Consider the following 55,865-nt stretch of genomic DNA (forward strand, 5'->3'; position numbering starts at 1 on the left):
GTCTGGGGGCCGGTGGCGGCGTACTTCCTGATCAGCGGAGCGATCTGGCAAGGGGTAGTGCTGGGGGTGTTCGGGGTGTTCGTGATCGGCCTGGTGGACAACCTGCTGCGGCCCATCCTGGTGGGCAAGGACACCAAGATGCCGGACTACCTGATTCTGATCTCGACCCTGGGCGGGCTGGCGATCTTCGGCCTCAACGGGTTTGTCATCGGGCCCTTGATCGCGGCGCTGTTCATGTCCAGTTGGGCGCTGTTCGTCGAAACCCGGCCTCGAGTGCAGTTGCCTTAGCAGTGGACCCTGTGCAGATCGAGTTGCCTGGACAGGGCCTGGGCGGCGGGCAGGGAGGTCAGCGGGCCGCTGACGGCTTCGCCGTCGCGTACCAGGTACCAGCAGGCCAGCAAGCCCAGTTGCCTGAGCGACGCGGGGACGGCACTGCCGATAACGGACATGATCTGAACCTTGGGCATGACAACCTCCTCGATTGGCGAGGAGTTACCTTACAAAGCCTCAAGTGCTACGAAAAATCACCCAGTCTGATAGTGGACATTGATGCCGGTGCTAGCGGCTGCGGTCGTTCAGTCCACCACCTGATCGAGCATGTGCAGCACTTCCTGCTCATTGAGCAGGCCCTTGCGCACCAGATTCTGGGCCAGCAGCGAGAGAAACTTGGCGCAGCGATGGCCTTCCAGATGCTTGAGTTCGGTCAGGGCGTCGTACACCCGGCTGGAGGTGCAGAGGCCTTCGACGCGGTGGGGGTTTTGCGTGGGCATGGGGTCGTCCTTGTTGTTATGGGCCTGTGGCGAGCGGACTGGGTCGATCTTGCAGTCCTTGAATGACACAAACATGACAGTCCCGCGTTGCTCAGGGCCGTCGTGGGATCAGCGCACTATTCCCGGATTTGCAGGCAAATACTGTTCCAGTCGCGACATTGTTCGGGATTATTCAGACATCCGGGTGATGGCAAAATGCAACAGACCCCGCTTCGAGGGCGGGGCCTGTGGCTGTTTCAGTGGACGGTTACCAGCGGCCGGGACGTGGGCCGTAGTAGTAATGAGGGTGGCCGTAGTAGCCCCGTGGCGGACCGTAGTACACCGGCGCCGGGCGGTAGTAGACCGGTTGTTGGACATAGACCGGTGCTGGCTGGTAGTAGACCGGCGGTGGTGGCGCGGCATACACCGGCTGGGGTTGCACATACACCGGCGCCTGCTGCACGTAGACCGGACGATCCTGGTTGGCGATCACCGAGCCCACAACGGCTGCACCGACAACTGCGCCCAGCGCTGCGGGGCCGGCCCAGCCACCACCGTGGGCCGATGCCTGGCCGGCGACAGCCAGTGCACCTATGAGCAGGGCAATCTTGGGGATTTTGGAAATCATGGTTGGTCCTCGGTTCAACCCCTGCGTTTATGGTCTGCACCAGACTCAAGAACTGACGCGGGGATACTGCTAAGACAGCGGTTTCTGGAAAATCTGCACAGCCGCTGAGTAAATATTGTGTAAGGTCTGTACCGGCCTCTTTACCGTCATCCCTGGGCGCTGCTGGGGCCTGCAAACCAGCGCCGATATGATCAGGCACAAGGGGCTTGGCTGACCAAGCCCGTCTATCCGAAAGTGCCCAGCGAGGAGATGAATATGCAAATGAACCCCAACAAAGACACCCAGTTGTGCATGTCGCTGTCCGGGCGTCCGGGGAACTTCGGCCTGCGTTTTCACAATCATCTGTATGAGCAGTTGGGGCTCAATTTCTACTACAAGGCCTTCAGCAGTCAGGACCTGCCTGGTGCGGTGCGGGGGATACGTGCGTTGGGGATTCGCGGCTGCGGCGTGTCCATGCCGTTCAAGGAGGACTGCATCGCCCTGGTGGATGAGCTGGATGCCTCGGCCAGGGCCATTGCTTCGATCAACACCATCGTCAATACCGACGGTCACCTGAAGGCCTACAACACCGATTACATTGCCGTGGCCCAGTTGCTGGCCGAGCACGACGTGCCACGGGAATCGACCTTCGCCCTGCGTGGCAGCGGCGGCATGGCCAAGGCGGTGGCCAGTGCCTTGCGTGATGGCGGTTATGCCCAGGGCGTGATCGTCGCGCGCAATGAAGTCACCGGGCGCGCCCTGGCCAGTGCCTTGGGATATGAGTGGCAGGCGGAGTTGGGCAGCCTGCGGCCGCAGATGCTGATCAACGTGACCCCGATCGGCATGAGCGGTGGCCCGCAAGCGCAGCAGCTGGCGTTCGAGGCCGAGGCGATTGCTGCGGCGGACCGGGTGTTCGATGTGGTGGCCGTGCCGTCGGAGACACCGTTGATCCTGCGGGCCAGGGCCGAAGGCAAGCAGGTCATCACCGGGCTGGAGGTGATTGCGATTCAGGCCCTGGAGCAGTTTGTGCTGTATACCGGCGTGCGTCCGAACGAGGAGCAGTTCCGCCAGGCCGTGGCCTTCGCCCGGGCCCTGTAGCCGCTGACGCAGGCTGCGACAAGGTTTGGGCGTCCGCCAGGGCGTCGCCCCTTTTTTGGGGGGCGATCGCAGTTTTCGGCAGCGGCTACGGGAGTCAGCCTTCGAGTTGGGCCAGACGTTCTTCCAGGGCGGCAATCCGCGCTTCCAGTTCTTCGATGCGCTCCACTGAAACCGCGCCGCCGGCGCTGCGCTCCACCGGGTTGCCGCGGGCGGCGAGGATCGCTTCGATATCCGCCGGGTCGCCCAGGGCGTGGGTGTAGCGGTCCTCGCGCTGGCCGGCCTGACGCGGGATGTGCAGGGCCAGGCCCCGGGCGATCAGGCGTTCGAGCTGGTGCAGGACTTGCTCGCTGTCTTCGAAATCGTGCATGCGCCCGCTGCGGGTCAGCAGTTCGTTGACCGTCTGCGGACCGCGCAGAAACATCAGGCCGCACAGGATCAACTGCGCCGGCACCAGTTCCAGGGCCTTGTCCAGGCGCTGCTCCCAGCGGTCGGCGCGGCTGCCCATGACCAACCGAGTGAAGCCCCGTGCCTCAAGGGCGCGCAGGCTCTGGCCGACCTGGCCCTGGGTCAGGTTCATCACCGGTTCGCGGCTGGTTTTCTGATTGCAGGCGATCACCAGGGCATTGAGGGTCAGGGGATAGGTTTCCGGGCTGGTGGCCTGCTTTTCGATCAACGAACCCAGAACGCGGATGTCGGTACTGCTCAGGCGCAGTGCTTCGCTGGGGGTGTCGTGCTCGTTGCTCATAAGTGCTGGTCCCTTGGTCACTGATGGATGAGGTCGTGGAAAACCCGGTGCATGGCGCGCTAAGGCGGTCTTGAGTTTTCCGTGGCCGAGTCGGCCTTCTTCGAGGGGCTCTGTTTTACCTTCACAAGCCGGTTCTGACCATCAGAACTTGGTGGGGCGGGGATCGGGTTGCGGCGTTCAAGCAAGGCAAGGCCGCCGCGCAGTCGGCGCGGCGGCAGGTTTCAGCTGGATTGCGCAGCTTGTGCCGGTTCGGCTGCGGCCCGCGGCGTGGACGGCGCTGGGGGACTGGCGGCGGGTTCCAGGCACCGCTGGGCAAACCGGGCGATGCTGCGCAGGGCGTTCCTGGCAGAGCGCAGATAGAAGGCCTGCAACTGGAAGACATGCCAGCGCCCGTCGTGAATTTCCAGCTGGCAGGGCACGCCGGACGCCCGTGCCCGTTCGGCCAGGCGGATGGAGTCGGACAGCAGCAGTTCCTGGTCGCCGACCTGGATCAGCATCGGCGGCAGGCCGCGCAGGTCCGCTTCCAGAGGGCGATGTGAAAGCGTCTGCGCAGGGACGGCGTAGGCCTTGAGGGCCTGTTCCAGCCAGTCGCGGCGGATCATCGGGTCGACGGCGGATCGGGATTGAAGGCTGTCAGCGCCCAGGTCGGGATCGGTAACCGGCGAGAGCAGTATCAGCCCGGCCGCGAACGGCTCGCCGCGTTGCTTCAAGGTCAGCGCCAGTGCCAGCGCCAGGGCGCCCCCGGCAGAGTCACCAGCAATCAGCAGCTGTTGCGCCGGGCAGCCCTGGGCACGGATGGCGTCATAACAGGCCAGGCAGTCGTCCAGCGCGGCCGGGTAGGGATGCTCCGGTGCCAGTCGGTAGTCAGGCACCCAGACGCGGCAGCCAGTCTCCCTGGCCAGGCGGCTGGTGACGCTGTAGTGGGTGTCCGGGTTGCCCAGGCAGAAGGCGCCGCCGTGCAGGTAGAGGATGACCGCGTTCGAGGTCCGGGCCTTGGGCTCGACGCACTGCACCGCCGACTGACCCAGGCTGGTGCGCTTGCGGGTTACGCCCAGGCCACCGGGCATCAGCCAGGAGAGGGCGTTGACGAGCTTGCGCTGGCTCACCAGTTGCCGCGGCGGGCCGATCAGGGTCCTGAAACTGGCTCTCAGGAAAAGCCGCAAGAAAGCTGCGTTGCATCGTTCCAGCCAATCCCCGGGTGGGGCCACTCGCTGTCCATCGCTGGGCGAAAACGGCGCCTCCAGGGGGCTGGCAAATCGGTAGGCGGACAGTCCGCCATAGCGGGTCAGCCATCTGTAGCTCCAGGTGAAACCGGGCCAGTTGGTGCTGTTGTGCCCCTGTGCGTCGACATACCAGCTCTGGCAGCCGCTCCACACCGAGGTGGCCAGGCGGCGCTGGATGCGCCACTGAAAACGCTGGTAGGGCGACTCGTCCACCTCCAGGGTTTTCGCCGCGCTTTTGAGCAGCGCCCGGCGGGCCTTGATCACGTGGGATATCTGGCTTTCCAGCATGTGGATGATGGAGTTGTGGCCCAGGTTGGTGTTGGGGCCGTAGAGCATGAAGAAGTTGGGGAAGCCGGGCACGCTGAGCCCCAGGTAGGCTGCCGCGCCATGTTGCCAGGCCTGGTTCAGGTCGACCCCGCCGCGGCCGCTGATGCGCATCGGCGAAAGGAATTCGGTGGCGGCGAAGCCGGTGCCATAGATGATGGCGTCCACCGGGTGCTGCTGGCCGTCGAGGGTTGTGATGCCGTGCTCGGTAATGCGCTCGATGCCCTGGGTCAACAGCTCGACATGGGGGCTGGCGAAGGTTTTCAGGTAGTCGTTGGACAGCAGGATGCGTTTGCAGCCGATGGGATAGTCCGGGGTCATGCGCTGGCGCAGTTCGGGGTTGGGCACCGAGGCATTCAGCAGCTTGTGAAAAGGAATACCGACCACCCATTGGGTCAGGCTCTTGAGGCGGGTAAAGCCCAGGGCCCGGGATTCGAAATGCAGGTAGTAGGCGGCGCGCACCAGTTTGGCCCATAGCGGATGGCGGGCGAATCGCTGCTTTTCCTCCGGGCGGTAGGCGCGGTCGGCCTTGGGCATGATGTAGGCCGGGGAGCGCTGGAAGACCTTGAGCGCGGCCACCTGATCGGCGATCTGCGGAACGAACTGGATGGCCGAGGCGCCAGTGCCGATCACCGCCACCCGCTTGTTGGCCAGAGGGTAGTGATGGTCCCAGGCTGCGGAATGGAATACATGCCCCTGGAAACTGTCCAGGCCCGGCAGATTGGGCAGGGCGGGGCGGCTCAGTTGGCCAGTGGCGCTGATCAGCAGGCGGCTGAAGTGCTCCTGGCCATCGCGGCAGATGACCTGCCAGCAACTGCTGGCTTCATCGAACCGGGCGTGGCGCACTTCGCTGCCAAAGTGGATGTGGCGCAGCAGGTCGTAGCGCTGGGCGCAATGCTGCAGGTAACCGTGGATCTCTGCCTGGGGGGCGAACACCCGGGACCAGTTCGGGTTGGGCTCGAAGGAAAACGAGTACAGGTGCGAAGGCACGTCGCAGGCGGCGCCGGGGTAGGTGTTGTCGCGCCAGACGCCACCGACGTCCTGGCCTTTCTCAAGAAGGATGAACTGATCGACCCCGGCCTTGCGCAGGGCGATGGCCATGCCCAGGCCGCCGAAGCCGCTGCCGATGATCAGGGCCTCAAGGGGCGCGGTTGGGCTGGAGGGTGGGGTGCAGGCAGGTGCTGATTGGGGCATGACGACCTCGTTGTTATTGTTGTGCGGCACTGGGTTGATCCTCCCGAGGCCACGTCCTTGTTTCTGTGGTGCAGCCCCGATCAGTGAAGCATGCAGGGAATAAAGTGCAGGCCCCATGCTGTAACGGGACAAGTGCTTTAGTATTTGGGCCAAATCAGCGGTTCATGAGTCCGGCCCATGAGTATCCAGACCTACACCCGAGGACCTTCCAGCGCCTTGCTGCTGGTGAGCTTCGGCCGCGAAAAGGGCTTGCCAGTGGCGAGTTTGCTGGCCGGTTCGGGGTTGTCCCTGGAGCAGTTGCAGGACCCCAACAGCCTGTTGACGGCGGCTCAGGAACTGCAACTGGTGAGCAATCTGCTGGGTTTGCTGGGCAATCCCCGGGGCTTGGGTTACGTCGTGGGCGCGCGCTATCACTTCTCCAGCTACGGCCTGTTTGGCTATGGCCTGATCAGCAGTACGACCGCGGCGGATGCCTTGAACCTGGCCTTGCGCTTCTTACCCCTGACTTATGCCTTTGCCACGATCGGCTATCGATTGGAGCAGGAGCTGGGCGTGCTGACGTTTGCTGAGCCTGCGGTGGCGGACCCGGCGGTACGGGAGTTTCTGCTGCAGCGGGACATGGCTGCTGCGGCGGTATTGATGAAGGAGATTGTGGGCCCGGACTTTCGCCTGACGCGGTTTACCCGGTGCAATGGCCGTCCTGTGGCGCGCAGCAAGGGGGAGGTGGAGCAGATCCTTGGCCTGAGTCCCGCCTATCGGGCCGCGCAGCATGGCCTGGCCTTCGACCGGCGCTTCCTGACCCGGGCCTTGCCCCAGGCCAATCCACTGACGGTGTCGATGTGCGAGCAGATGTGTGCACAGTTGCTGGAGCGTCGTGCAGCGCCTCAGGGGGCTACGGCCCTGGTGCGCCAGTATCTTGAGGCCGCCCCCTCCGGCAGCGTACCGGACCTGCCGAGCATGGCGCGGTTGAGTCGGACCAGCGTGCGTACCCTCAAGCGTCGTTTGCGGGAGGAGGGCACGTCGTACCGGCAATTACAGAGCCAGCACCGCAGCGCTCGAGCCTTGGAGCTATTGGGCAACCCGGCCTTGAGCCTGACGCAGATCGCCGAGCGGCTGGGCTTCAGCGATCTGTCGAGTTTTTCCCAGAGCTTCAAGCGCTGGTTTGGCGTCGCGCCCAGCGCCTATCGCCAAGGGCCGCCGGGATAAAGGCCCCGGGGTCGGCCGCTGTGGCTATAATCGCTGCTCGTTGTATTTCCGCCATCCATGTCGAGACTGTCATGACTATTTCCCTGTACGCCGCTTCCGTTCCTGTCTTCAAGCAAATGCTCAACGCCTTGAGCGATGTACTGCACAAGGCCGAAGCTCACGCCACGGCGAAGAATATCGAACCCAATGCCCTGCTCCAGGCGCGCCTGTATCCGGACATGTTCCCGCTGGTGCGTCAGGTGCAGATCGCCGTGGACTTCGCCAAGGGCGTATCGGCTCGCCTGGCCGAGGTCGAGCTGCCCAAGTACGACGATACTGAAGTCACCTTCGCCGACCTGCAGGCGCTGATTGCCAAGGTCCTGGCCTTTATCGAAGGCATCCAGCCTTCGCAGATCGATGGCAAGGAAGGCATCGAGATCGTCACCCGTCCGGGCACTCCGAAAGAGAAGCGCTTCAGTGGCCAGTCCTACCTGCTGACCTACGGCCTGCCGCAGTTCTTCTTCCACGTCACCACCACCTACGCGATCCTGCGTCACAACGGTGTGGAAGTGGGCAAGCGCGACTACATGGGCGCGTTCTAAGGCGTTCTGCTGAAGAGCGGCACGACCCTTTCAGCGCGCATAAAAAAGCCCGGCCAGGTTGACCCTGGCCGGGCTTTTTAGTGGCCGTGAATCAGGCTGAGGCTTGCGCCTTGTCTTCCTGGGCCATGCACGCGGCGGCGGTGAAGAGCACGTCGGTGGAGGAGTTCAGCGCAGTTTCCGCCGAGTCCTGCAGCACGCCGATGATGAAGCCCACGGCCACCACTTGCATGGCGATTTCGCTGGGGATGCCGAACAGGCTGCAGGCCAGTGGAATCAGCAGCAGCGAGCCACCGGCGACACCGGAAGCGCCGCAAGCGCAGATCGCTGCCACCACACTGAGGAGCACGGCGGTCGGCAGGTCGACGGCGATGCCCAGGGTGTGCACGGCGGCCAGGGTCAGCACGGTGATGGTGATCGCTGCGCCGGCCATGTTGATGGTGGCGCCCAGGGGGATGGACACCGAATAGGTGTCTTCATGCAGGCCCAGGCGCTTGCTCAGCTCCAGGTTGACTGGAATGTTGGCCGCCGAACTGCGGGTGAAGAACGCGGTGATGCCGCTCTCGCGCAGGCAGGTCAGTACCAGCGGGAAGGGGTTGCGGCGGATCTTCCAGAACACGATCAGCGGGTTCATCACCAGGGCCACGAACAGCATGCAGCCGATCAGTACCGCCAGCAGGTGCAGGTAGCCCAGCAGCGCAGCGAAGCCGGAAGTGGCCAGGGTCGAGGCCACCAGGCCGAAAATCCCCAGGGGGGCGAAGCGGATCACTACACGTACGATGACGGTGACCCCGTTGGACAGGTCGTCGAGCACCGTGCGGGTGGTCTGGCCGGCGTGGCGGATGGCCACGCCCATGCCGATGGCCCAGGCCAGGATACCGATGAAGTTGGCGTTCATCAGGGCGCTGACCGGGTTGTCCACCACACTCAGCAGCAGGCTCTGCAGCACTTCGCTGATGCCGCCGGGAGCGGTGATGGCGACGTCCTGGGTCGACAACACCAGGGCGGAGGGGAACAGGCTGCTGGCGATGACGGCTACCACGGCGGCAGCGAAGGTGCCCAGCAGGTAGAGCACCAGGATCGGCCGGATATGGGTTTCCTGGCCGTGCTTGTGGTTGGCGATTGAGGCCATCACCAGCACGAACACCAGGATCGGCGCCACGGCCTTGAGCGCCGAGACGAAGACCTTGCCGATAAAGGTGGTGGACTTCGCGGCCTCGGGTGCCAGCAGGGCCAGGGCGATACCGGCAATCAGGCCGATAACGATCTGCGTGACCAGGCTCAGGCGTTTGAGGAATTGCAGAAAGGAAGGGGGGGAAGCGCTCATAGCGGTATCTCTGTTTATTTTAATGTGCAGTGCATGCCGGGTGCCCCGGGCCGGAAGTGGCCCGGCTGCAGCGGCACCCATGGCTGCGGTGGTCAATGGCAACCGGCGATCGGGCGACTTGAGTGGCAGTGCGCGATCAGGCCTGTTTTTGGCAGGGGGCGGACTTTATCACAGCAGCCAGTGCTTCCCGCGTCGATGTGACGATCTGCCACTTGGCGCAGCAAGAAAAGCGGCGACGTGGCGGTTGCCCTGACCCGTACTCACTCTGTTAATATTCGTCACCCCCTCTTCCTATCCAGTCAGCGGGCCCTTCGGGCTATCGCTGCTGTCGCCGTTTCTGGAGTTCTTGATGTTGTTGCCCATCCTGCTGTTGTCGGCTGCGGGTTTCACCGTGCTGACCACGGAATTCATCATCGTCGGCCTGTTGCCGTCGATTGCCCGGGACTTGCAGGTCAGCGTGTCCCAGGCCGGCTTGCTGGTGACCCTGTTCGCATTCACGGTCGCCGCTTTCGGGCCCTTCCTGACCGCCTACTTCGCGCGTTTTCCGCGCAAGCAGCTGTTTATCAGCGTGCTGTTGATGTTTGGCCTGGCCAATACCCTGGCGGCGCTCGCACCGAATATCTGGGTGATGTCCCTGGCGCGACTGGTGCCGGCCCTGGGGTTGCCGGTGTTCTGGGCCCTGGCCAGCGAAACGGCAGTGGATATCGTCGGCCCGGACTACGCCGGGCGCGCCATTGCCAAGATCGGCTTCGGCATTGTTTGCGCCACGGTGTTCGGGATTCCCGTGGGCACCCTGATCGCCGATGCCTTTGGCTGGCGCAGCGCCTTTGGCCTGCTCGCTGTGGTGGCCTTCGGCAAGGCCTTGCTGCTGTGGGTCTACCTGCCGACAACCAAGGCGCATAACCAACAGGCGAGCCTGCGTTCGCAGTTTCGCATCCTGCGCAGCCCGCTGATGCAGGGGCATGTGCTGCTGTCGATTCTGGTGTTCAGCGGCATGTTCACTGCCTACACCTACCTGGCGGATATTCTCGAGCGCCTGGCGGGCTTCAACGGCACCGTGGTGGGCTGGTGCCTGATGGGCTTTGGCGCGGTGGGGTTGATCGGAAATTCCCTGGGCGGCCGGGCTGTGGACCGGCATCCGCTGATCGCTTCCATGGTGTTCTGTGGGTTGATGATCGGCGGCATGCTGGCCCTGGTGCCGAGCATTCATTCGACCCTGGGGTTGGCGGCAGCCATGGGTGTCTGGGGCGTGACCCAGGCAGCCCTGTTCCTGGTCAGCCATGTGCGGCTGATCAAGGCGGCGCCGCAAGCGCCGGCGTTCGCTGCGTCGCTGAACATCGCCGGGGCCAACCTGGGGATCGGCCTGGGGGCCATGGTCGGCGGTCGGGTGATCGACACCTTGGGGCTGGGTAGCCTGGGATTTGCAGCGTCCTGCTTCATTGTGCTGTCCATTGCCCTGGCGTTGCTGCTGATGAAGCTCAAGGCGCCGCACGCCTGTCCTTCCTGATCAGTGGTTGATGGGGGTGAACAGTTCCCGTCGGGCCCCTTCGGTAATGGCGACAATGCCGGGGTGCTTGACCTTGCGCTCCACGGAAATGGCGTAGAACGATTCAGTCACGGCATCGGTCTGGCCAATCAGATGCACGCCGTACTGTTGCCGGACCTCATCGGCAATCACGCTGGGGGCGATAAAGATCCCACTGCCGGACTGGCCGAAGGCCTGCATCAGAGCGCTGTCATCGAATTCGCCGATGATGCGCGGTTGCAATTGCTGTTCGGCGAACCAGCGCAGTAGGCGGCTGCGGACCACGGTTTCCTGGCCCGGGATCAGCAGCGGGGCGCCGTGCAGGCCCCGGGGAAAGTCCGCGCCGTGCAATCGCGCCAGTTCCTCGGTGGCGAAAAAACTGACTCCGCATTCTCCGAGTTTCTGGCTGTAGCCCTTGATGTCCAGGTGCGAGGGCATGGGGCTGTCGGAGATCACCAGATCCAGGCGTTGGATGGCCAGGTCTGCCAGCAGGCGCTCTAGTTTGTCTTCGCGACAGGTCAGGCGAATCGGGTCGCTGAGTTCCATGGTGGGCGCGATCAGGCGATAGACGATGGACTTGGGCACCACGTCTGCCACGCCGACGCGGAATTGGATCTGTTGCTCGTCGGGTCTGGCCCGAAGCATGGCTTCGAGTTCACCACCGAGCTGGAACATCTGTTCGGCGTAGGGCAGGGCCTGGCGCCCGGCTTCGCTCAGTTCCAGTTGGCGTCCGACCCGGTGAAACAGTTCGATGCCATAGGTCTGCTCCAGCAGGCTGATCTGGCCGCTGATGGTTTGTGGGGTCAGGTTGAGCTGCTCGCAGGCGCGGACGATGCTGCCGGTCTTGGCTACAACCCAGAAATAATGCAGTTGGCGGTAGTTGAGCATGGTGACTATCAGTTCGTGAAAAGCGAAGTATAACTGCTAAAAATACGAATTTTCCTGAAGTATTACTCTCCTTAGAATGCCCCGCTATCGACGGGGCCCCACTTGGCCGCGCCCGTTCTATCGAGGAATACGGTATGTCATTCAAAAAACTGGGTGCAGCGTCGCTGCTGGCACTGTCTATGCTGACCCTGGCGGCTTGCGATCAGGCGGAAAAAAGCGCGCAACAGGTGCTGGACAAGGCGGCCGAGACTGCCAAGCAAGCCATCGACGATACTCACAAGGCTGCAGAGCAAGCGTTGAGTGACGCCACGCAAAGTGTGACCGGCAAGGAAAAACCACAGGAAGACGCGGCGAAGAAGCCGGAGTCGTCCCAGGAAATCTGATCTTTCATACAACCGATTCAGGATTGACCCATGGATTACCTCTTACAACTCGCTGCTAGCCCCACTGCTTGGGTCGCCCTGGCCACCCTGGTGGTGATGGAAATCGTGCTCGGCATCGATAACCTGATCTTTATTTCCATCCTCACCAACAAGTTGCCGGAAAAGCATCGGGCCAAGGCGCGGCGCATTGGTATTGGCATGGCGTTGTTCCTGCGTCTGGCGCTGCTCAGCACCATCGCCTTCATCGTCCAGCTCACCGAGCCGGTGATCGACGTCATGGGGCAGAGCTTCTCCTGGAAGGACATGATCCTGATTGCCGGTGGCCTGTTCCTGGTGTGGAAAGCCACCACGGAGATTCACCACAGCATGACTCCGGAGCCTGAGGCGGACAAAACCCAGGCATCGGGCGTGGCGATCGGCTTTGCTGCTGCGATTGGCCAGATCCTGTTGCTGGACATGGTGTTTTCCATCGACAGCATCATTACTGCCGTGGGCATGACCGAGCACTTGCCGATCATGATCATTGCGGTGGTGGCGTCGGTACTGGTGATGCTGCTGGCTGCCGAGCCGTTGGCCAAGTTCATCAATGACAACCCGACCGTGGTGATGCTGGCCCTGGGCTTCCTGATCATGATCGGCATGACCCTGATCGCCGAAGGTTTCGGCGCCCATGTACCCAAAGGGTATGTGTATGCGGCGATGGCGTTCTCGGCAGCCATTGAAAGCCTGAACATACTGGCTCGTCGGGTCCGTCAGAAGCGTCAGGCGGCGCAAGCCGAGGGCTGATTCGCAACCATGACAAACGGCCGTCTGCACTCCTTGGAGTCAGGCGGCCGTGTTGTTTTCGGCAGGGCGGGAATGTTGATCAGTGGGCAGTGGCTGGGCGCCGGGCGGCTTTTCCAGTCTTGATGTCAGGGCTGGACTGCTGGGGCCGATGATGGTGACGGCGGGTGATGCGTAGCACGCCCCAGAGCATTGCGGCGGCTACGGCCAGCCAGCTCAGGATCAGCATCACTATCGTCGTTGTCAGGCTCATAAGTGCCTCCTTGATGCCCTGTCCAGGGCACACACTCTTACCAATGGTTAGTCTAGTAGTCTCTGTGTTTCAGGCTATTGACCAATAGTCGAGAGTCTTCGAACACTTCGCTCTATGGTTTTCAATTAACTGCCGCCTAACGCTATACCCTCGCCCGTGAGGGCCCTATGATCAAGGCCCCAGCCGGGACCGGGTCGTCCGGCGTTTGAATATAGAGAGCGATGATGGTGCGGGTATTTCCTCGATTTCGAGCGGCGTTGCTGGTCAGCGCCTGTGTCTTGAGCCTGGTCGGTTGTGCCGGCAGCGTGCAACCCGAGATCCAGCGCTTGCCGGAGCGGGTAGAGCTCAACAGCGTGCCGTTTTTCCGTGGAGAGATGTACCAAAGTGGCCCCGGAGCCTTGGCTGGCATGCTGTCGCAACAGGGCATCGTGATTACTCCGGGGTTGTTGGACAAACCCTTGCACCTGCCTGGCGCCGAGGCGCAATTGCAGCAGAACATGCTAAGCCTGGCGCGTGAGTACGGGATGGTGGTCTATCCCCTGGACGATCATCTAGCGTCTCTGCTGACCCAGGTGGCGGCGGGTTATCCGGTACTGGTGCGCTTTACCGAAGGTTCGACGTTCTGGGCTGAGCCGCGTTATGCGGTGTTGGCCGGCTACAACCGGGACAAGCAAACCGTGTTGCTGCGTGGAGCGAAAAGCCGTCGGCAACTGATGAGCTTTCGTGAGTTCGAGTCGTCCTGGAAGAGCGCCGGGAGCTTTGCGGTATTGATTCAGGCGCCCAACCAGTTGCCAGCCAAGGTCGATCGCCAGCGCTGGTTGAAAGCCGCCGATGAACTGGGGCAGGCCGGTCAGGAGCAAGCAGCAGCCAGGGCCAGCAAAGCGCTCGATAGCCACTGAAGCCTGCAGACAACAACGGCGCCATTGGGCGCCGTTGTTGTGCTTGAGTATCAGTGCGAGGCCTGAGGGGCTGCAGTCTGGCGGTTCTTGAGGTTCTTATCGGCCTTGTAGCGCAAGGCAACGTCCGGTACCGAGCCGCTCTTGCCGGTTTCTACCCAGTTGCGGATGCGGCTGGCGTCAGCGAAGTGGGTGTACTTGCCGAAGGCATCGAGAATCACCAGGGCTACCGGGCGATTGCCCATGCTGGTGACCAGCACCAGGCAGTGGCCGGCCTGATTGGTGAAGCCGGTCTTGGTGATCTTGATGTCCCATTTCTCCTTGTTGACCAGGTGGTTGGTGTTGCGAAAGCCCAGGGTGTAGTTGGGCTTGCGGAATGCCACGGTCTTTTCCTTGGTGGTACTCAGCTCGCTCAGTAGAGGGTACTTGCGGGCAGCCACCAGCAATTTGCTCAGGTCGCGAGCCGTGGAAACGTTATGGATCGACAGGCCGGTGGGTTCCACATAGCGGGTGTGGGTCATTCCCAGTGACTTGGCCTTGGCGTTCATCGCGGCGATGAAGGCCGGATAGCCTCCCGGGTAATGATGGGCCAGGCTGGCCGCGGCGCGGTTTTCCGAGGACATCAGGGCAATCAGTAGGGTGTCTCGACGGCTTAGTTCGCTTTTGAGCTTGACCCGGGAGAACACGCCCTTCATTTCTGGGGTGTCGCTGATGTTCATGGAGATGTGTTCGTCCAGCGGCAGCTTGGCGTCCAGAACCACCATGGCGGTCATCAGTTTGGTCACCGAAGCGATGGGCACCACAACGTCCGGATTGCTGGAATAGATGACTTTGTTGGTTTGCAGGTCCAGCAGCAGCGCGCTGCCGGATGCAATATGCAATTGTGAAGTGTCTCTTGGCGCCGCGGTGGTTTCGCTGGCGTCGACGCTGTGCGCGATCAAGGTGCCGGACACAGCAAACAATAAGCTGAGGATGGAGAGACGAATTTTCACGCGGGCGGACTCGATAATAATGGATATGCCGTTTGGCAACGGGCTTTTTCGGAAAAGCGTTACATTTTATGAGTATGGCTGAAGAACTGTCGATTGTTCTTCAGTGGTCAGTCGAAAACCCTTAAAAACCAAGAAAAAACACCGTTTTTTCCTGAGCGCTACTGCGGTTTCAGAATAGGCTGAGTGCGATCCTGAACGCTAAGATTCACGGGCGATAAAGAGCGCTGTGGTGTTGTAACGTTGGCGCATAAAAAAACCCGCCATTGGCGGGTTTTTGTGCGCTGTCGAAAACTCAGCTGTGCAGCGATTCTGCGGCGTACAGGGTGTTTTCCAGCAGGCAGGCGCGGGTCATGGGGCCTACGCCACCAGGCACTGGAGTGATCCAGCCCGCGCGGGGCAGGGCGGTTTCATAAACCACGTCGCCCACCAGCTTGCCGTCTTCCTGGCGATTGATGCCGACGTCGATGACGATAGCGCCTTCCTTGATCCACTCGCCCTTGACCAGGCCTGGCTTGCCAGCAGCAACGACAACCAGGTCGGCACGGCCGACATGGCCAGCCAGATCCTTGGTGAAGCGGTGAGTGACGGTCACGGTGCAGCCAGCCAGCAGCAACTCCATGGCCATCGGGCGCCCAACGATGTTGGATGCGCCGACCACTACTGCATCCATGCCATACAGGTCGGCACCGGTGCTTTCCAGCAGGGTCATGATGCCTTTGGGAGTGCAGGGGCGTAGCAGGGGAATGCGTTGGGCCAAACGACCGACGTTGTAAGGATGGAAGCCATCCACGTCTTTGTCCGGACGAATGCGTTCTAGTAGTAGAGAGGCATCCAGGTGCTCAGGAAGTGGCAGCTGTAGCAGGACACCGTCGATGTTCGGGTCATCATTGAGGCGATCAATCAAGCCCGCCAGTGCTTCTTGAGTGGTGTCGGCGGGCAAGTCATAGGCTTGTGAAAGGAAGCCGACCTCTTCGCAGTCTTTACGCTTGTGCGAGACATAAACCTGAGAGGCCGGGTCGCTGCCGACCAGAATCACCGCGAGGCCCGGAGTACGCAGGCCTTGCTGGCGACGCTCGGCGACACGTTTGGCGATCTGCTGGCGCAGGCTAGCGGCGATCGCTTTGCCGTCGATTAGTTGTGCAGTCATGACGCGTGATTAACCATCGAGAGGGAGAGAAAAAGAGAACGTATTCTCGCATGTCGGAACGTGAGGGCAAAGGCGCTTGGTCTGCAAATTCCCCTAACTCCTTTAATTAAATGAATTTTTTTCAAAAAAGAGTTGACGACCTAAAGGCTCGCCTATAACATTCGTCGCACTTGTCGGGCACAGCCTAGCACTGGTTAAGAAAGTCGGGCAGAGTTGATGTTTAGCTCATAACGACTGAAAGCAATTAGTTTGTAATCGTTAAAGAATACAGATTAATAAGGCGCCCGTAGCTCAGCTGGATAGAGCATCCGCCTTCTAAGCGGATGGTCGCAGGTTCGAGTCCTGCCGGGTGCGCCATTAGGCAGCTTTGGCACAAGTAACGCAATATGGTGGGCGTAGCTCAGTTGGTAGAGCACAGGATTGTGACTCCTGTTGTCGTGGGTTCGATCCCCATCGTCCACCCCATATTCGAAGAAGGCGCCAGATTAATAGTCTGGCGCCTTTGCTTTAAAAGATTGTTAAGCGGACGTGGTGGAATTGGTAGACACACTGGATTTAGGTTCCAGCGCCGCAAGGTGTAAGAGTTCGAGTCTCTTCGTCCGCACCAATAAAGTAGCTAGTTAATAGCAGATTACGGCGCAGCACCTGAAAAGGGCTGCGCCGTTTTCGTTTTTGGGTCCGATATGTCTAGTGTTTCCACGCACAGTGGGGCGGCTGGGTTGGGCAATGGTTGGCCTTTGGTCGCTGGATGCTGGGATCTTGGCTATTGGTTGGTGTATGTCAGGGAAGCTCTGGCCGGCTCCTTCTATATATAGAAGGGTTGGTGTAGAGGCTCTGGTTGGATTCGTAGTATTTGCTCTCATGGCGAGGCTCAATCCTTTGTCCTCGCCTTCACATTGTCGGCCGTTTTTTACCCGTTTTCAGTAGGGTGACTTCTTGAGTTTGACCCACTAGAATGCATGCCCTTGATTCTGGGGTCGGAAAACGGCCGGCTAACGTCTGTGCAACGAGGAATATCCATGCAAGTTTCTGTTGAAAATACTTCTGCTCTTGAGCGCCGCATGAGCATCACCGTGCCGGCTGAGCGCATCGAGAGCCAGGTCAACAAGCGTCTGCAGCAGACTGCCCAAAAGGCCAAAATTGCGGGCTTCCGTCCTGGCAAGGTTCCAATGAGCGTGATTCGTCAGCGTTATGAGGCTGATGCGCGTCAAGAAGCAGTGGGTGATGTGATCCAGGCTTCCTTCTATGAGGCCGTTGTTGAGCAGAAGCTGAACCCAGCTGGCGCTCCTTCGGTCGAGCCAAAGGTGCTGGAGAAGGGCAAGGATCTGGAATACGTTGCCACTTTCGAAGTCTTCCCAGAGTTCACGGTTGCCGGTTTCGAAAACATCGCCGTTGAGCGTCTGAGCGCTGACGTAGCTGATGCTGATCTGGACAACATGCTGGAGATCCTGCGTAAGCAGAATGTTCGCTTTGAAGTTGTTGATCGCGCTGCGCAGAACGATGATCAACTGAACATCGACTTCGTGGGTAAGGTTGATGGTGAAGCTTTTGCAGGCGGTTCGGCTAAAGGCACTCAGTTGGTACTGGGCTCTGGCCGCATGATCCCTGGCTTCGAAGACGGTCTGGTTGGCGCCAAGGCTGGTGAAGAGCGTGTCCTGAACCTGACCTTCCCTGAGAACTATCAGAACCTGGATCTGGCCAACAAGGCTGCCGAGTTCACCGTGACTGTTAACAGCGTTTCCGAGCCTAAGCTGCCTGAGCTGACTGAAGAGTTCTTTGCTCAATTCGGTATCAAGGAAGCCGGCCTGGAAGGTTTCCGTGCCGAAGTTCGCAAGAACATGGAGCGTGAGCTGCGTCAGGCCATCAAGTCCAAGGTGAAGAATCAGGTAATGGACGGTCTGCTGGCCTCCAACCCGATCGAAGTGCCAAAGGCGCTGCTGGACAACGAAGTTAATCGTCTGCGCGTTCAGGCTGTCCAGCAATTCGGTGGCAACATCAAGCCGGATCAGCTGCCTGCCGAGCTGTTCGAAGAGCAAGCCAAGCGCCGCGTAGTGCTGGGCCTGATCGTTGCTGAAGTTGTTAAGCAATTCGATCTGAAGCCTGATGAAGACCGCGTTCGCGAGCTGATCCAGGAAATGGCTTCGGCTTACCAGGAGTCTGAGCAGGTCGTGTCCTGGTACTACAAGAACGAGCAGCAATTGAACGAAGTCCGTTCGGTTGTGCTGGAAGAACAAGTTGTGGATACTGTTCTGCAGAAAGCTAGCGTGACCGACAAATCGGTCTCTTACGAAGAAGCGGTCAAGCCGGTAGAAGCACCTCAAGCCGACTGATTTTCTTCTCGTTCGAAGCACACACCATAAGCCAGCCTTCGCGCTGGCTTATGCGTATTCAAGACGTGACTATTTGGGAGTGACTGCAGAGCATGTTCCGTAATTCTTATATTCAGCAGAACTCTGATATCCAGGCCGCAGGCGGCCTGGTCCCGATGGTTGTCGAGCAGTCCGCTCGTGGCGAGCGCGCCTACGACATCTACTCGCGCCTCCTCAAGGAGCGAGTGATCTTTCTGGTAGGTCCTGTAGAAGACTACATGGCCAACCTGATTTGTGCGCAACTGCTATTCCTTGAAGCGGAAAACCCGGACAAGGACATCCATCTCTATATCAACTCCCCGGGCGGCTCGGTAACGGCAGGTATGTCGATCTACGACACCATGCAGTTCATCAAGCCTAACGTTTCAACCACATGTATTGGTCAGGCATGCAGCATGGGCGCCTTTTTGCTGACGGCCGGTGCCCCTGGCAAGCGTTTCTGCCTGCCAAACTCCCGAGTGATGATTCACCAGCCCCTGGGCGGTTTCCAAGGCCAAGCGTCGGATATAGAAATCCATGCCAAGGAAATCCTCTTCATCCGTGAGCGTCTCAACACGCTGATGGCCAAGCATAGCGGGCGCACTCTGGAAGAAATCGAGCGCGATACCAATCGTGATAACTTCATGAGCGCCGAAGCAGCGCGTGAGTACGGGTTGATCGATGAAGTAATCAACCAACGCCCCGCTTAAAATAAGCAGCTCAAAATAGGCTTGGTCAGTTGTTCTGATCAGTGGCGGGCTTGAAAAAGCCCGCAATAGCCTTCATCTTGTGTTGCAAGCCTATCGGATTTGGATCGAACGAATGACTGACACCCGCAACGGCGAGGACAACGGCAAACTGCTTTATTGCTCCTTCTGTGGCAAAAGCCAGCATGAAGTACGCAAATTGATTGCCGGCCCCTCGGTCTTTATCTGCGACGAGTGCGTCGACTTGTGCAATGACATCATCCGTGAGGAGGTGCAGGAAGCACAGGCCGAGAGCAGCGCGCATAAATTGCCTTCGCCTAAAGAAATCAGCGGCATCCTTGATCAATACGTGATTGGTCAGGAACGTGCAAAAAAGGTTCTAGCTGTAGCGGTGTACAACCACTACAAGCGCCTGAATCAGCGTGACAAGAAAAGTGACGACGTCGAGCTTGGTAAGAGCAACATCTTGCTGATCGGCCCTACAGGTTCGGGTAAGACGCTGCTGGCGGAAACCCTGGCCCGTCTGTTGAATGTACCGTTCACGATCGCCGACGCAACCACCCTGACCGAAGCTGGTTATGTGGGTGAGGATGTCGAGAACATCATTCAGAAGTTGCTGCAGAAGTGCGATTACGACGTAGAAAAAGCTCAAATGGGCATCGTCTACATCGATGAAATCGATAAGATTTCCCGCAAGTCTGACAACCCTTCGATTACTCGGGATGTTTCCGGTGAAGGCGTTCAGCAAGCCCTGTTGAAGTTGATTGAAGGTACGGTTGCTTCCGTTCCGCCACAAGGTGGTCGCAAGCACCCGCAGCAGGAATTCCTGCAAGTCGATACTCGTAACATCCTGTTCATCTGTGGTGGCGCGTTCTCCGGGCTGGAAAAGGTTATTCAAAACCGCTCTACCCGTGGCGGCATTGGTTTCAATGCTGAAGTGCGTAGCAAGGAAGAGGGCAAGAAGGTTGGTGAGTCCCTGCGTGAAGTCGAGCCTGACGATTTGGTCAAGTTCGGTCTGATCCCGGAGTTCGTTGGCCGTCTGCCAGTCCTGGCGACCCTGGATGAGTTGGATGAAGCTGCATTGATTCAGATCCTCACTGAACCGAAGAATGCCTTGACCAAGCAGTACGCCAAGTTGTTCGAGATGGAAGGTGTTGATCTGGAGTTCCGCACTGACGCCTTGAAGTCAGTCGCCAAGCGGGCACTTGAGCGCAAGACAGGTGCTCGTGGCCTGCGTTCGATTCTCGAAGGTGTTCTGCTCGACACTATGTACGAGATCCCCTCGCAATCCGAGGTGAGTAAAGTAGTGATCGATGAAAGCGTCATTGAAGGCAAGTCCCAGCCACTGTACATCTATGAAAACAGTGAGCCGACGGCCAAGGCGGCGCCAGACGCGTAAGCGTCGCGCTGTTGGATTGAAAGAAGGGGCCTTCGGGCCCCTTTGCTTTTAGCGTCTTAAAGTGCTGTCTTTAAGCTTGTTTTTTTTACAGGCAGCCCCCATCTTGGTTTCAAGCTTACTTCCATCTGTTTACGGCCGTACGGCCGCCGTAGAGGCGAAATCATGAAGACAACCATCGAATTGCCTCTCCTGCCATTGCGTGATGTTGTGGTTTATCCGCACATGGTTATCCCGCTGTTCGTGGGGCGCGAGAAGTCGATCGAAGCCCTCGAGGCAGCGATGACGGGCGACAAGCAGATTCTCTTGCTGGCACAGAGAAACCCTGCTGATGACGATCCCGGTGAAGATGCACTCTATCGCGTAGGTACCATTGCAACTGTCTTGCAGTTGCTCAAGTTGCCTGATGGCACCGTCAAGGTGTTGGTTGAAGGCGAGCAACGCGGCGCTGTCGAACGCTTCAGTGAAGTTGATGGTCATTGCCGTGCCGAAGTCTCCCTGATTGACGAAGTAGATGCTCCTGATCGTGAGTCAGAGGTGTTTGTTCGCAGTCTGCTGTCCCAGTTTGAGCAATATGTGCAACTGGGTAAGAAAGTTCCTGCCGAGGTGTTGTCCTCCCTCAACAGTATCGACGAGCCAAGCCGCCTGGTGGATACCATGGCCGCGCATATGGCGTTGAAGATCGAGCAGAAACAGGAAATCCTCGAGATCATTGATCTGTCTGCTCGGGTCGAGCACGTCCTGGCATTGCTGGACGCCGAGATCGACCTGCTGCAAGTTGAAAAGCGCATTCGTGGCCGCGTCAAAAAGCAAATGGAACGCAGCCAGCGCGAGTACTACCTGAATGAGCAGATGAAGGCCATTCAAAAGGAGCTGGGCGATGGTGACGAGGGTCACAATGAAATCGAAGAGCTGAAAAAGCGCATCGATGCCGCCGGCCTGCCAAAAGATGCGATGACCAAAGCTCAGGCCGAGCTCAACAAGCTCAAGCAGATGTCGCCGATGTCTGCCGAGGCTACGGTGGTTCGCTCCTATATTGATTGGCTGGTTCAAGTGCCTTGGAAGGCCCAGAGCAAGGTGCGTCTCGACCTGGCGCGTGCCGAGGATATTCTCGACGCCGATCACTATGGTTTGGAGGAGGTCAAAGAGCGGATTCTCGAATATCTCGCCGTACAAAAGCGCGTGAAGAAGATTCGTGGTCCGGTGCTGTGCCTCGTCGGTCCTCCTGGGGTAGGTAAGACCTCTCTTGCGGAGTCGATCGCCAATGCGACCAACCGTAAGTTTGTGCGTATGGCGCTGGGTGGCGTACGTGATGAAGCGGAAATCCGTGGGCATCGTCGAACTTACATCGGTTCGATGCCAGGAAGATTGATTCAAAAGATGACAAAGGTTGGGGTTCGCAACCCGCTGTTCCTGCTCGACGAAATCGACAAGATGGGCAGTGATATGCGCGGTGATCCGGCGTCGGCGTTGCTGGAGGTTCTGGACCCTGAGCAGAACCACAACTTCAACGATCATTATCTGGAAGTTGATTACGACTTGTCCGATGTGATGTTCCTTTGCACCTCCAACTCGATGAATATTCCTCCAGCATTGCTGGACCGGATGGAGGTGATTCGTCTGCCTGGCTACACCGAGGACGAGAAGATCAACATCGCGGTCAAGTACCTGTCGCCCAAGCAGATTCAGGCCAATGGACTGAAGAAAGGCGAGCTGGAATTCGACCCCGATGCGATTCGCGACATCATCCGCTACTACACCCGCGAAGCCGGTGTGCGGGGCCTGGAGCGCCAGATCGCCAAGGTCTGCCGCAAGGCGGTGAAAGAGCATGCGATGGAAAAACGCTTCTCTGTTAAGGTCACTTCCGATCTGCTGGAACACTTCCTGGGCGTGCGTAAATTCCGCTACGGCCTGGCCGAGCAGCAGGATCAGATTGGCCAAGTGACCGGCCTGGCCTGGACTCAGGTAGGCGGTGAGTTGCTGACGATCGAAGCCGCTGTGGTTCCAGGCAAGGGTCAGTTGATCAAGACCGGCTCCCTGGGCGATGTCATGGTCGAGTCGATCACTGCCGCGCTGACCGTGGTACGCAGTCGTGCCAAGAGCCTGGGTATTCCCTTGGACTTCCACGAGAAGCGCGACACCCACATCCACATGCCGGAAGGGGCTACCCCTAAAGACGGCCCTAGCGCGGGCATAGGCATGTGCACGGCGTTGGTTTCGGCGCTGACCGGCATTCCGGTACGGGCTGATGTAGCGATGACAGGGGAGATCACCCTACGCGGTCAGGTATTGGCCATCGGCGGGCTGAAAGAGAAATTACTTGCAGCTCATCGGGGTGGAATCAAGACGGTGATCATTCCTGAAGAGAATGTTCGCGATTTGAAAGAAATTCCTGACAATATCAAGCAGGATCTGCAGATTAAACCAGTTAAATGGATTGACGAAGTCCTGCAAATTGCGCTGCAATACGCGCCGGAGCCCTTGCCGGATGTGGCTCCCGAGATAGTTGCAAAGGACGAAAAACGCGAGTCTGACTCTAAGGAAAGAATTAGCACGCATTAGTACGCATTAGCCTGGGGGGCTTCCTTGACAGCTTTTTAGAGCCCTTGTTATAAAGCGGCTCTTAAGTGTCTGTAGGCCATTCAGCACTCGTTTTTGCTTTCACCAAAAAACTTAGAATCATACTCATAGATATGTAAGGGGACTTAGAGTGAACAAGTCGGAACTGATTGATGCTATCGCTGCATCTGCTGATCTCCCGAAAGCTGCTGCTGGCCGTGCGCTGGACGCAGTAATCGAATCCGTTACTGGCGCTCTGAAGGCCGGTGACTCTGTTGTTCTGGTTGGTTTCGGTACTTTCTCCGTAACGGATCGTCCAGCTCGTATCGGTCGCAACCCACAGACCGGTAAGACTCTGGAAATCGCTGCTGCTAAAAAGCCAGGTTTCAAAGCCGGTAAAGCACTGAAAGAAGCCGTAAACTAAGTTTCTTCAGGGTCTTTGCCCATCCGGGTCGGGGTCATGCCTGATCTGGCAGCGGGGCGCCAGTAGGCCGGTGCATCACCGGCCAATGCCGAGGGTCGCAGGTTCAGCTCTCGTCCGCTCCGCCAGTTACGAGAAGGCGCATCCTCGGATGCGCCTTTCTTCTATCCGGACTCTACCCACACTCCACGGTTGCTTAAATTGAAGTACAGCCGTTTCTGGGGGACGCATGCTGCAGAATATCAGGGACAACTCACAAGGCTGGATTGCCAAAACCATCATCGGGGTCATCGTCGCATTGCTGGCGTTGACCGGTTTCGATGCCATTTTCCAGGCCACTACCCATAACCAGGACGCGGCCAAGGTCAACGGCGAGGAAATCACTCAGAACGAGTTGAGCCAGGCCGTCGACATGCAACGTCGTCAACTGATGCAACAGTTGGGCAAAGATTTCGATGCCTCCCTGCTGGATGAGAAGATGCTGCGCGAAGCCGCGTTGAAAGGGCTGATCGACCGCAAACTGTTGCTGCAAGGTGCACAGGATTCCAAGTTTGCCTTCTCCGAGGGCGCGCTGGATCAGGTGATCCTGCAAACGCCGGAATTCCAGGTTGAAGGCAAATTCAGCCCTGAGCGTTTCGATCAGGTGATTCGTCAGTTGGGCTACACCCGTCTGCAATTCCGCCAGATGCTGGCTCAGGAAATGCTGATCGGTCAGGTGCGTGCCGGTCTGGCGGGCAGTGGTTTCGTGACCGATGCTCAGGTACTGGCGTTCGCTCGTCTGGAAAAACAGACTCGAGATTTCGCTTCACTGAGCATCAAGGCTGATCCGGCAGCGATCAAGCTGACCGATGACGAGGTCAAGGCCTATTACGATCAGCACGCCAAGGAGTTCATGACTCCCGACCAAGTGGTGATTGATTACATCGAGCTGAAGAAGGCTGCCTTCTTTGACCAGGTCAGTGTCAAGGACGAGGACCTGCAGGCGCTGTATCAGAAGGAAATCGCCAACCTGTCCGAGCAACGTCGTGCCGCGCACATCCTGATCGAAGTCAACGATAAGGTGAACGAGGCTCAGGCCAAGGCCAAGGTCGAAGAGATCCAGGCGCGTCTGGCCAAAGGCGAAAGCTTCGAGGCACTGGCCAAGGAATTCTCCCAGGATCCAGGCTCGGCTAATAACGGTGGCGACTTGGGCTATGCCGGTCCAGGTGTTTATGACCCAACCTTCGAGAAGGCGCTGTATGCGCTGAATAAGGATCAGGTCTCGGCCCCGGTGCGTACGGACTTCGGTTTCCACCTGATCAAGCTGTTGGGCATCGAAGCACCGGAAGTGCCGAGCTTCGCCAGTCTCAAGGACAAGCTGACCCGCGACTTGAAAACTCAGCAGGTCGAGCAGCGTTTCGTCGAGGCGACCAAGCAGCTGGAGGACTCTTCGTTCGAGGCCTCCGATCTGGCACAACCGGCTCAGGAACTGAAGCTGACTGTTCACACCTCCGCGCCATTCGGCCGTGACGGTGGCGACGGTATCGCTGCCAACCGTGCAGTGGTGCAAGCAGCGTTCAGCACCGAAGTCCTCGATGAGGGCTCCAACAGCACCGCCATCGAACTGGACCCGGAAACTGTCGTGGTGCTGCGAGCCAAAGAGCATCGCAAACCTGAGCAACTGCCTCTGGAAAGCGTCGCCAGTGCCATTCGCACGCAATTGGCCAAGGAGCACGCCAGTGCTGCGGCCAAGACCAAGGCTGAAGAGCTGATTGCCAGCTTGCGTGATGGCAAGACCGCGCTGAACAAGCCGGTTGATGGCCAGAACTGGAAAGTCGCACAAGCGGTGACCCGTGGTCAGGATGGTATCGATCCAACTGTTCTGCAGGCGTTGTTCCGCATGAGCAAGCCTGAGTCCAAGGACAAACCGACCTTCACTAGCGTGACCCTGCCTAACGGCAATCTGCTGGTGCTGCAGCTCAATGCCGTCAATGAAGCCGCTGCGCCGACCGAGGAAGAGAAGGCTCAATACCGTCGCTTCCTGGCCTCGCGGGTAGGGCAGCAAGATTTTGCTGCCTACCGCAAGCAGCTGGAAAACCAGGCGGACATCAAGCGTTACTAATGCCTGAACCGCAGTGTTGAAAAGACCCCGGCCGCAATGCCGGGGTCTTTTTTTGAGCTCGGATAAACCTCAGGTGCCGGTGGTGTGCCAGCGCTTGCGCGCATGCAGATAGGCCGCCTGATCGTTGTAACCCAGCTGTAGCGCAATCTGCGTCCGGGATTCGCCTTGCAATTCCAGGTGCATTTCCAGCTCGGCGCGGGTCTGGTCCAGCAACTGGCGAAAACTCAGCCCCTGTTCCGCGAGACGTCGCCGCAGCGTGCGTGGGGTTTGATGCAGATGGGCACAAAGGCTTTCCAGGGTTACTGGATGGCCAGCCGCCAGGGCCTGACGACAGGCCCTGGCCACCTTGGCTGCCCAACCGCTCAGCCGTTGGTGCAGGGCCACCCGCCGATCCAGCTCTTCGCTCAACAGGTCGAGCATGCCGGCGTGGCGGGTCTGCAGTGGCAGTTGCAGGCTTTGCGGGTCGAAGTAGAAACGGTTGGCCCGGCAATCGAATTCGATACGGTCGCCAAACCAATGCTGGTATTGCGCGTGATAGTCGGGACGCGAATGGCTGAAGCAGGCCAGCACGGGCCGAACCGCAAGACCAGTACCACGCCGCAGTTGAGTGATGGACATGACTCCATAGTGTTCGATCAGGTAGCGGCTCAACTCCGCCGAGGTGTCGATATGGATTTCAACACCAGAACCTCGGGCATCGGTCACCCGTTGCACGCGATCGGTGTCCGAGCCTAACGGCGCATAGCGAACCCAGAATGCCATGGACGCGGCAACATCCGGGCAGTAGAGGCTGGCGTGGGCAATAACGTGCCAGTCCTGGGGTGTGAAGCGTTCGAACAGTTTGAGGCCTATGGCCGGCTCCAACGCTGCCGCGGCGCGCCATAGCTGTTCCAGGTGCAGCAGGTTGTAGTCCTGGTGCGAGGCGGTGCTCTGGTCATTGAGGAAGCGTTGCAAGACTTCGCCGAGGCGTCCTCGATGAAAGCGCGGGGCCGCTCGGTTGGCCGGATCTCGCTGGATTCTGTCCATTTCGCGCATAGAGAGGGCTGCCTTGCTGATCTCTAATGGTCGGGCGTTGCCCATAAGGATAAGAGCGAGAATGCCATGAACCACGATCTGATGACCAACAACCCCCTGTTGATCGTTTCGGCGATCTTTGTGTTTTTCATCCTCCTGGAAATAGCTTGTTCAGCCTTTCGCCAACCCCGTGGCCAGCGCCGCGACGTGCTGATCGAGGCGGTGGGCTCAAGCCTGTTGCTTGGCGTGACCTTTCCTCTGGTGATGTGGGCCAGCGGTGCGCTCATGGGCCTGGCACTGCCACAAGCCAAGGGCATGCTGGCGGATACGCCCTGGGTGCTTGGTCTGCTGTTGTTCCTGATCTTCGATGACATGACCCAATACTGGTGGCACCGCCTGACCCATCGTCTCCCCGCGCTGTATGCCCTGCACCGGGCTCACCATTCAGCGCCCTACATGAGTATTCGCATCGTTTATCGCAACAACAGCTTCTATTACCTGCTGATGCCCGGAATCTGGTTCTCCGGGGTGCTGATCTACTTGGGGCTGGCGCCGGTCTATTACGGTTACCTGATTCTCAAGATGACGGTGATTTTCGCCGCACACAGCAGCGTGGCCTGGGACGACAAGCTGTACCGCATCGGTTTTCTCCGGCCACTGATGTGGCTGGTGGAGCGAGTCTTTTCAACGCCTTCGACCCATTCGGCTCACCATGGTCTGAGCGCCGAGGATGGCGTGACCCACTACAAGGGCAACTTCGGTAACTTGCTGTTCCTCTGGGATGTGCTGTTTGGCACCGCGAAGATCACCCGCCGCCGGCCCGTTACCTTCGGTATCGAGCACTTGGCGCCGGTGAGCTGGAAGGAGGAGCTGTTCTGGCCGTTGGTACGCAGTCGCAAAGCCCGATCCGCTGCGCACGCAAAAGTGGATACTGCTTTGCAGACTGGCGCTTCGGCTGAAGGCTAGCGACCTGGCAGGCTCCGTTGCCGCGAGAACGCCCGATTGCCAAGGCTTGGGTCGAGGATCAGCGTCTGACTGGAAAGCCCTGGTGCCGGGCGTTCACCGCCACCACCAGGCTGATCAGCAACAGCGCGGCAATCACCCAGGGGAAGATCGCCACTCCCGGCCCTTGCAGCAGCAAGGCGCCACCCAGGCCGCCACCGGCGATCGCCAGGTTCCATAGGGTGACCAGCATCGACTGAGCAGTGTCAGCGTGCTCGCCTGCGGCCTTGGCCAGTGCGGTTTGCAGCAGGGTGGCCATGCCGCCGAAGGACAGCCCCCAGATAGCGGTCGCCCCATAGATCGCCACTGGCCAGTCACCCAGCAGCCCCAGCATCAGGGTCGAGCCGATGAACAGCAGGCAACTGACCAGCACCAGTTGACGCAGCCAGCGATCGATAAGCAGGCCCACCAGCCAGATGCTCAACAATGCGGCCAGGCCAAATACCAGCAACACCCGCTCGATCTGCTCACCAAGCCCGACCGGCTGAAGAAAGGGCGCGATGTAGGTGTAGAGAATGTTGTGTCCCAGTACATAGGCAAAAGTCACGAACAGCACTGGTCGGATCCCCGGCAAGGCCAGGACTCGAGCCAGCGACAAGCGCTTCTGCGCGCGCAGCCCCGGGAAGTCCGGCACCTGAACCAGTACCCAGCCAATTAGCCCCAGGGTCAGCAAGGTCATGACAGCAAAGCTCATGCGCCAGCCCACCAGGTTGCCCAGCCAGGTTCCAGCGGGCATTCCCACCGACAGAGCCACCGGCGCGCCGAGCATGGCCAGCGTGATTGCCCGGCCTTGCAAGTGAGGCGCCACCATGCGGCTGGCATAGCCGGCCAGCAAGGCCCAGAGCAGGCCGGCGAAGACCCCGGCGAAAAGGCGCGCCACCAGAATCAGGCTGTAGTCACTGGAGAGGGCGGTAACACTGTTGACCAGGGCAAAGCCGGCGATGGCCAGCAACAGTAAGGGGCGCCGCCGCCAGCCCTGGGTGAGGATGATCAGCGGGATGGCGGCCAGTAGCGAACCCAGGGCATAGAAGGTCACCAGCTGGCCAATCAGTGCAGGTGAGACGCCAAGGTTGGCACTCATTTGTGGCAGCAGCCCAGCCGGCAGGGTCTCGGTCATCAGGGTAATGAAACCGGCGCTGGCGAGAGCCAGCAGGCCGCCGACAGGCAGGCGTTCGCGGGTCTCGGCGGGTGCTTGTAGCAGTTCACAGGCATTGGCGGAGTTGCTCATGGTCGGGCACCGTTGTGCAGGGGCAGAAATGAAGCTCACAGGGTAGGGTTCTGTGCATGGCGGAAAAATAGGCTAAGGTTCCGAACTTATCGGACACAGAAGTCCTTAATCGCAGGAGGCAGAATGGACTGGCTGGGCAGTATCCCGGTGTTCATGCAGGTGGCCGAGACACGTAGCTTTACCGAAGCGGGGCGGCTATTGGGAGTGTCCTCCTCAGCCGTGGGCAAGAGCATCGCGCGGCTTGAGGAGCGTCTGGAGACGCGCCTGTTCCATCGCACCACCCGCAGTATCAGCCTGACCGCCGAGGGGGCCGGGTTCCTCGAGCGCTGCCGCCGGATAGCTACCGAAGCGGAGGCTGCGGAGTTCCAGCTGTGCGATTCCTCCAGTGCGCCTGTAGGTAAGTTGCGGATCAGCGCTCCCCAAGTTCACGGGCTGTTGATGCCGGTACTGGCGGAGTTCATGCAGCTCTATCCACAGATCGAGCTGGACGTGGACCTTTCCGATCGCATGGTGGACGTGGTGGAGGAGGGGTTTGATCTGGTAGTGCGCACGGGCAATCCCAAGGACTCCCGGCTCCTGGCTCGACAATTGGGGCGCTTTCACATGGTGCTGGTGGGCAGTCCCGACTATTTCAAGCAGCGCGGCCTGCCGCAATGCCCCCAGCAACTGCGCGAGCACGCCTGCCTGCGGCACACCTTTCACCACACCGGCAAACTTGAGCCGTGGCCGTTCAAGCCCCAGGCCCACTTACCGGAACCGCTGCTGCCGACCCGCTTGACCAGCAGCTCCATCGAGGCTGTGGAACACGCTGCCCGCAGCGGTTTGGGTATCGCCTGTTTGCCGGATTTCATGGTGCAGGCGGCGGTTCGCCGGGGAGCGTTGCAGACAGTGCTCGACGAGTACCTGGAACACAGCGGCACGTTCTGGGTGCTGTGGCCATCGAGCCGGCATGCAGCGGCCAAGCTGAGGGTGTTGATCGAGCACTTGAGCGAGCGACTTTTTCCGGCAAACAACGGTCAGTAAACTTGTGTGAAATTTAAGACACCAATTACCTGCGCGGTGTGGCATTGATCTGTTGCACAATACGCGCCGGAGCGTTTTCCTCAGGATTTTCGATGTTTAGATCATTTCATCTGCGCGCCGCAGCCGCGGCATTGCTGCTGTCCGCTGTCGCCGGTTGTTCGACGCACAAGACCGCCATCTACGAGCATGAAAGCTTCGATGATTCCGGCACTTTTTCGCGCAATTACCCGGTCAGCGATACCGCTTCCTGTGAAGCCGCACGCCGGGCTCTGCTGAGCCAGGGCTACATCATCACCAGCAACGACCCGAAGCTGGTCAGTGGCCACAAGAGCTTCCAGCAGACCGGTGAGACCCATCTGGAGATCAGCTTCAATGTGGTCTGTGCCCAGGATGGCAGCGGCGACCAACGTTCGACGGTGTTTGCCAACGCCTTGCAGGACCGTTATGCACTCAAGAAGGTGAACAACTCGGCGAGCCTGGGCGTCGGAGTGCTGGGTTCGGTGTCGATGCCGATCGGTTCCACCGACGACTCCATGGTCAAGGTGGCCAGTGAGACGGTGTCGTCCGCCAAGTTCTATGAGCGCTACTTTGCCCTGGTCGAGCTGTTTTTGCCCCAGGAAGTGAAGAAGGCTGCACATATCGAAGAGAAGCCCAAGGCTGATCTGGGGGTTCCCGAAAACAAGCCCGAGGCGGAACCCAAGCCTGAGTCCAAGCCACAGAGCGAAGTGATCGAGCCGAGTGCTGTGGTCGCACCGCTGGTGCCCGCCAATGAGCCTGAGCCAACGCTCTCCCAGCCCGTGGCTCCACCAGCGGAAGTCGCGCCGATTGTGCCGGCTGCCAGCAGCGAGCTGGCGCCTGCCAATCAAGCCGTCACTGCACCCCCCGCCAGCAGTCTGCCGCCGCCGACCGAGCCGATTCCCGCTCTGCCGGGCAGCGGGCACTGATCGGTTCCAGGGTGCTCGGGCCGACTCTTTAAAGTCGGCCCGATGTTTACATCGCGCTCGCCTTCGACTGCAATCATTGCCGTTGCATGGGTATCCACAGCTTAAATTTCTCACGGGCTGTTACGTTTTAACGACATAAATCTTGACCGGGGGGGTAGTATTTTTTCTGTCATCCCGGCACTTTATGCTGGTCCCGACAGTCATTAGGCACAGGGTTATTCAATCAACGGAAAAGGAGTCCGCCATGGACGAATACCAAGAGGAACTGCTGGAGTATCAAGCTTTTGAGCTCGATCCCCTGGAACCAGCAGAAGACGCCACCGAGCTGTAACGCCGGTGGCGTTTTTTTAGCCGAATTGTCGGTGGCTGCGCCGGAATTCCCCCGGGGTCTGCCCGTTCCAACGCTTGAAAGCCCGTTGAAATGCCTCGGCTGAGGCAAAGCCCAACAGATAGGCGATCTCGCCGAATGCCAGTTCGGTATCGCGGATATAGGTCATGGCCAGGTCGCGGCGAGTGTCGTTGAGAATCGCTCGAAACTGCGTCCCTTCTTCCGCCAACTTGCGCCGCAGGGTCCAGGTCGGCAGCTTCAGGCGCATCGCCACTTCTTCCAGGTCCGGCTCACGGCCACCGTTGAGCAGAGGGCCCAACAGCTGGATGATGCGTTCGCGCAGGCTGCGGGTCCGGGTCAACTGTTCCAGTTCTCTTTCACATAGCTGCACCAGATGCCGCCAGGTGCTGGGGCAATGCTCCGGATTGCGCAGGGCCAGGTTGGCCTGGCTCAAGCGCAGCTGGTTCTGTTCAGCGCCGAACTGGATGGGCGTTGGGCCGAGCAGGGCATAGGCGTCGTGATAGTCCGGGCGCTCGAACTCGATGTCGATCTGCTCGGCATGAATGGCCTGGCCGCAAAGACTCGACAGCTGCTGAAGCCAGCCGGACATGATCGAGTCCACGACGAAACGGTTGTAGGCGTTGTAGGGGCTGATGGAATAAAAGCGCAGCCAGGCACCGTTGGCGTCTTCGTGAAAGCTCGACTGGCCGCGATAGTTGGAGCCGTACAAGGCCTCGAAACGGGTCAGGCAGCGAGCCGCTTCGCGCACGGTAGGGGCTTGCGCGGCAGTCACCCCAGCAAGGCCCATCTGGCTCAGGCGACTCAGGCGGCCCATGCGCAGACCCAGTGCCGGGTCACCGGTCAGCTGGATCGCCCCGTGGCCCAGGCGCATGTAGCGGGGGATCGACAAGCGTGCCCCGGCTTCCCCCAGCCTGGCGGCGTCCAGTGCGTATTGTTCCAGCAACGGTGTCGGGTCCAGCCCATGACTGCGTACCGCGTCCACCAGGCTGTGGACGAACCCCACCGAGAGATCTCCCAGGCGCATCGGCGGCGTCTTCATCGACTACAACCAGATGTTCAGCAAGCGAGCACCCCGGGTGCCCTCGTCGGCAAAGGTCTGGCCATTGCTGTTGATAAAGCTCTGGCCGCTGCTGCGCTGGTCCCAGAACTGGCCACGCAGGAACACGCTGACCCCGGCACTGGCCAGGCTGCTGGGCGGGCGGGCAGTGAGGGTCAGGCGATGCCAGGCCTCGCCTTCGCTGGCTTCCTCGGGCTTGAGGCTGACTTCACTGGGGGTGGCGATGCTCTTGTAACCGCGCCAGGGTTTGTCCCAGCCGTCGCGGCCCATGACAAAGGCCGGAACTGCCACCAATTGAGTGCTCTGCTCATTGAGCTTGCGATAGTTTTCCGGGTACCAGCTGTCGCTGCCGATCAGTACGCCGAGCCGTCCGGCGGGGGTATCGATCACCCGTAGCGCTGTTTCGGTATCGCCCTTCAGGTAGCCGCTTTCGGCATAGGTCGGGTAGATCTGCCGCTGGGGCTGGCCCATGGGCAGGCCATCGCTGCCGAACACCAGGCTGCTGTTGTACAGGGCGCCGCTGCCAATCTGCAGGGTGCCCTGACTGACACTGGGCTCCGGCAGAATGATGGTGCCGGCCACCAGGGTCACCTGGAACTCCTTGGCCAGGCCGCCGAACAGCCACTGATAGTCCTTGGCCATTTTCTTCGCCTTCATGCGCAGATACGCATCGTCCAGGCGACTGTCGCCCCTGGCGCTGATCAGCGCCTTGAGAAACGGCAAGGGGTTGCTCACGGCCAGCCAGTTCATCGCTTCTTTCAAGGAGGTGGCCTGGTACAGCTCGTTCTTTTCACCACTGACCATCAGCCAGGTGCCGATATGCTCCGGTAGCACGACGATGGTCTTGGCGTTGACCAGGCCTTTGTCAGTGGCTTGCTGCAAGTAGGCCGCCAGCTTGCGATGCAGGCGTTCGATGTTCTGGTAGTCGGTGGGGAACAGTTCAGGCTGAATCGCTAGCAGGTTGCCATTATCGGCTGGCACGCCTTGATCCACCGCGAGCTGGATGCGCAGGTCCGACAGGTAGTGCGCCTCTGGACGGTCGCGAGTCCAGATTGCGTAGCGGGTGGCGGCTGCAAGCAGGGCCAGAGTGAGGGTGATGTAGAGAAGTTTGCGCATGGGGAAACAGTCAGCGGCCGTGTGCAGGAGTCGTCGACTAGGGTAGGGCCCGGGCCGACGCTTGCCAAGGGGCGCTGTGCGTTTGGATCAATAAGTTGTCAGTTACGGTCATTGAGCGCCGGATACTGTGCTCTTAGTCTGTGGAGCACTACCGATGGAAGACGCAGAGCTTCCACATTTTCCGTGATTGCCCGATCTGGAGTGACACCATGGCTGCCGCACCTTACCCGCACTTGCTGGCCCCCCTCGACCTGGGGTTCACCACCCTGCGCAACCGCACCCTGATGGGGTCCATGCACACCGGTCTGGAAGAGAAGCCCGGCGGTTTCGAGCGCATGGCGGCGTATTTTGCCGAGCGTGCCCGCGGCGGCGTGGGCCTGATGGTCACCGGCGGTATCGGTCCCAACGACGAGGGCGGGGTGTATTCCGGCGCTGCCAAGCTGACCACCGAGGAAGAGGCCCTCAAGCATCAGATCGTCACTCGTGCGGTGCACGAGGCGGGCGGCAAGATCTGCATGCAGATTCTCCACGCCGGGCGTTATGCCTACAGCCCCAAGCAGGTCGCCCCCAGCGCGATCCAGGCGCCGATCAACCCGTTCAAGCCCAAGGAGCTGGACGAGGAAGGCATCGAGAAGCAGATCCGAGACTTCGTCACCTGCTCGACCCTGGCCCAGAAAGCCGAGTACGACGGCGTCGAAATCATGGGCTCGGAAGGTTATTTCATTAACCAGTTCCTGGCGGCCCACACTAACCACCGCACCGACCGCTGGGGCGGCAGCTACGAAAACCGCATGCGCCTGCCAGTGGAAATCGTTCGCCGGGTGCGTGAGGCGGTCGGTCCGAACTTCATCATCATCTTCCGCCTGTCGATGCTCGACCTGGTGGAAGGCGGCAGCACCTGGGAAGAAATCGTGCAGCTGGCCCAGGCCATCGAACAGGCCGGCGCCACCATCATCAATACCGGGATCGGCTGGCACGAAGCGCGAATTCCCACCATCGCCACCAAGGTGCCTCGCGCCGCATTCAGCAAAGTCACGGCCAAGCTGCGCGGTTCGGTGAGTATTCCGCTGATCACCACCAACCGCATCAACACCCCGGAAATTGCTGAGCAGATCCTCGCCGAGGGCGATGCCGACATGGTTTCCATGGCTCGGCCGTTCCTCGCCGATCCGGACTTCGTCAATAAAGCCGCCGCCGGTCGCGCCGACGAGATCAACACCTGCATCGGCTGTAACCAGGCGTGCCTGGACCATACCTTCGGCGGCAAGCTCACCAGTTGCCTGGTCAACCCCCGTGCCTGCCACGAGACCGAGCTGAACTACCTGCCGGTCACGCAGATCAAGAAGATTGCCGTAGTGGGGGCCGGCCCGGCAGGCCTGTCCGCCGCTACCGTGGCCGCTGAACGTGGCCATCAGGTGACCCTGTTCGACTCCGCCAGCGAGATCGGTGGCCAGTTCAACATCGCCAAGCGGGTGCCGGGCAAGGAGGAGTTCTATGAAACCCTGCGTTACTTCAAGCGCAAGCTGCAGACCAGCCATGTCGAGCTGTGCCTGAACACCCGGGTGGATGTGGAGCAACTGGTGGCCGGCGGTTTTGACGAAATCATCCTGGCCACCGGTATCGCCCCGCGTGTGCCGGCGATTCCCGGGGTGGAGCATCCCAAGGTCCTGAGCTACCTGGATGTGTTGCTGGAGCGCAAGCCGGTCGGCAAGAGCGTGGCAGTGATCGGTGCCGGTGGCATTGGCTTCGACGTCTCCGAGTTCCTGGTGCACCAGGGCGTGGCCACCAGCCAGGACCGTGAAGCGTTCTGGAAGGAATGGGGCATCGACACCCAGCTCGAAGCCCGTGGCGGCGTAGCGGGAATCAAGGCTGAGCCCCATGCACCGGCCCGTCAGGTGTTCCTGATGCAGCGCAAGAAAACCAAGGTTGGCGACGGCCTGGGCAAGACCACCGGCTGGATTCACCGCACCGGGTTGAAGAACAAGCAGGTACAGATGCTCAACAGCGTCGAATACCTGAAGATCGACGACGCCGGTCTGCATATCCGCATTGGCGAGGCAGGAGAACCCCAGGTGCTGCCGGTCGACAACATCGTCATCTGCGCCGGTCAGGACCCGCTGCGTGAGCTGCAGGACGGCCTGCTGGCCGCAGGGCAGAATGTGCACTTGATCGGCGGCGCCGATGTGGCCGCGGAGCTCGACGCCAAGCGTGCCATCAATCAGGGCTCGCGCCTGGCGGCACAGCTGTAACGGCGTCAGCGACACGCAGCGGGCAAAGAGGCGCACTGGTAGACTGCGCCTCTTTGCATGTTGAACCTGACGCCGATGTCCTTTCCCGATTCCTTCGATTGGCTGCCCCAGGCACCGCTGCAACGGCTGGACCTGGACTGGCTGTCTCAAGCCGGGGTCGAGGTGGCGGTGCTGCGCCTGGACCTGATCGATCCACTGATCAGCGGCAACAAGTGGTTCAAGCTGACCGAACACCTGGCAGCCGCGCGCCAGTGTGGTGCCGCCGGCATCATCAGCCTGGGCGGTGCCCATTCCAATCATCTGCACGCCCTGGCCGCTGCCGGTCGACGTTTTGCCTTCCCCACGGTCGGGCTGTTGCGCGGCCATCCACAAGACACCCCGACCGTGCGCGACCTGCAGCGTTTCGGCATGCAGGTGCACTGGCTGGGTTACGCCGGTTACCGGGGGCGCCATGCCCCCGGTTTCTGGGCGCCTTGGCAGGCGCAGTACCCCGAGCTGTATCCGGTGCCCGAGGGGGGCGGTGGCCTGGCGGGGGCTTTAGGCTGCCGGCCGTTGCTACAACAGGTGCAGCAACAGTTACCGGCCTTGGGCTGGAGCGACTATCACGGTTGGTGGCTGGCCGTCGGTACTGGCACCACCCTGGCGGGGTTGGTGCTGGCGGAGGCTGGCGTGCACCCGGTGTATGGCGCACTGGCGGTGCCTGCGGATCACGGGGTGGCGCAGCAGGTTGCGGATATTTTGCAGGAGGCCGGGCTGAACAGTGGCCGTTATGAGCTGCTGGACAGCAGTCGTGGCGGTTTTGCCAAGGTCGACGCAGAGTTGCGGGAGTTCATCCAACTGAGTGAGCGATACAGCGGCTTGCCATTGGAACCGCTGTACACCGGCAAGGCCCTGCTGGCCTTGCAGGCGCAGGTCCTGGCCGGGCGCTTTGCCGCGGGTAGCCGGTTGATCTTCGTGCATACCGGCGGCTTGCAAGGCCGCCGTGGATTCGCCGATCAGGCCTGATCCGGTTTGCGCCACATGCGTTGCAGGGTGTTATCGCGCATCACGTAGTGGTGATAGAGCCCGGCCAGGGCATGCAGTCCGATTAGCCAGTAGCCGAAGGTACCCAGCAGTTCGTGCCAGCCCTGGAGTTGTTTGGCCAGGTTTTTGTCCTCTGTCACCAGCAGCGGCAGATCGAAGCCGTAGAACATCACTTGATGGCCCTTGGCGCTGGTGGTCAGCCAACCGAGCAGCGGCATGGCGATCATGAACAGGTAGAGTGCCCAGTGCATGAGCGTCGCCAGCAGCCTCTGCCACTGGGGCGGGTTGGGCACGATCTTCGGTGCGACGCCCTGGGTGCGTGCGAACAGGCGCAGCCAGACCAGAACGAACACCGTCAGGCCGAGCATGAAGTGGGCTTCGACAATCAGCGTGCGAGCGCCGCTGCCCTTGGGAAAGATGCCGCGAAATTCAATACAGGCGTAAACCACCGCCAAGAGCACCAGCATCAACCAGTGCAGGGTGATCGTCATGCTGCTGTAGCGAGACTCAGTGTTTTTCCAGGGCATACGGGACATCCTCGGTCATCAGGTCTGAAGCCTCCGTTCTTGAATGACGGAGTGCTGTAACTGTAATCCGCTATCCGAGGGTTTGCCTGAGTCGACAGGGGCTTTTATCGCCCTTGCCAGGGCCCTGGCGGGGCAATGCCCGATAAAAAAACGGCGGTGCCAGGAGCGCCGCCGTTTGGTTGTGGAGCTGGGGCCTGATCAGTGGCTCTGGGGCATCTCTCCTCGGGCCAGGCGCTGGTTGATGTCGGCGATGACCTGAGGCAGATCGGCAATGGTGTCGATCATGTAGTGCGGGCGCGAAGCCTCGAACAGTTTATGGATGCGCTTGCGCTCGCTGGCCAGGGTGTCGCTGGCCAGGGCACGGAAGCCGTCATAGCTCAGGCCCAGGGCGTTGCCCGAGCAGATCAGGGCCACGGTCCACATGCCGGCGCGACGGCCTTCGAGAATCCCTGGCACGGTGTCGTCGATCTTCACGCAGGCGGCAACATCATCGATGCCCAGGGCGATCACATTGGCCAGGGCCTGGGCCGGCCAGGGGCGACCGTTGGGCACTTCGTCGGTGGCCACTACATGGTCGGCGACGTAGCCGTTGCTGGCGGCCAGGGCCACCACCTTGTCCATCACCTGCTTGGGGTAGCCGGAGCAGGAGCCGATCTTGATGCCTTGCTCGCGCAGCTTGGCAATCACTTCCAGGGCGCCGGGAATCAGTGCCGAATGCTCGGCGATTTTCTCGATCTGCAATGGCATGAAGCGCTCGTAGATGGCTGTGACGTCGGCATCGGTGGGTGTACGACCGAAGACTTTACGGTAGCGCTCGGCCACCTCCGGCAGGTCGCACAGGGTGCGGATATGGTCCCACTTACCCATGCCCATGGGGCCGCGGGCTTCTTCGATAGACACCTGCACATCGAATTCGGCAAAGGCTTCGACAAAGATCTGCGTCGGAGCGAAGGAGCCGAAGTCCACCACGGTGCCGGCCCAGTCGAGGATCGCTGCTTGCAACTGAGAAGGGTTGCTGTAGTTCATGGTTTCAATGCCTGTGTAGGAGCGAGTTTGCTCGCGGAAAAAGGTTCGGGATCGCAGCGCCTGTTTCGCGAGCAAGCTCGCTGTTGCAGGCACGGCGGGGAGTCAGATGTTCTGGACTTCCATTTCCTGCAGTACCTCGGCGATGGCGGCGACGGCGGCCTGCATGCCGCGGCGGTCGACGTGACCGATGCAGCCCACGCGGAAGGTTTCGACTTGGGTCAGCTTGCCCGGGTAGAGGATGTAGCCCTTGGCCTTGACCCGTTCATAGAAGTCCTTGAACTGGTAACGCGGGTCTTGCGGGGCATGGAAGGTGACGATGATCGGCGCCTGGATTGCTTCCGGCAGAAAGCTGCGCAAGCCCAAGTTCCCCATGCCTTCCAGCAGTGTCCGACAGTTGTCGGCGTAGCGCGCATGGCGTGCCGGCAGGCCGCCTTCTTCGTTGTACTGCAGCAGGGCTTCATGTAACGCAGCGACCACGTGGGTCGGCGGGGTGAAGCGCCACTGGCCGGTCTTGGCCATGTAGCTGTGCTGGTCGTGCAAGTCCATGGCCAGGGAATGGGCGTTGCCCGCCGCCTGGGCCAGGGACTCCTTGCGGGCGAAGACAAAACCCATGCCGGGCACGCCTTCCAGGCATTTGCCGGAGGCGGCGATCAATGCGTCGAAGGGGATTTCCCGGGCATCGATGGGCAGGGCGCCGAAGGAGCTCATGGCATCGATGATCAGGCGTTTGCCGTGGCGGGCCACGACCTGGGCGATCTCCGGCAGCGGGTTGAGGATGCCGGTGCTGGTTTCGCAGTGGATCAGGGCCACGTGGCTGATGCGGTGGTCGGCCTGGAGCAGGCGCTCGACGTCGGCGGCGGTGGTGGGTTCGTCCTCGGCGGTTTCAAAGGTGCTGAAGTCGCGGCCGAGCACTTCGCAGATTTTCGCCAGGCGCTTGCCGTAGGCACCGTTGATCAGCACCAGGACCTTGCCGTTGCGGGGCACCAGGGTGCCGATGGCGGCTTCCACGGCGAAGGTTCCGCTGCCTTGCAGGGGGACACAGTGGTGGCTGTCGGCGCCGTTGACGATGGCCAGCAGTTGCTGGCACAGGCTGGCTGTCAGTTGGTTGAAGCGGTCATCCCATGAACCCCAGTCCACCAGCATCGCCTGGCGGGTGCGGGCGGATGTGGTCAGGGGCCCGGGGGTAAGCAGGATTGGCTCGGCGATGCTCATGCTGTGTCCTCGAAAATGATGGGATGAAGCTACGGGGACTAAATTGCAGTTTGCCTTGTCATCAATCAAATTGTTTGTTGTTATGCCAGCCATCAGTGAGGCCGATAGCTATGAACCTGTTTCAACTCCGCGCATTCGACGCCGTGGCCCGTGAAGGCAGCTTCACCCGGGCCGCCGGGCGGCTGTTTATCAGCCAGCCGGCGGTGACCGGGCATATCAAGGCCCTGGAAGAGCATTACCAGATCACACTGCTGCGGCGCACTGCGCGCCGGGTGGAGCTGACCGAGGAAGGCATCAAGCTGGCGGCCATCACCCGGGCCATGTTCGGCCTGGCCGAAGAGGCCCAGGCCATGCTCGAGGCCAACCGGCAATTGCTGACCGGGCGCCTGGAAGTGGCGGCGGATGGCCCGCACATGGTGATGCCGATGCTGGCCAGCCTGCGGGCGAAGTATCCGGGGGTGACGGTCAACCTGCGCCTGGGCAATGCCCAGGAAACCCTGGCGGCGCTGCTGTCGGAACACGCCGACGTGGCGGTGCTGACCGAAGTCGAGCCGCGCAAGGGCCTGCACCTGCAAAGCCTGGGTGAGTCGCGGATGTGTGCCCTGGTGCCCCAGGGGCATCCCTGGCTGGAGCTGCCCGAAGGCATTGCCATCGAACAACTGGATCAGGTGATCATGGTGCTGCGCGAACCCAGTTCCATCACCCGGCGCACCTTTGATGAGGCTTGCGTGTTGGCCAGGGTCCAGCCCCGCGTGCTGCTGGAACTGGACAGCCGCGAGGCGGTGACCGAAGCGGTGGCGGCGCAGTTGGGGGTCGGGATCGTCAGTTCAGTGGAAGTGGGGCACGACCCGCGGGTGTGCACGGTGCCGATTCGTGGCGCTGGCCTGATCAACCGGCACATGCTCGGTTGCATGGAACGGCGCCGTGACCTGCGCCTGATCCAGGCGTTTTTCGCCCTGGCTCCTGCCTGACCGCCCCGTAGCAACTGGCTTGTCAGCGAAGAGGCCCGAGGGATCGCCTTCGCCGGCAAGCCGGCGCCTACGGAGCGGTGGGGGAGGCCAGGCTTTCGCGTACCAGATCGAGAAAGGTCGCGACGATCCGCCGTGAACTCTGCTCGCGCAGGCACACCAGGGTTTCGGTCATGCGCCGCTGGCAGTCGATGATCGGCAGGGCGCAGACCCGGGAGTCGGCGCCGAACTCCGCCGCCGAGACCACCCCCACGCCAATCCCCACCACTACCGCCTCTCGCGCGGCTTCCCGGCCCTCCACCTGGATGGTCGGGCGAATCCGCAGGCCGGCCCGGTTCATTTCCTCTTCCAGGGTCTGCCGGGTTACCGAGCCGACTTCCCGCAGCACCAGGGGCGTGTCGTCCAGGTCGGCCAGGCAGATGGACTGGCGATCGGCCCACGGATGATTGCGCGAGACAAAGGCCACCATCGGGTCGTTGCGCAGGGTCAAGGACAGCAGGCGCTCGTCATCCACCTCCCGTCCCAGCAGGGCCAGGTCGGCCTGGTAGTTGAACAGACGCAGCAGGGATTCATCGGTGTTGCCGGTCTCGATCTTCACATTGATCCCGGGGTACAGCTCGCAGAACCGGGCGATCTGCGGCAGCACATGCACCGGGGCATCCACCGCCAGTACCAGGCTGCCGGTCTGCAAGGCCTGGGAATCCTGCAACAGTTCCTTGGCTTCGGCCTCCACCACGAACAGGCGCTGGGTGATGGCCAGCAGGCGTTCTCCCAGATCCGTGAGGCGTACCGAGCGTTTGTTGCGATGGAACAGGATGACGCCGAAGCGCTCTTCGAGCTTGCGCACCTGATCGGAAATCGCCGGCTGGGTGAGAAACAGGCGTTCGGCAGCCTTGGTGAAGTTGCCGTGCACGGCCACCGCATGAAAGGCCTTCAACTGTGCGTGGGAAACCGACATGGGCAGATCCTCTTACAAGCTGGACTTATATTTGAAATACGATAAATCGATTTCACTTATTAGTTGGTAATTGCTTCCATCTTTCAAGGCCCGGGTGACCCGTCAGTCGACCCGTACCCGGCCCTGATGCCTGTGCGTGCACCTCCAAGTCCCGAAACAGGGAAAGCAACAGGACTCATCTGACCAGCAGTGCCTGCCTCAAGGGCTCTGCTGCAGTGCTCAACAATAAAAAACACAGGCGTTTGCTCCTCATTCTGCCGGCACACTCACCCTGAGGTCAGAACCACAATGAATAAGCACAACGGCACCATCAAACGTTGGCGCGTGCAGATTTTCGCCATCACCTGGATCGCCTACGCGGCGTTCTACTTCACCCGCAAAGCCTTTTCCGTCGCCAAACTGGGGATCGCCGACGATCCCGACTTCACCCTCGACAAGATGGCCATGGCCAACCTCGATGCCATCTACCTGGCGGCCTACGCCGTGGGCCAGTTCACCTGGGGGATCTTCGCCGACCGTTTCGGCCCGCGGGTGGTGGTGCTGGGCGGCCTGCTGATCTCCGCGGCCGCGGCCCTGGTCATGGGCAGCTTCGCCACCTTGCCGGTGTTCGCCACGTGCATGCTGATCCAGGGGCTGGCGCAGTCCACCGGCTGGTCCGGGCTGTGCAAGAACATGGGCAGTTTCTTCCCTGCCCGGGAGCGTGGCCGGGTCCTGGGGCTATGGAGTTCCTGCTACGCCTTTGGCGGGCTGGTGGCGTCGCCCTTTGCCGGCTGGTGGGCCTATACCCTGATCGGCACCTGGCATGCGGCGTTCATCTCCAGCGCAGTGGTGGTGGGGCTGACGGCGGTGCTGTTTTTCATCTTCCAGCGCAACACCCCGCAGGATGTGGGTTTGCCGGCGGTGGAGCCATTGGCGCCACAGAGTGCCGAGGAGGAGGCCGCCGAGCGCCGCCTGAGTGTCTGGGAGCCGTTGCGGGAGATCCTGCGCAATCGCACGGTGCTGGTGCTCGGCCTGTCGTACTTCCTGCTCAAACCGGCGCGCTACGCGATTCTGCTGTGGGGACCGGTGATCGTTTATGAGCAGATGCCGTCGGTGGGCAAGGTGGGGGCGGCGATCGTGCCCACCACCTTCGAGCTGGCCGGGCTGCTGGGGCCGATCATGATCGGCCTGGCCTCGGACAAGCTGTTCGGTGCCCGGCGCATGCCGGCCTGTGTCCTCAGCCTCTTGGCGCTGACGGTGTCCCTGGCGCTGTTCATGGGGGCGCTGCACACCGGCAGCGTGCTGCTGGTGATGCTGCTGCTGTTTTTCATGGGGCTGACCCTGTACGGGCCGGACTCGATGATCAGCGGCGCGGCGGCCATTGATTTCGGTTCGGCCAAGGCCGGGGCCACGGCCGCAGGCTTCGTCAATGGCTGCGGCTCGGTGGGGGCAGTACTGGGGGGCTTGTTGCCGGGCTATTTCGACACGGTGACGGTGTTCATCGTGTTTGCCGGCTGTGCCCTGGTCTCGGCGCTGTTGCTCATGCCGTTCTGGAACAGCCGACCCCATGGGAGCGAGCCGGTGCGCGGGCTCGTTCCCAATGGACCGTTGTTGATCAAGCCGTTGCGTTCCTGACTTTTCTGCCCCTTCGCCGGCAAGCCGGCTCCTACGAAGTGTTGTAGGCGCTGGCTTGCCAGCGCACCCACTTGCCGTTTTTTTCCTGGAGACTCACCCATGCGACCTTTCTGGCTGGAACAGGCCCTGCAACAGGAAACCCTGGACCCCTGTCCGCCTCTGCAGGGCGATACCACCTGCGAGGTGGCCATTGTCGGCGGCGGCTACACCGGTTTGTGGACCGCCATCATGCTCAAGGAGCAGAACCCCGGGCTGGATGTGCTGCTGATCGAGGCGGATATCTGCGGCGCCGGTGCCAGTGGGCGCAATGGCGGCTGTGCGCTGTCCTGGTCGGCCAAGTACTTCACCCTGGAGCGTCTGTTCGGCATCGAGGAGGCGGTGCGCCTGGTCAAGGAGTCCGAGCGCAGCATCCACGCCATCGGCGCATTCTGCGAGCGCTATGGAGTGGAGGCTCACTATCGCCTCGACGGTACCTTGTACACCGCCACCAACCAGGCCCAGGTCGGGTCCACCGACGGGGTGATCGCGGCCCTGGAACGCCGGGGCATCAATTCCTTCGAGAAGCGCCCCTTGGCCGATGTGCAGCGCATGGCCGGTTCCAGCCAGCACCTGGAAGGCTGGTACTCGCCGGCCGCCGCCAGTGTGCAGCCGGGGTTGCTGGTGCGTGGCTTGCGTCGGGTGGCCTTGCAATTGGGGGTCAGAATCCATGAGCAAAGCGCCATGACCGGGTTGGAAGAAGGGCGCCCGGCGCGGTTGCGCACCCCTTCGGGACAGATCCGTGCCCAGCGCGTGGTGTTGGCGATGAACGCCTGGATGGCCCGGGCCTTCCCGCAGTTCGAACGCAGTGTGGCGATTGTTTCCAGTGACATGCTGATCACCGAGCCGCGTCCGCAACTGCTGCAGCAGATCGGCTTGACCAGCGGGGTGACGGTGCTGGATTCGCGGATATTCGTGCACTACTACCACAACACCCCGGACGGCCGGATCATGCTCGGCAAGGGCGGCAACACCTTTGCCTACGGTGGGCGCATGTTGCCGGTGTTCGACCAGCCGTCGCCCTATGCCGGGTTGCTGCACAAGAGCCTGGGGCAGTTCTTCCCGGCCTTTGCCGAGGTGCCGGTGGCCGCGACCTGGAACGGTCCGTCGGATCGCTCGGTCACCGGGTTGCCCTTCTTCGGCCAGATGAGCCGCGCCGGCAACCTCTTCTATGGGTTCGGCTATTCCGGCAGCGGCGTGGGCCCCTGTCATATGGGAGGGCAGATTCTCGCATCCCTGGTCCAGGGCCTGGACAATCCCTGGACCCGTTCGCCTCTGGTCAACGGTCCCTTGGGTTACTTCCCCCCGGAGCCGATCCGCTACCTGGGCTCGCTCATGGTGCGCAACGCCATTCGCCGCAAGGAGCGGGCCGAGGATCATGGGCGTCGGCCGCGGCATCTGGATGTGCGTCTGGCGCGTTTCGCTGCGGCCGCTGGCAAGGCCGACAAGGGCTGAAGCCTGGCGGGGTAGGGCCGGTCGCTGACTTTTTGGTCGATCAGGGCCCTGAGGACGTATAAACTTGCCCATCGCGTCGGCCAAATCCAACTCGACGCCATAGATCAAGAGAGTGAGTAATGGGCGCACAGTGGAAGGTTAAACACAAAGAAGCGGCAGCCAACGCCAAGGGCAAGATCTTCGGCAAGCTGGTGAAAGAGATCACCATTGCCGCACGTAACGGCGCTGACGTCGCCACCAACGCCCACCTGCGGCTGGTGGTCGAACAGGCCAAGAAGGCCTCGATGCCCCGCGAGACCCTTGAGCGCGCCATCAAGAAAGGTTCGGGCCAACTGGGCGAGACCGTGCAGTACCACCGCGTGACCTACGAAGGTTTTGCCCCGCACCAGGTGCCGCTGATCGTTGAATGCGTGACCGATAACATCAACCGCACCGTGGCGGAAATCCGTGTGGCCTTCCGCAAGGGCCAACTGGGTGCTTCGGGTTCGGTGTCCTGGGATTTCAACCACGTGGGCATGATCGAAGCCTCGCCAGACAGCCCGGACGCCGATCCGGAACTGGCCGCCATCGAGGCCGGTGCTCAGGATTTCGAACCGGGTGAAGAGGGCGCAACCCTGTTCCTGACCGAGCCTGCGGACCTGGATGCCGTACAAAAGGCATTGCCCGAGCAAGGTTTCACCGTGTTGTCGGCCAAGCTGGGCTATCAGCCGAAGAACCCGGTGAGCGGCCTGAGCGATGAGCAGATGGCTGAAGTCGAGGCCTTCCTCGAAGGCCTGGACAACCATGACGACGTGCAGGACATGTTCGTCGGCCTGGCGGGTTAAGACCGCGATTCGCCGGCCAGCCGGCTCCTGCAAACCTCTGTAGGAGCCGGCTGGCCGGCGAAGCTGTTTTAAAGCCCCGCCAATTCCTCACAGACCAGGGCAAAGTCCGGTCGTGCCAGCACCTCTGGCTGACAGCAGCGCTGCACCAGCGCCGCCAGTTTCTGCCGCTGTTCCAGGCTCAGCGAGCCATCCCCGCGCTCCAGCAATTCTTCCAGCAAGACACCGAAGGCCCGCACCTCCAGGCGTTGCAGCGCCCGGCTTTGCGGGGTTTCGTCCTTGGCATGGAAGGACGCCGCGCCAAAATCCCCCAGCAGGCAGTCGCCTTGTTCATTCCACAGGGTGTTGTGGCCGTAGAGGTCGCCGTGGGTAATGCCCTGGGCATGCAGGTGGGCGCCCACCGAAGCGATGCCGCGGGCGATTCGCAGAATCACGCCGGCACGGTAGTGCGCGTTATCCGGGTAGATATCCCGGGAGCAGGAATCCAGGCTCGGCAGCGCCGCAAGGTTGCGGTAGCTGGGGTCGATCAGTTGCATCACCAGTCCGTTCTGGCCCTGGGGATGCTCGACGATGCGGCCCTCGACCCGGATCAGGTTCGGATGCAACCCGGCACTGATACAGGCGTTCATTTCATGCAGCGGCGAGCCATCGCTGGTCATCTCGCCCTTGTACAGCTTGACCGCCACCGCGCGGGCGGGCTCTCCCGTCGGCTGCCACCACGCTTGGTGAATCACCCCGGAGGCGCCTTCGCCCAGGCGTTGCTCCAGGCGCAGTTCGTGCCAGGGGATGGTGCGGGTGGACTCCAGGGCCTGGGCGTCGGCCTCGGATTCCAGTGGATTGCCGGCATAGGCCAGCCAGGTCAGGCGCGGCAGGGCCAGGAGGAACGGCGGCAGCTCGGTCAGGCGGTTGGCGGCGATCCGCAGCAGCTCCAGGTTGTGGCACTGGCCCAGGCTCTGGGGCAGGGCGGTCAGGCGGTTGCCGGCCAGCATGAGCTTTTGCAGCAGCGGGCGCTGGCCCAGCTCTTCGGGCAGTTCACTGATGCGGTTGTCGGTGAGGATCAGCCAGCGCAACTGCGGCGGCAGGGCGGCGGCTGGGACCCGTTCGATGCGGTTGGCCTTGAAGCCGATCATGCTCAGTTGCGCGCAATGGCCGAGGCAGGCCGGTAGTTCACTGAACTGGTTGTCCGAGCAGAACAGGATGCGCAGGTGGGTGAGCCGGTGCAGGTCGTCGGGCAGGCTGCTCAGTGCATTGCCGCTGAGGTTGAGGATTTCCAGCGAGTCGGCCAGATCGAAGATCTCCCGGGGGAACTCGGTCAGCCCGCAGGACAGGTCCAGGCGCTTGATGCCGGCCAATTGGCCGGCCCGCAGTTGGGCAAGGGTATCCATGAACAGCGTCAGTACTCGAAAGAAGGAGAAGGGCGGGGAGGATAAAGCAGATCGGCCGGTTTTGCTGCCTGGGCGGCGGTTGGCGTTTGCGCAACTGCAGAAAATCGGTGTCGAGCACCGACAGCATCAAGAACTGGGGTCGCCCGCTTCAGCTTGCAATGCTGACGCTTCATACCTTCGAACAAGTCCTGCCCGGATTTTCTGTACTTCGCTCAATTGCCCGCCAGCCCAGCTCGCCGTCACTGTGAATGCTCGATAAACATCGGCAGGATCAACGATGCAACGATCTCTCTGGCTACAAGAATTAGCGGATGAGCTCAGCCCAGCGCCTGCGCTGGAAGGCCACTGCAATGTGGACATCGCCATCATCGGCGGAGGCTTTGTCGGGTTATGGACAGCCTTGCGCATTCGCCAACTGGCTCCCGAAAAAACCGTAGCCATCCTCGAGCAGGACATCTGCGGCGCAGGTGCCTCAGGGCGCAATGGTGGCTTCGTCATGTCATGGTGGCCCAAGATCAGCTCCCTGACTGCGCTGTGCGGCGCAGCAGAGGCACTGAAGCTGGCTCGAGCTTCCGCGCAGGCCATTGAAGAAATTGAAATATTCTGCGAGCAACATGCCATTGATGCGCACTTCGTGCGGTCAGGCTGGTTATGGACGGCCTCAACCGAGGCCCAACGTGGCGCCTGGCAAAGCGTGCAGCACACCTGTGCAACATTGGGCGAGGATGTGTTCAGCAGTCTGAGCGACGCTGAGATCGCTCGCCGCTGCGGTTCCCCCATGCACTTGGAAGGTGTATTTGAGGCGGGCAATGCCACAGTACATCCGGCTCGCCTGGTACGCGGCCTGCGCCGAGTGGCCCTGGAACAGGGGGTGCGCATTTTCGAAAACAGTCGGGTTCGGCAAATGGAACGCGGCCAACCCACGTGCCTGCACACTGACCACGGTCAGCTCCGAGCTCAACGCGTAGTCCTGGCCACCAATGCCTGGTCTGCCGAGTTACCGCAACTGCGCCGCAGTGTGTTGCCGGTCAGCAGCACCATCATCGCCACAGCGCCGATCCCCGAGCGCTTGCAGGCCATCGGCTGGACCGGCGGCGAAGCCATTACCGACTCCCAACAGATGGTCGACTATTACCGCACCACCCAGGACGGGCGAATCATCTTCGGCAAGGGCACCGGCCTGATGTCGTTTGCCAGCCGGGTCGGCACTCGCTATGACCAGTTGCCACAGTTGCATGCCGAGGTCGAAGAGGACTTTCGGCGCCTCTACCCGCAGCTTGCCGACGTGGCTATCGAACATCGCTGGTCGGGTCCCATCGACAGGACCTATGACAGCTTGCCCATGTTCGGCCGTCTGCAGGATGCGCCGCAGATCATCTACGGCGTGGGCTGGAGCGGCAATGGGGTCGGACCCAGCCATCTGGGGGGGCAGATTCTCGCCAGTCTGGCTCTGGACCTGGACAACCAATGGAGCCGCTGCGGCCTGGTCAATCGCTCCGTGCGCCGGTTCCCACCGGAACCCTTGCGCTACTGCGGCGGCCTGCTAGTGCGCAATGCCGTCAAGCGCAAGGAGCGTGCGCAGGCATTGGGTCGTGCGCCATCCTGGCTGGCCCATTCGCTGAGCAAGCTGGCCCCCGCCGGCCTTGAAGACAAAAAACCTTGAATCAAAGGAGCCGTCATGAGCGCCCCGATTATCTTCAGCAACACTTCAGGCCTGGCGTTGGGAATGCCGGTTGATGTCAAACAACCCATCGGCGAGTTGGTGGCCAGGACTCGCATAAGCATGGAGGATGCTGGCGCGTCGTTACTGACCGGGGTCTGGGAATGCTCGCCTGGACGCTGGCGCCGCCAGGTACTGGAGCGCGAGTTCAGTCACTTCATAGTCGGATACGGCTTCTTTGTACCCGACCACGGCCCGGCGATAGAGATTCACGCCGGCGATGCAGTATTTTTTCCCGCAAACTGCCAAGGCGAGTGGGACATCCGCGAAACCGTCAGAAAGAGCTTCGTGATCATTCCTTGAAGGCAGCGATACGCTCGTGCACCCCGGCGACCTCGGCGCTGCGCAGGGCAAACCAGAGAATCGCCACGTCCTCGGTGTGATCCAGAGAGCGTCCGGTAATTTCCTCGATGCGCCGAATGCGATAGACCAGCGTCTGCTTGTGCACATGCAACACCTTCGCGGCGATCAGCCACGAGCGATTCTGCTGCAGGAATACCTGCAAGGTACGCAGCAATTGCGTGCCTTGCAGTTGGTCATACTCCAGCAGACTGCCCAGTACCCGTTGAAACGTCTGGTGCGCCCCCTCCAGGCTCTGTGCCAGCCATGGAGCCATCGTCTCGGTCTGCTCGTAGCATGCCAAGGGCTGCTCGGCGCTGGCATGCGCCAAGGCCAGACGCGCCTCTCGCAAAGCCTCAAGGCCGCGTTCGGCATGCCCCAGTGGGTTGCTCAGACCCAGGCACGTGTGCAGGCGCACCTGAACGGTCCGGGGGCTGTGCTCCCCCCATAGCAGCAGTAGCAGCTCGTCACCCTGCACGCGCATCAGCACCTTGGCCTCGGTCCGTGACAACAGGTCGTCCAGCTCGTCCAGTTCCCGACCGTCGTTGTGCATCACCGCAACGCGCAGATGCTCCGGCGACGCGCCAAACACTCGCAGACGCTCGGTCAGTTGACGAGCCGACAAGCGTTGCTGGAACAAATCATCGAGCAGTTCCGAGGTCAGTCGCAGATGCCGTTCCCGCTCGACCTGCAGTCGCTCCAGCTCGATACCCAAAACCGCCGCCATGTGATGCAACAAACCATAGTCCGGCAGGTTCTCGCCCTGCGCCACCAGGACACAAGGACGTCGACTGGGCATCAACATCAGCAGGACATCGTCGTCACCTGAGCGCCAGCGTTGCACCACAGGCACATTGCCCGAAGGCTTCAAGCGCTGCTGCAGCGCTGAGCGTTGTGCGGCAACGACTTCTGGAAGCCCTGTCAGATAGGGCTCCAGGGTGTGCGGATCGAGCAGCCTGAGGCTGGCTTTGACGTCTTTTTCCAGACGGTTCAAGAGCGCTTCGAGCCCCAAGCCCTGAATGCCCATGCGCGCACTCTCGTAGAGCCGAGTGATGGCCTGCCGACGCTCAACTTCTTCCTGTTGAGTGGCCTCGACAATGGCCCGGGTCACCGAGGAAAACGGCACACCGTACTCGGTCATCAGCAATGCGAAGCCCAAGGCATCGGCAGCGTCCTGCAGGCCTTGAAGATCCTCCGGTGCCTGCATGCTTTCGCCAATCATCAGCCCCGAGAGTCCGGCCGCCTGCAAGCGGTGTACATAACGCCACTGTTCCTGCGGCCCTGCGGGGATGCCCATTCCGGTGCTCATCAACAGCTCCCCGGGCCCCAGCCATTGCGCCGGGTCGTCCAACTCGCAGACGTGTGCCCAGCGAACCGGTCGGTCAACCCCCTGAGCCCCTCCGATGAGGCGCGTGCGCAATGCTGGAATCTGAATGATGTCGCTGACGGTCAATGACATGGCGTGTTCGATCAGGCCCGGGACTTGAAGGGCCACAGCATGCCACCCCGACACCCACCAGCAAAGCCCGCTCATACGAACGTACCAAGGCCAATCGCGGAATCCTAACTTGGTACGATTGCCGACGCGGCAGGCGACACTAAAACTCGTCCAGGTAGCAGCAGATCCTTTTTTGGACCTAGGCCTCAATCATCTGGAGACGCAAATAATGACTAAGAAACCGACTCTGCCATTGATGCTGCTGGCGTTGTCCTTCGTGACCACTTCGGCCCTTGCCGACCTCACGGTGGTGTCCCACGGAGGAGCGAACAAGGACGCCCAGGTTGCAGCGTTCTACAAGCCCTATCAGGCTGAACACGGTACGCGGATTATCGCTGGCGAGTTCAACGGCGAACTGGCCAAGATCAAAGTCATGGTGGACACCGGCAGTGTCTCCTGGGACGTCGTTGAAATGGAGCTGCCCGAGCTGGCTCGCGCCTGTGACGATGGCTTGCTGGAAGAATTCAGCGTCGACCCGAACCTGGCGAAAGACCTGCTTCCCGGTGCACTGCAAAACTGCGGCGCGGGCTTCTTCGTCTGGTCTACGGTGCTGGCCTACAACGCCGACAAGCTCACCAGCGCCCCGACCAGTTGGAAAGACTTCTGGGATGTGCAGAAGTTTCCCGGTAAACGCGGCCTGCGCAAGGGCCCGATGTACACCCTGGAATTCGCGCTCCTGGCAGATGGCATAGCCCCAGAGGAGGTCTACAAGGTGCTGGCCACCGAGGCGGGACAAGATCGTGCATTCCGCAAACTCGATGAAATCAAGTCCAGCATCCAGTGGTGGGAAGCCGGAGCCCAACCTCCTCAGTACCTGGCTTCTGGCGACGTGGTCATGAGCTCCGCCTACAGCGGCCGAATCAGCGCCGTACAGGGGCAGAACAACCTGCGCATCGTCTGGAATGGCGGCCTGTATGACATGGACGCCTGGGCCATACCCCGTGGTGCGAAGAATCGTGAGCAAAGTCTCAAGTTCATCAACTACACCCTTGAAGCCGAGCAACAAAAAAATTACGCGCAGCACATTGCCTATGCACCGGTAAACCAGCGCGCCAATACCTTGCTCAGCGAGCAACGGCTCAGCGTACTGCCCGATCTGAAACAGCAGGTGGCAATGGATCCGACCTTTTGGGCCGACCATGGCGAGCAGTTGCACCAGCGCTTCAATGCCTGGGCCGCCAAATAGCGCTTGTTTTATCGTTCAGGCAGGAACGGCGCGCCGTTCCTGCCAGACGCCAACTCGATCGACATCCATCGACGCTTTCCCGAATGCTTCCAGCTCCTCGATCAATTGCCCATGAAGGGGCGAGCTGACGCCAAACGCCGATCACCGGGCCGACCCGTGACCCTGGTGGACTTGCAAAAGGCTGACGATCGTTCGATAGAGCACGCGGCATTTACAGGCCTGCGTGCATGGCTCTGGCCAACCTGCGGAATGCGGCGGGGTGCCTGAGGTTCCGGGCCTCGCCTGGCATCCACTCCAGGCTGTAGTGTTCAAAGGTCTTTTTGACTGACTCGGTGGCCATCCTGCCCGAGGGGTTGCTTGAGTCAAAGTCGCTTTCCAGGGTGGCAATCAGATAGGCGCCTCTGGCGCTCCATTGGTTGAAACGCATCACATGCCGGTCATCCAGAATCACTGCGCCTTCTTTCTTGTCGTGCGAGAAGTAAAAGGCCAGGCTGTGGCCCGGCTTGGTCCAACCTTTGAGGTACTTGAGCAAGGTTGTAAGGCGGACGCCGCACACCAGGTTGAAGCCACTGTCAATCCGTTGCTGGCCGAAGAAGTAGCACTTGAAAATCACCTCCAGCGTTCGCTGGTGGTAATCCGTCAAGTGGCTCTTTTCGTAGAAGTGAAAGTCCGTGGGCTCGCCGATCAGTTCGTAGCCCTTTGCCGCGAATTCGGCGGGGGAGAACGCCAGCAGGCCAAACCGGCACGGATGTTCGAGCGTCAAGTTGCTCAGGTGCAGGTCAAGCAGCTGGAAAAAAGTCAGCGGCAGCCTGTGCATGCAGGTGTGCGCTGGCTCAGCCATGGGCCGGCCCGGGACCGATTTCCCGCAGTTGCCCGAGGCGGCTGCGGGTGCGCGCCAGGTCGATGGCGTGGCCGCCCAGGCACTCGTGCAGCGGGCGCTGGCCGATCAGCAGCAGGCGTTTGTCCTGGTCGTAGAGCACGTCGATCAGGTTGATGAAGCGTTGCTGGGCGGCGATCGAGCATTCTCCCAGCTCCGGCAGTTCGTCGATGATCCAGGTGTCGAAGTGGCGACTCAGTTCCAGGTAGTCCATGACGGCCGTGGGCTGTTCGCACACATCGTTGAATTCAAAACGGATGCTGCGCTGCTGAATCTGGCGCACGGTCAATTGCCGGGCGCCTACTGTCAGTTGCGCCGCCGCGGCATGGCGCTCGGGCAGTTCCAGGGCCTGGCGCTGGGCCGGGGTGCCGGGCCACACATAGTGACCCTGGGTGAAGAGCTGCTGATCGTGGGAGCGGGCCTGGCTCCGGTAGTCGTGGGGGCCTCCCACCTCCATCACCTGCATGCGCCCGTTGATCAGTTCGATCACCGGCTTGAAGCGGGCGTGGTACAGCGGGTTGGGCAGCAGGCCCTCGGGGGCGTAGTTGGAGGTCAGTAACAGCGTGATGCCGCGGTTGAACAGGGCCTTGAACAGCCGGGTGATCAGCATCGCATCGCCAATGTCATGGACATGGAACTCATCGAAGCACAGCACTCGGCACTGGTTGAGCAGTTCATCCAGGGTGGTTTCCAGAGCGTCGGCCTGCTGCTGATGGCGGAACATGCCCTGGTGCAACCGGGCGAAGAAGTCGTGGAAGTGCAGGCGCTGTTTTTCGGCGATGGGCAAGGCGCGGAAGAAGCCGTCCAGCAACCAGCTCTTGCCCCGGCCGACGGCGCCGTACAGGTACAGGCTCTGGGCCTTGCCGGGGGATTGCATCAGGTCCTCGGCCTGCCGGGCCATGCAGTCGATCACCCGCAATTGGCTGTGGCTGAGGGTGTATCCCAGGTCCCGGGCCTTGTGGCGAAAGTAGTCATGGATCACGCCACCGGCACCGTTCGGGCGGCGCAAGGCTCGGGCGAACAGGCGTCGCCAGGGTGATTGAGTCTGTGCAGGTGTTGGCGGTAAAGCGGCCAATGGTGGTTACCCCGATGATTCCAGGCCGCCTACCTTAAAAGCGGCGCGACAATTTAACCAATAGAAAACCCAACAGCCAGTGATCTCGAAAAGGCATGGCGGCGATAGACGGTCATTCACACCGGGCAGGCCGATTAATACGCTAACTGGCAGTTTCGCCCGCGGTTGCTAACCTGATTTCAGCGAATGCTCCTCATAAGGATTGAGGCCTTGAATGGATATAAGGGTTTGGCAGTCATGAGCGCGTTGCTCAGCGCGACGGCAGGGGCCGCGGATTTGCAGGTGCAGGTCCGGGTCGATGTGCAGCGTGGCTGCCAGTTGGTGGGTCAGCAGCGGGAGGCGGGTGTCGAGCAACTCGGTACCTTGGACTTTGGCAGTACTGCGCGCCTGAACGATCCGGCGGGGCCTTTGGCTGCGGCATGGGGCAGTGGTCGTCTGCCACGCCTGGAGTGCAATCCCGATACCCCTTATCAGATGCGTATCGACGGCGGCCTGCATGGCGGTGTCGGCGAGGTGCGTTACCTGGCCAGCAACAGTGCGTTGGGCAAACCCATTCCTTATCGCCTCTACCAGGACTCGGCCCGGCGCATTGCGTTGCCGGTGAATGTCCCGGTCAGTGGACGGGTGCCGGACTCCGGCACTGTGGATCTGCCCCTGTACGGGCGCATTGAACCTCTGGCCGAGATTCCCCGGGCCGGGGGCTATTCCGATGTATTGAAGGTGACCCTGACCTGGTGAGGTCGGGGGTATGACAGCTGCCACGGGGGACCCGGGCAGAGCAGGGACAGCCGTTCAGGTTGAGCGGCTCACGTGGGAGTCCTGATGGAACCGGGATGGGTGCAATGAAAGGCAGGACCTGGACGATCGTCGCCCTGGGCTCGCTGTGTCTGCTGGTTGATGATGCCCAGGCGGCGATCAGCGGGCAGATCCAGGCGCGCCTGGTGATCACTGCCAGTTGTCAGGTGAGCAGTGGCGGCAGCGCGCCCTCCACGAACCCCATCAGCAACCTGGGCATGCTCGACTTCGGGCAGCAGGGGCCGACCTGGGTCAACCCCATCAAGGCCAGCCTCACCGACAGTGCCGAAGGCCAGTTGCAGGTGGCCTGCAATCCCTCGGTCACCGGTTTCACCGTGACCATCAATGGCGGCCTCAACGGCGACGGTACAACCCGGCGTTTGAGCAACGGACGCCAGACCATTCCCTATCGATTGTTTGTCGATGCATCCGGTAGCGACAGCTACAGCATCGGCCAGCAGCGCAATTTCGCAGTGAGCAGCGGCAGGCGGATTCCCATTCCGGTGTTCGGCTCTGTGGTCGCGAATACCCGCGCGGTTCCGGCAGGGGTCTACACCGACACCCTGACCATCACGCTGGATTGGTAACTCACGAGAGGACGCACATCATGCACGCGCTTGTATCCAGGATTGGCTGGCCCTTGTTGGGACTGGTCATGGTTTCCACGGCCAACGCCGCCACTACGGTCACCGGTCAGATCAGCTCAACCCTGATCCTCACCAGCAGTTGCCAGGTCAACGGGGTGGGCGGCAGCACCGGTCTGAACTTCGGCGCCTTGAACTTCGGCACCACCAACAGCCTGTTTACGACGGCCACTGGCCAGGTGCTGGGGGGCGGTGGCGGGGCTCTGTCGATTCTCTGCTCCAGCGGCACCACACCCAGCCTGACCATCCAGGGCGGCAACAATGACGGTATGTCCTCGGGTGGCACCCGGGCGTTGTACGACGGGGTGGCCAACTATGTGCCCTACGACCTGTACACCGACTCCGGCCACTCGCAGATCGTGGCGATCAATGGGGTGATCAACCTGGCGCCGAGCACCGGGGTCGCGCAGACCGTGAACCTCTATGGCCAGGCCGTGGGCAAGGCCGGGCTGCCGGCCGGCACCTACACCGATACGGTGTCCGTGCAGCTGACCTTCTGATGCCATGGCCAGCCAAGGTCTTGCGCTGTTTGCCCTGATCTGCGCCAGTGCCTGGCCGGCGTGGATCTGGGCGGCCACCAGCCAGAACTTCCAGGTCAGTGCCACCATCACCGCCGGTTGTCTGGTGGTGGGCGGTGTCAGCAACTACGGCAGTCTGTCCTTCGGCAGCCAGTCGGCGCTGTCCACCAGCACCGTGCGAGTGGCGTTGATCGGGGGCGTGCAATTGCAGTGCACACCGGGAGTGGCCCTGAACATGACCGTGGACGGCGGCCAGTACAACAGCAGCGGGCGACATATGCAGCTCAATAGCGGCAGTGCCCGGGTGGCCTATCAGTTGTTTCGCGATGCGGCGTACAGCCAGAGCCTGGGTATAGGCCAGAGCGTGGCCGTGGCTTACAGCGATGCCAATAACATCAGCCTGCCGATCTACGGGCAGGTGCAGTTGCCGGGCAATCAGCCTGGGGGGACTTACAGCGATGTGCTGCAGGTGCAGCTGTCGTGGTGATGGGGCGAGTCGACAACCAGTCGGCAGGCGGACAAGGAGTAGCAGTATGCATTTACCTTTGCGGGGCCTTTGGGCCACCGGTTACCTGATACTGGCCGGAGTGTTGTCCGGCGTGCCCAGGGTCCAGGCCGCCAGCTCGGTGCTGATCTGGCCGATCGATCCGGTTCTGGAGGCGGATCAGCAAGCCAGTGCACTGTGGCTGGAAAACCGCGGTACTGAAACCGCCAACCTGCAGATCCGGGTGTTTGCCTGGAGCCAGAGCGGTTTTG

At 61.1% G+C, this 55,865-nt stretch carries 53 protein-coding genes and 3 tRNA genes (1 of these 56 running past the window's edge); 34 read left to right on the top strand and 22 right to left on the bottom strand.

Annotated features, from left to right (window positions below):
• A partial coding sequence (locus J5M73_RS20530; protein WP_146232964.1) for an AI-2E family transporter occupies positions 1-288 on the top strand: 288 nt, incomplete at its 5' end.
• On the opposite strand, the gene J5M73_RS20535 is transcribed toward J5M73_RS20530, so the two are convergent.
• From J5M73_RS20535 to J5M73_RS20545, 3 genes are all read right to left on the bottom strand, one after another.
• Complete coding sequence (locus tag J5M73_RS20535) at positions 285-467, bottom strand: hypothetical protein (protein WP_102864637.1); 183 nt, start codon at positions 465-467, stop codon at positions 285-287. The two genes, J5M73_RS20530 and J5M73_RS20535, sit on opposite strands and share 4 nt — an antisense overlap.
• Before the next feature lie 108 nt (positions 468-575).
• Entirely contained in the window at positions 576-770 is a 195-nt protein-coding gene (locus J5M73_RS20540) for a hypothetical protein (protein WP_102864963.1), read from the bottom strand.
• Positions 771-1,017: 247 nt separating this feature from the next.
• Positions 1,018-1,377 (bottom strand): hypothetical protein, encoded by a 360-nt coding sequence (locus tag J5M73_RS20545; protein ID WP_102864638.1) that lies wholly within the window; start codon positions 1,375-1,377, stop codon positions 1,018-1,020.
• 255 nt (positions 1,378-1,632) lie between these two features.
• Here J5M73_RS20545 and J5M73_RS20550 point away from each other — a divergent pair, with 255 nt between their 5' ends.
• Positions 1,633-2,454 (top strand): shikimate 5-dehydrogenase, encoded by an 822-nt coding sequence (locus tag J5M73_RS20550; protein WP_102864639.1) that lies wholly within the window; start codon positions 1,633-1,635, stop codon positions 2,452-2,454.
• Positions 2,455-2,548: 94 nt separating this feature from the next.
• Here the strand turns inward: J5M73_RS20550 and J5M73_RS20555 are convergent, their stop codons facing one another.
• Both J5M73_RS20555 and J5M73_RS20560 read right to left on the bottom strand, forming a co-directional pair.
• Positions 2,549-3,199 (bottom strand): DUF480 domain-containing protein, encoded by a 651-nt coding sequence (locus tag J5M73_RS20555; protein WP_102864640.1) that lies wholly within the window; start codon positions 3,197-3,199, stop codon positions 2,549-2,551.
• A 221-nt stretch (positions 3,200-3,420) separates the two neighbouring features.
• Positions 3,421-5,940 carry an alpha/beta hydrolase fold domain-containing protein gene (locus J5M73_RS20560; RefSeq protein ID WP_102864964.1) on the bottom strand — a complete coding sequence of 840 codons (2,520 nt, stop codon included), beginning with the start codon at positions 5,938-5,940 and terminating at the stop codon, positions 3,421-3,423.
• Positions 5,941-6,117: 177 nt separating this feature from the next.
• Between J5M73_RS20560 and J5M73_RS20565 the strand changes: the two genes are divergently transcribed.
• Positions 6,118-7,146 carry an AraC family transcriptional regulator gene (locus J5M73_RS20565; RefSeq protein WP_102864641.1) on the top strand — a complete coding sequence of 343 codons (1,029 nt, stop codon included), beginning with the start codon at positions 6,118-6,120 and terminating at the stop codon, positions 7,144-7,146.
• A 71-nt stretch (positions 7,147-7,217) separates the two neighbouring features.
• Positions 7,218-7,727: a DUF1993 domain-containing protein gene (locus J5M73_RS20570; protein ID WP_102864642.1), complete on the top strand. Its 510-nt coding sequence runs from the start codon at positions 7,218-7,220 to the stop codon at positions 7,725-7,727.
• A gap of 91 nt (positions 7,728-7,818) precedes the next feature.
• Here J5M73_RS20570 and sstT read toward each other — a convergent pair whose 3' ends face one another.
• Positions 7,819-9,051 carry a serine/threonine transporter SstT gene (gene sstT / locus J5M73_RS20575; RefSeq protein ID WP_102864643.1) on the bottom strand — a complete coding sequence of 411 codons (1,233 nt, stop codon included), beginning with the start codon at positions 9,049-9,051 and terminating at the stop codon, positions 7,819-7,821.
• Between the two features lie 349 nt (positions 9,052-9,400).
• Between sstT and J5M73_RS20580 the strand changes: the two genes are divergently transcribed.
• The gene (locus J5M73_RS20580) at positions 9,401-10,558 is read left to right on the top strand and encodes an MFS transporter (RefSeq protein ID WP_102864644.1); all 1,158 of its coding nucleotides are present in this window, start codon (positions 9,401-9,403) and stop codon (positions 10,556-10,558) included.
• Here the strand turns inward: J5M73_RS20580 and nhaR are convergent, their stop codons facing one another.
• Positions 10,559-11,464, bottom strand: a complete 906-nt coding sequence (gene nhaR, locus J5M73_RS20585) for a transcriptional activator NhaR (protein ID WP_102864645.1) — start codon at positions 11,462-11,464, stop codon at positions 10,559-10,561.
• Between the two features lie 134 nt (positions 11,465-11,598).
• Here nhaR and J5M73_RS20590 point away from each other — a divergent pair, with 134 nt between their 5' ends.
• Positions 11,599-11,847, top strand: coding sequence for a hypothetical protein (locus J5M73_RS20590; RefSeq protein ID WP_102864646.1), 249 nt, complete (start codon positions 11,599-11,601; stop codon positions 11,845-11,847).
• A 30-nt stretch (positions 11,848-11,877) separates the two neighbouring features.
• Positions 11,878-12,633 (top strand): TerC family protein, encoded by a 756-nt coding sequence (locus J5M73_RS20595; RefSeq protein WP_102864647.1) that lies wholly within the window; start codon positions 11,878-11,880, stop codon positions 12,631-12,633.
• A 79-nt stretch (positions 12,634-12,712) separates the two neighbouring features.
• On the opposite strand, the gene J5M73_RS20600 is transcribed toward J5M73_RS20595, so the two are convergent.
• Complete coding sequence (locus tag J5M73_RS20600; RefSeq protein WP_180988615.1) at positions 12,713-12,883, bottom strand: hypothetical protein; 171 nt, start codon at positions 12,881-12,883, stop codon at positions 12,713-12,715.
• A gap of 224 nt (positions 12,884-13,107) precedes the next feature.
• On the opposite strand from J5M73_RS20600, the gene J5M73_RS20605 reads away from it, so the two are divergent.
• The gene (locus J5M73_RS20605; RefSeq protein ID WP_102864965.1) at positions 13,108-13,782 is read left to right on the top strand and encodes a PA2778 family cysteine peptidase; all 675 of its coding nucleotides are present in this window, start codon (positions 13,108-13,110) and stop codon (positions 13,780-13,782) included.
• A gap of 50 nt (positions 13,783-13,832) precedes the next feature.
• Here the strand turns inward: J5M73_RS20605 and pbpG are convergent, their stop codons facing one another.
• Positions 13,833-14,771: a D-alanyl-D-alanine endopeptidase gene (pbpG, locus tag J5M73_RS20610; protein ID WP_102864648.1), complete on the bottom strand. Its 939-nt coding sequence runs from the start codon at positions 14,769-14,771 to the stop codon at positions 13,833-13,835.
• Between the two features lie 292 nt (positions 14,772-15,063).
• Positions 15,064-15,918: a bifunctional methylenetetrahydrofolate dehydrogenase/methenyltetrahydrofolate cyclohydrolase FolD gene (folD, locus tag J5M73_RS20615; protein ID WP_102864649.1), complete on the bottom strand. Its 855-nt coding sequence runs from the start codon at positions 15,916-15,918 to the stop codon at positions 15,064-15,066.
• Positions 15,919-16,198: 280 nt separating this feature from the next.
• On the opposite strand from folD, the gene J5M73_RS20620 reads away from it, so the two are divergent.
• The 9 genes from J5M73_RS20620 (at position 16,199) to J5M73_RS20660 (ending at position 25,450) form a co-directional block, all read left to right on the top strand.
• A tRNA-Arg gene (locus J5M73_RS20620) sits at positions 16,199-16,275 on the top strand.
• Between the two features lie 32 nt (positions 16,276-16,307).
• Positions 16,308-16,383, top strand: a tRNA-His gene (locus J5M73_RS20625).
• 57 nt (positions 16,384-16,440) lie between these two features.
• Positions 16,441-16,525: transfer RNA gene (locus J5M73_RS20630), tRNA-Leu, on the top strand.
• A gap of 412 nt (positions 16,526-16,937) precedes the next feature.
• Positions 16,938-18,248: a trigger factor gene (gene tig, locus J5M73_RS20635; RefSeq protein WP_207816063.1), complete on the top strand. Its 1,311-nt coding sequence runs from the start codon at positions 16,938-16,940 to the stop codon at positions 18,246-18,248.
• Between the two features lie 92 nt (positions 18,249-18,340).
• A complete protein-coding gene (clpP, locus tag J5M73_RS20640) occupies positions 18,341-18,976 on the top strand; it encodes an ATP-dependent Clp endopeptidase proteolytic subunit ClpP (RefSeq protein ID WP_011062274.1) in 636 nt (211 codons plus the stop codon).
• 112 nt (positions 18,977-19,088) lie between these two features.
• Positions 19,089-20,372 (top strand): ATP-dependent Clp protease ATP-binding subunit ClpX, encoded by a 1,284-nt coding sequence (gene clpX / locus J5M73_RS20645; protein ID WP_102864651.1) that lies wholly within the window; start codon positions 19,089-19,091, stop codon positions 20,370-20,372.
• Between the two features lie 162 nt (positions 20,373-20,534).
• Complete coding sequence (lon, locus tag J5M73_RS20650) at positions 20,535-22,931, top strand: endopeptidase La (protein WP_102864652.1); 2,397 nt, start codon at positions 20,535-20,537, stop codon at positions 22,929-22,931.
• A 148-nt stretch (positions 22,932-23,079) separates the two neighbouring features.
• The gene (locus J5M73_RS20655) at positions 23,080-23,352 is read left to right on the top strand and encodes an HU family DNA-binding protein (protein WP_011062271.1); all 273 of its coding nucleotides are present in this window, start codon (positions 23,080-23,082) and stop codon (positions 23,350-23,352) included.
• Between the two features lie 226 nt (positions 23,353-23,578).
• Entirely contained in the window at positions 23,579-25,450 is a 1,872-nt protein-coding gene (locus J5M73_RS20660) for a SurA N-terminal domain-containing protein (protein ID WP_102864653.1), read from the top strand.
• A gap of 69 nt (positions 25,451-25,519) precedes the next feature.
• On the opposite strand, the gene J5M73_RS20665 is transcribed toward J5M73_RS20660, so the two are convergent.
• Positions 25,520-26,485 (bottom strand): AraC family transcriptional regulator ligand-binding domain-containing protein, encoded by a 966-nt coding sequence (locus J5M73_RS20665; RefSeq protein ID WP_102864654.1) that lies wholly within the window; start codon positions 26,483-26,485, stop codon positions 25,520-25,522.
• 66 nt (positions 26,486-26,551) lie between these two features.
• Between J5M73_RS20665 and J5M73_RS20670 the strand changes: the two genes are divergently transcribed.
• On the top strand, positions 26,552-27,430 hold the full coding sequence (locus tag J5M73_RS20670) for a sterol desaturase family protein (protein WP_102864655.1): 879 nt from the start codon (positions 26,552-26,554) through the stop codon (positions 27,428-27,430).
• A gap of 58 nt (positions 27,431-27,488) precedes the next feature.
• On the opposite strand, the gene J5M73_RS20675 is transcribed toward J5M73_RS20670, so the two are convergent.
• Positions 27,489-28,694: an MFS transporter gene (locus J5M73_RS20675; RefSeq protein WP_207816064.1), complete on the bottom strand. Its 1,206-nt coding sequence runs from the start codon at positions 28,692-28,694 to the stop codon at positions 27,489-27,491.
• A 123-nt stretch (positions 28,695-28,817) separates the two neighbouring features.
• On the opposite strand from J5M73_RS20675, the gene J5M73_RS20680 reads away from it, so the two are divergent.
• Complete coding sequence (locus tag J5M73_RS20680) at positions 28,818-29,717, top strand: LysR family transcriptional regulator (protein WP_102864657.1); 900 nt, start codon at positions 28,818-28,820, stop codon at positions 29,715-29,717.
• A 92-nt stretch (positions 29,718-29,809) separates the two neighbouring features.
• Positions 29,810-30,661, top strand: coding sequence for a DUF2242 domain-containing protein (locus J5M73_RS20685; protein ID WP_102864658.1), 852 nt, complete (start codon positions 29,810-29,812; stop codon positions 30,659-30,661).
• 347 nt (positions 30,662-31,008) lie between these two features.
• Here J5M73_RS20685 and J5M73_RS20690 read toward each other — a convergent pair whose 3' ends face one another.
• Together J5M73_RS20690 and J5M73_RS20695 are read right to left on the bottom strand one after the other, a co-directional pair.
• Positions 31,009-32,049, bottom strand: coding sequence for an AraC family transcriptional regulator (locus J5M73_RS20690; protein WP_102864660.1), 1,041 nt, complete (start codon positions 32,047-32,049; stop codon positions 31,009-31,011).
• Positions 32,050-32,052: 3 nt separating this feature from the next.
• Positions 32,053-33,183: a carbon-nitrogen hydrolase family protein gene (locus J5M73_RS20695; protein WP_102864661.1), complete on the bottom strand. Its 1,131-nt coding sequence runs from the start codon at positions 33,181-33,183 to the stop codon at positions 32,053-32,055.
• 209 nt (positions 33,184-33,392) lie between these two features.
• Here J5M73_RS20695 and J5M73_RS20700 point away from each other — a divergent pair, with 209 nt between their 5' ends.
• Together J5M73_RS20700 and J5M73_RS20705 are read left to right on the top strand one after the other, a co-directional pair.
• Positions 33,393-35,432 (top strand): NADPH-dependent 2,4-dienoyl-CoA reductase, encoded by a 2,040-nt coding sequence (locus J5M73_RS20700; RefSeq protein ID WP_102864662.1) that lies wholly within the window; start codon positions 33,393-33,395, stop codon positions 35,430-35,432.
• Positions 35,433-35,507: 75 nt separating this feature from the next.
• Positions 35,508-36,437 carry a pyridoxal-phosphate dependent enzyme gene (locus J5M73_RS20705; RefSeq protein WP_207816088.1) on the top strand — a complete coding sequence of 310 codons (930 nt, stop codon included), beginning with the start codon at positions 35,508-35,510 and terminating at the stop codon, positions 36,435-36,437.
• On the opposite strand, the gene J5M73_RS20710 is transcribed toward J5M73_RS20705, so the two are convergent.
• From J5M73_RS20710 to J5M73_RS20720, 3 genes are all read right to left on the bottom strand, one after another.
• Positions 36,428-36,982: a cytochrome b gene (locus tag J5M73_RS20710; protein WP_207166245.1), complete on the bottom strand. Its 555-nt coding sequence runs from the start codon at positions 36,980-36,982 to the stop codon at positions 36,428-36,430. The two genes, J5M73_RS20705 and J5M73_RS20710, sit on opposite strands and share 10 nt — an antisense overlap.
• Positions 36,983-37,180: 198 nt before the next feature.
• On the bottom strand, positions 37,181-38,008 hold the full coding sequence (phnX, locus tag J5M73_RS20715; RefSeq protein WP_110652855.1) for a phosphonoacetaldehyde hydrolase: 828 nt from the start codon (positions 38,006-38,008) through the stop codon (positions 37,181-37,183).
• 102 nt (positions 38,009-38,110) lie between these two features.
• Positions 38,111-39,220, bottom strand: coding sequence for a 2-aminoethylphosphonate--pyruvate transaminase (locus J5M73_RS20720; protein ID WP_102864665.1), 1,110 nt, complete (start codon positions 39,218-39,220; stop codon positions 38,111-38,113).
• A gap of 110 nt (positions 39,221-39,330) precedes the next feature.
• Between J5M73_RS20720 and J5M73_RS20725 the strand changes: the two genes are divergently transcribed.
• Complete coding sequence (locus J5M73_RS20725) at positions 39,331-40,191, top strand: LysR substrate-binding domain-containing protein (protein ID WP_102864666.1); 861 nt, start codon at positions 39,331-39,333, stop codon at positions 40,189-40,191.
• 67 nt (positions 40,192-40,258) lie between these two features.
• Here the strand turns inward: J5M73_RS20725 and J5M73_RS20730 are convergent, their stop codons facing one another.
• Positions 40,259-41,146 carry a LysR substrate-binding domain-containing protein gene (locus tag J5M73_RS20730; RefSeq protein ID WP_102864667.1) on the bottom strand — a complete coding sequence of 296 codons (888 nt, stop codon included), beginning with the start codon at positions 41,144-41,146 and terminating at the stop codon, positions 40,259-40,261.
• 189 nt (positions 41,147-41,335) lie between these two features.
• Between J5M73_RS20730 and J5M73_RS20735 the strand changes: the two genes are divergently transcribed.
• The 3 genes from J5M73_RS20735 (at position 41,336) to J5M73_RS20745 (ending at position 45,075) form a co-directional block, all read left to right on the top strand.
• Positions 41,336-42,760 (top strand): MFS transporter, encoded by a 1,425-nt coding sequence (locus tag J5M73_RS20735; RefSeq protein ID WP_258009286.1) that lies wholly within the window; start codon positions 41,336-41,338, stop codon positions 42,758-42,760.
• A gap of 99 nt (positions 42,761-42,859) precedes the next feature.
• Complete coding sequence (locus J5M73_RS20740; RefSeq protein ID WP_102864669.1) at positions 42,860-44,251, top strand: FAD-dependent oxidoreductase; 1,392 nt, start codon at positions 42,860-42,862, stop codon at positions 44,249-44,251.
• Between the two features lie 119 nt (positions 44,252-44,370).
• Positions 44,371-45,075 carry a YebC/PmpR family DNA-binding transcriptional regulator gene (locus J5M73_RS20745; RefSeq protein ID WP_060840179.1) on the top strand — a complete coding sequence of 235 codons (705 nt, stop codon included), beginning with the start codon at positions 44,371-44,373 and terminating at the stop codon, positions 45,073-45,075.
• Positions 45,076-45,143: 68 nt separating this feature from the next.
• Here the strand turns inward: J5M73_RS20745 and J5M73_RS20750 are convergent, their stop codons facing one another.
• The gene (locus tag J5M73_RS20750; RefSeq protein ID WP_102864670.1) at positions 45,144-46,457 is read right to left on the bottom strand and encodes a leucine-rich repeat-containing protein kinase family protein; all 1,314 of its coding nucleotides are present in this window, start codon (positions 46,455-46,457) and stop codon (positions 45,144-45,146) included.
• A gap of 277 nt (positions 46,458-46,734) precedes the next feature.
• Here J5M73_RS20750 and J5M73_RS20755 point away from each other — a divergent pair, with 277 nt between their 5' ends.
• Positions 46,735-48,120 (top strand): FAD-binding oxidoreductase, encoded by a 1,386-nt coding sequence (locus J5M73_RS20755; RefSeq protein WP_102864671.1) that lies wholly within the window; start codon positions 46,735-46,737, stop codon positions 48,118-48,120.
• A 15-nt stretch (positions 48,121-48,135) separates the two neighbouring features.
• Positions 48,136-48,480: a cupin domain-containing protein gene (locus J5M73_RS20760; protein ID WP_102864672.1), complete on the top strand. Its 345-nt coding sequence runs from the start codon at positions 48,136-48,138 to the stop codon at positions 48,478-48,480.
• Here J5M73_RS20760 and J5M73_RS20765 read toward each other — a convergent pair.
• The gene (locus J5M73_RS20765) at positions 48,470-50,011 is read right to left on the bottom strand and encodes a PucR family transcriptional regulator ligand-binding domain-containing protein (protein ID WP_347709972.1); all 1,542 of its coding nucleotides are present in this window, start codon (positions 50,009-50,011) and stop codon (positions 48,470-48,472) included. The genes J5M73_RS20760 and J5M73_RS20765 overlap by 11 nt on opposite strands.
• 199 nt (positions 50,012-50,210) lie before the next feature.
• Here J5M73_RS20765 and J5M73_RS20770 point away from each other — a divergent pair, with 199 nt between their 5' ends.
• Positions 50,211-51,200, top strand: coding sequence for an ABC transporter substrate-binding protein (locus J5M73_RS20770; RefSeq protein ID WP_243433877.1), 990 nt, complete (start codon positions 50,211-50,213; stop codon positions 51,198-51,200).
• 211 nt (positions 51,201-51,411) lie between these two features.
• Here J5M73_RS20770 and J5M73_RS20775 read toward each other — a convergent pair whose 3' ends face one another.
• Both J5M73_RS20775 and zapE read right to left on the bottom strand, forming a co-directional pair.
• A complete protein-coding gene (locus J5M73_RS20775) occupies positions 51,412-52,041 on the bottom strand; it encodes a hypothetical protein (RefSeq protein ID WP_207816069.1) in 630 nt (209 codons plus the stop codon).
• Positions 52,034-53,101 (bottom strand): cell division protein ZapE, encoded by a 1,068-nt coding sequence (gene zapE / locus J5M73_RS20780; protein WP_243433878.1) that lies wholly within the window; start codon positions 53,099-53,101, stop codon positions 52,034-52,036. The genes J5M73_RS20775 and zapE overlap by 8 nt, the downstream gene beginning before the upstream one ends.
• 288 nt (positions 53,102-53,389) lie before the next feature.
• Between zapE and J5M73_RS20785 the strand changes: the two genes are divergently transcribed.
• The 5 genes from J5M73_RS20785 to J5M73_RS20805 form a co-directional block, all read left to right on the top strand.
• On the top strand, positions 53,390-53,890 hold the full coding sequence (locus tag J5M73_RS20785; RefSeq protein WP_207816073.1) for a spore coat U domain-containing protein: 501 nt from the start codon (positions 53,390-53,392) through the stop codon (positions 53,888-53,890).
• A gap of 104 nt (positions 53,891-53,994) precedes the next feature.
• Positions 53,995-54,534 (top strand): spore coat U domain-containing protein, encoded by a 540-nt coding sequence (locus J5M73_RS20790; protein WP_102864969.1) that lies wholly within the window; start codon positions 53,995-53,997, stop codon positions 54,532-54,534.
• Between the two features lie 20 nt (positions 54,535-54,554).
• Positions 54,555-55,091, top strand: a complete 537-nt coding sequence (locus J5M73_RS20795; protein ID WP_102864676.1) for a spore coat protein U domain-containing protein — start codon at positions 54,555-54,557, stop codon at positions 55,089-55,091.
• A gap of 4 nt (positions 55,092-55,095) precedes the next feature.
• On the top strand, positions 55,096-55,596 hold the full coding sequence (locus tag J5M73_RS20800) for a spore coat U domain-containing protein (protein WP_102864677.1): 501 nt from the start codon (positions 55,096-55,098) through the stop codon (positions 55,594-55,596).
• Between the two features lie 46 nt (positions 55,597-55,642).
• Positions 55,643-55,865, top strand: the beginning of a protein-coding gene (locus J5M73_RS20805; protein WP_102864678.1) for a molecular chaperone. 569 nt of this gene lie beyond the right edge of the window; the window shows 223 of its 792 coding nt (coding positions 1-223); the start codon lies at positions 55,643-55,645; its stop codon lies beyond the right edge, outside the window.

Origin of the sequence: Pseudomonas sp. 50_B (genome assembly GCF_017491625.1) — a bacterium.
Classification (GTDB): Bacteria; Pseudomonadota; Gammaproteobacteria; order Pseudomonadales; family Pseudomonadaceae; genus Aquipseudomonas; species Aquipseudomonas danubii.

Bases quoted from the DNA above. Each gene is read 5' to 3' on its own strand.
- J5M73_RS20535 (WP_102864637.1), bottom strand. From the start codon at position 467: ATGCCCAAGGTTCAGATCATGTCCGTTATCGGCAGTGCCGTCCCCGCG.
- J5M73_RS20540 (WP_102864963.1), bottom strand. From the start codon at position 770: ATGCCCACGCAAAACCCCCACCGCGTCGAAGGCCTCTGCACCTCCAGC.
- J5M73_RS20545 (WP_102864638.1), bottom strand. From the start codon at position 1,377: ATGATTTCCAAAATCCCCAAGATTGCCCTGCTCATAGGTGCACTGGCT.
- J5M73_RS20550 (WP_102864639.1), top strand. From the start codon at position 1,633: ATGCAAATGAACCCCAACAAAGACACCCAGTTGTGCATGTCGCTGTCC.
- J5M73_RS20555 (WP_102864640.1), bottom strand. From the start codon at position 3,199: ATGAGCAACGAGCACGACACCCCCAGCGAAGCACTGCGCCTGAGCAGT.
- J5M73_RS20560 (WP_102864964.1), bottom strand. From the start codon at position 5,940: ATGCCCCAATCAGCACCTGCCTGCACCCCACCCTCCAGCCCAACCGCG.
- J5M73_RS20565 (WP_102864641.1), top strand. From the start codon at position 6,118: ATGAGTATCCAGACCTACACCCGAGGACCTTCCAGCGCCTTGCTGCTG.
- J5M73_RS20570 (WP_102864642.1), top strand. From the start codon at position 7,218: ATGACTATTTCCCTGTACGCCGCTTCCGTTCCTGTCTTCAAGCAAATG.
- sstT (WP_102864643.1), bottom strand. From the start codon at position 9,051: ATGAGCGCTTCCCCCCCTTCCTTTCTGCAATTCCTCAAACGCCTGAGC.
- J5M73_RS20580 (WP_102864644.1), top strand. From the start codon at position 9,401: ATGTTGTTGCCCATCCTGCTGTTGTCGGCTGCGGGTTTCACCGTGCTG.
- nhaR (WP_102864645.1), bottom strand. From the start codon at position 11,464: ATGCTCAACTACCGCCAACTGCATTATTTCTGGGTTGTAGCCAAGACC.
- J5M73_RS20590 (WP_102864646.1), top strand. From the start codon at position 11,599: ATGTCATTCAAAAAACTGGGTGCAGCGTCGCTGCTGGCACTGTCTATG.
- J5M73_RS20595 (WP_102864647.1), top strand. From the start codon at position 11,878: ATGGATTACCTCTTACAACTCGCTGCTAGCCCCACTGCTTGGGTCGCC.
- J5M73_RS20600 (WP_180988615.1), bottom strand. From the start codon at position 12,883: ATGAGCCTGACAACGACGATAGTGATGCTGATCCTGAGCTGGCTGGCC.
- J5M73_RS20605 (WP_102864965.1), top strand. From the start codon at position 13,108: ATGGTGCGGGTATTTCCTCGATTTCGAGCGGCGTTGCTGGTCAGCGCC.
- folD (WP_102864649.1), bottom strand. From the start codon at position 15,918: ATGACTGCACAACTAATCGACGGCAAAGCGATCGCCGCTAGCCTGCGC.
- tig (WP_207816063.1), top strand. From the start codon at position 16,938: ATGCAAGTTTCTGTTGAAAATACTTCTGCTCTTGAGCGCCGCATGAGC.
- clpP (WP_011062274.1), top strand. From the start codon at position 18,341: ATGTTCCGTAATTCTTATATTCAGCAGAACTCTGATATCCAGGCCGCA.
- clpX (WP_102864651.1), top strand. From the start codon at position 19,089: ATGACTGACACCCGCAACGGCGAGGACAACGGCAAACTGCTTTATTGC.
- lon (WP_102864652.1), top strand. From the start codon at position 20,535: ATGAAGACAACCATCGAATTGCCTCTCCTGCCATTGCGTGATGTTGTG.
- J5M73_RS20660 (WP_102864653.1), top strand. From the start codon at position 23,579: ATGCTGCAGAATATCAGGGACAACTCACAAGGCTGGATTGCCAAAACC.
- J5M73_RS20665 (WP_102864654.1), bottom strand. From the start codon at position 26,485: ATGCGCGAAATGGACAGAATCCAGCGAGATCCGGCCAACCGAGCGGCC.
- J5M73_RS20670 (WP_102864655.1), top strand. From the start codon at position 26,552: ATGAACCACGATCTGATGACCAACAACCCCCTGTTGATCGTTTCGGCG.
- J5M73_RS20675 (WP_207816064.1), bottom strand. From the start codon at position 28,694: ATGAGCAACTCCGCCAATGCCTGTGAACTGCTACAAGCACCCGCCGAG.
- J5M73_RS20680 (WP_102864657.1), top strand. From the start codon at position 28,818: ATGGACTGGCTGGGCAGTATCCCGGTGTTCATGCAGGTGGCCGAGACA.
- J5M73_RS20685 (WP_102864658.1), top strand. From the start codon at position 29,810: ATGTTTAGATCATTTCATCTGCGCGCCGCAGCCGCGGCATTGCTGCTG.
- J5M73_RS20690 (WP_102864660.1), bottom strand. From the start codon at position 32,049: ATGAAGACGCCGCCGATGCGCCTGGGAGATCTCTCGGTGGGGTTCGTC.
- J5M73_RS20695 (WP_102864661.1), bottom strand. From the start codon at position 33,183: ATGCGCAAACTTCTCTACATCACCCTCACTCTGGCCCTGCTTGCAGCC.
- J5M73_RS20700 (WP_102864662.1), top strand. From the start codon at position 33,393: ATGGCTGCCGCACCTTACCCGCACTTGCTGGCCCCCCTCGACCTGGGG.
- J5M73_RS20705 (WP_207816088.1), top strand. From the start codon at position 35,508: ATGTCCTTTCCCGATTCCTTCGATTGGCTGCCCCAGGCACCGCTGCAA.
- J5M73_RS20710 (WP_207166245.1), bottom strand. From the start codon at position 36,982: ATGCCCTGGAAAAACACTGAGTCTCGCTACAGCAGCATGACGATCACC.
- phnX (WP_110652855.1), bottom strand. From the start codon at position 38,008: ATGAACTACAGCAACCCTTCTCAGTTGCAAGCAGCGATCCTCGACTGG.
- J5M73_RS20720 (WP_102864665.1), bottom strand. From the start codon at position 39,220: ATGAGCATCGCCGAGCCAATCCTGCTTACCCCCGGGCCCCTGACCACA.
- J5M73_RS20725 (WP_102864666.1), top strand. From the start codon at position 39,331: ATGAACCTGTTTCAACTCCGCGCATTCGACGCCGTGGCCCGTGAAGGC.
- J5M73_RS20730 (WP_102864667.1), bottom strand. From the start codon at position 41,146: ATGTCGGTTTCCCACGCACAGTTGAAGGCCTTTCATGCGGTGGCCGTG.
- J5M73_RS20740 (WP_102864669.1), top strand. From the start codon at position 42,860: ATGCGACCTTTCTGGCTGGAACAGGCCCTGCAACAGGAAACCCTGGAC.
- J5M73_RS20745 (WP_060840179.1), top strand. From the start codon at position 44,371: ATGGGCGCACAGTGGAAGGTTAAACACAAAGAAGCGGCAGCCAACGCC.
- J5M73_RS20750 (WP_102864670.1), bottom strand. From the start codon at position 46,457: ATGGATACCCTTGCCCAACTGCGGGCCGGCCAATTGGCCGGCATCAAG.
- J5M73_RS20755 (WP_102864671.1), top strand. From the start codon at position 46,735: ATGCAACGATCTCTCTGGCTACAAGAATTAGCGGATGAGCTCAGCCCA.
- J5M73_RS20760 (WP_102864672.1), top strand. From the start codon at position 48,136: ATGAGCGCCCCGATTATCTTCAGCAACACTTCAGGCCTGGCGTTGGGA.
- J5M73_RS20770 (WP_243433877.1), top strand. From the start codon at position 50,211: ATGCTGCTGGCGTTGTCCTTCGTGACCACTTCGGCCCTTGCCGACCTC.
- J5M73_RS20775 (WP_207816069.1), bottom strand. From the start codon at position 52,041: ATGGCTGAGCCAGCGCACACCTGCATGCACAGGCTGCCGCTGACTTTT.
- J5M73_RS20785 (WP_207816073.1), top strand. From the start codon at position 53,390: ATGAGCGCGTTGCTCAGCGCGACGGCAGGGGCCGCGGATTTGCAGGTG.
- J5M73_RS20790 (WP_102864969.1), top strand. From the start codon at position 53,995: ATGAAAGGCAGGACCTGGACGATCGTCGCCCTGGGCTCGCTGTGTCTG.
- J5M73_RS20795 (WP_102864676.1), top strand. From the start codon at position 54,555: ATGCACGCGCTTGTATCCAGGATTGGCTGGCCCTTGTTGGGACTGGTC.
- J5M73_RS20800 (WP_102864677.1), top strand. From the start codon at position 55,096: ATGGCCAGCCAAGGTCTTGCGCTGTTTGCCCTGATCTGCGCCAGTGCC.